This is a genomic window from Bacteroidales bacterium (genome assembly GCA_035647615.1).
GTDB lineage: Bacteria > Bacteroidota > Bacteroidia > Bacteroidales > 4484-276 > SABY01.
Genome location: DASRND010000001.1, coordinates 1 through 57,671 on the forward strand (window position 1 = coordinate 1; position 57,671 = coordinate 57,671).

At 46.5% G+C, this 57,671-nt stretch carries 48 protein-coding genes and 2 tRNA genes (1 of these 50 running past the window's edge); 33 read left to right on the forward strand and 17 right to left on the reverse strand.

Annotated features, from left to right (window positions below):
• Positions 1-99 precede the first annotated feature (99 nt).
• From VFC92_00005 to VFC92_00030, 6 genes are all read left to right on the forward strand, one after another.
• Entirely contained in the window at positions 100-510 is a 411-nt protein-coding gene (locus tag VFC92_00005) for a DUF134 domain-containing protein (protein HZK06557.1), read from the forward strand.
• 32 nt (positions 511-542) lie between these two features.
• The gene (locus VFC92_00010; GenBank protein ID HZK06558.1) at positions 543-866 is read left to right on the forward strand and encodes a NifB/NifX family molybdenum-iron cluster-binding protein; all 324 of its coding nucleotides are present in this window, start codon (positions 543-545) and stop codon (positions 864-866) included.
• A gap of 16 nt (positions 867-882) precedes the next feature.
• Positions 883-1,095 carry a DUF5320 domain-containing protein gene (locus VFC92_00015; GenBank protein ID HZK06559.1) on the forward strand — a complete coding sequence of 71 codons (213 nt, stop codon included), beginning with the start codon at positions 883-885 and terminating at the stop codon, positions 1,093-1,095.
• Between the two features lie 77 nt (positions 1,096-1,172).
• Entirely contained in the window at positions 1,173-2,054 is an 882-nt protein-coding gene (locus tag VFC92_00020) for an ATP-binding protein (GenBank protein ID HZK06560.1), read from the forward strand.
• Complete coding sequence (locus tag VFC92_00025; protein HZK06561.1) at positions 2,051-2,917, forward strand: 4Fe-4S binding protein; 867 nt, start codon at positions 2,051-2,053, stop codon at positions 2,915-2,917. Before VFC92_00020 ends, VFC92_00025 begins: the two co-directional genes overlap by 4 nt.
• Before the next feature lie 179 nt (positions 2,918-3,096).
• Entirely contained in the window at positions 3,097-3,585 is a 489-nt protein-coding gene (locus tag VFC92_00030) for a nuclear transport factor 2 family protein (GenBank protein ID HZK06562.1), read from the forward strand.
• A 117-nt stretch (positions 3,586-3,702) separates the two neighbouring features.
• Here the strand turns inward: VFC92_00030 and pheS are convergent, their stop codons facing one another.
• The 5 genes from pheS to VFC92_00055 all read right to left on the reverse strand — a co-directional run bounded on the left by pheS (position 3,703) and on the right by VFC92_00055 (position 7,521).
• Positions 3,703-4,746, reverse strand: coding sequence for a phenylalanine--tRNA ligase subunit alpha (gene pheS / locus VFC92_00035; protein HZK06563.1), 1,044 nt, complete (start codon positions 4,744-4,746; stop codon positions 3,703-3,705).
• Between the two features lie 38 nt (positions 4,747-4,784).
• Positions 4,785-5,414: a peptidylprolyl isomerase gene (locus VFC92_00040; GenBank protein HZK06564.1), complete on the reverse strand. Its 630-nt coding sequence runs from the start codon at positions 5,412-5,414 to the stop codon at positions 4,785-4,787.
• A gap of 67 nt (positions 5,415-5,481) precedes the next feature.
• Positions 5,482-6,111: a peptidylprolyl isomerase gene (locus tag VFC92_00045; GenBank protein HZK06565.1), complete on the reverse strand. Its 630-nt coding sequence runs from the start codon at positions 6,109-6,111 to the stop codon at positions 5,482-5,484.
• Positions 6,112-6,597: 486 nt separating this feature from the next.
• The gene (locus tag VFC92_00050; protein ID HZK06566.1) at positions 6,598-6,831 is read right to left on the reverse strand and encodes a hypothetical protein; all 234 of its coding nucleotides are present in this window, start codon (positions 6,829-6,831) and stop codon (positions 6,598-6,600) included.
• 108 nt (positions 6,832-6,939) lie between these two features.
• Entirely contained in the window at positions 6,940-7,521 is a 582-nt protein-coding gene (locus tag VFC92_00055) for a thymidine kinase (protein ID HZK06567.1), read from the reverse strand.
• Positions 7,522-7,731: 210 nt separating this feature from the next.
• On the opposite strand from VFC92_00055, the gene VFC92_00060 reads away from it, so the two are divergent.
• The 5 genes from VFC92_00060 to VFC92_00080 all read left to right on the forward strand — a co-directional run bounded on the left by VFC92_00060 (position 7,732) and on the right by VFC92_00080 (position 24,552).
• Positions 7,732-8,490 (forward strand): hypothetical protein, encoded by a 759-nt coding sequence (locus VFC92_00060; GenBank protein HZK06568.1) that lies wholly within the window; start codon positions 7,732-7,734, stop codon positions 8,488-8,490.
• 171 nt (positions 8,491-8,661) lie between these two features.
• Positions 8,662-12,036 carry a S8 family serine peptidase gene (locus tag VFC92_00065; protein HZK06569.1) on the forward strand — a complete coding sequence of 1,125 codons (3,375 nt, stop codon included), beginning with the start codon at positions 8,662-8,664 and terminating at the stop codon, positions 12,034-12,036.
• Positions 12,037-12,136: 100 nt separating this feature from the next.
• A complete protein-coding gene (locus VFC92_00070) occupies positions 12,137-16,054 on the forward strand; it encodes a C25 family cysteine peptidase (GenBank protein ID HZK06570.1) in 3,918 nt (1,305 codons plus the stop codon).
• Between the two features lie 194 nt (positions 16,055-16,248).
• Positions 16,249-20,211 (forward strand): C25 family cysteine peptidase, encoded by a 3,963-nt coding sequence (locus VFC92_00075; GenBank protein HZK06571.1) that lies wholly within the window; start codon positions 16,249-16,251, stop codon positions 20,209-20,211.
• Positions 20,212-20,442: 231 nt separating this feature from the next.
• Positions 20,443-24,552 carry a C25 family cysteine peptidase gene (locus tag VFC92_00080; GenBank protein HZK06572.1) on the forward strand — a complete coding sequence of 1,370 codons (4,110 nt, stop codon included), beginning with the start codon at positions 20,443-20,445 and terminating at the stop codon, positions 24,550-24,552.
• A 52-nt stretch (positions 24,553-24,604) separates the two neighbouring features.
• Here the strand turns inward: VFC92_00080 and VFC92_00085 are convergent, their stop codons facing one another.
• Complete coding sequence (locus VFC92_00085; GenBank protein ID HZK06573.1) at positions 24,605-25,117, reverse strand: GNAT family N-acetyltransferase; 513 nt, start codon at positions 25,115-25,117, stop codon at positions 24,605-24,607.
• 135 nt (positions 25,118-25,252) lie between these two features.
• Between VFC92_00085 and VFC92_00090 the strand changes: the two genes are divergently transcribed.
• From VFC92_00090 to VFC92_00120, 7 genes are all read left to right on the forward strand, one after another.
• On the forward strand, positions 25,253-25,609 hold the full coding sequence (locus tag VFC92_00090) for an arsenate reductase family protein (GenBank protein ID HZK06574.1): 357 nt from the start codon (positions 25,253-25,255) through the stop codon (positions 25,607-25,609).
• A gap of 150 nt (positions 25,610-25,759) precedes the next feature.
• A complete protein-coding gene (locus VFC92_00095) occupies positions 25,760-26,935 on the forward strand; it encodes an acyl-CoA dehydrogenase family protein (GenBank protein ID HZK06575.1) in 1,176 nt (391 codons plus the stop codon).
• A 269-nt stretch (positions 26,936-27,204) separates the two neighbouring features.
• Positions 27,205-27,606, forward strand: a complete 402-nt coding sequence (gene mce / locus VFC92_00100) for a methylmalonyl-CoA epimerase (protein HZK06576.1) — start codon at positions 27,205-27,207, stop codon at positions 27,604-27,606.
• Positions 27,607-27,661: 55 nt separating this feature from the next.
• Entirely contained in the window at positions 27,662-29,224 is a 1,563-nt protein-coding gene (locus VFC92_00105) for an acyl-CoA carboxylase subunit beta (GenBank protein ID HZK06577.1), read from the forward strand.
• Between the two features lie 24 nt (positions 29,225-29,248).
• Positions 29,249-29,611 (forward strand): OadG family protein, encoded by a 363-nt coding sequence (locus VFC92_00110; protein ID HZK06578.1) that lies wholly within the window; start codon positions 29,249-29,251, stop codon positions 29,609-29,611.
• A gap of 6 nt (positions 29,612-29,617) precedes the next feature.
• The gene (locus tag VFC92_00115) at positions 29,618-30,046 is read left to right on the forward strand and encodes a biotin/lipoyl-containing protein (protein HZK06579.1); all 429 of its coding nucleotides are present in this window, start codon (positions 29,618-29,620) and stop codon (positions 30,044-30,046) included.
• A gap of 232 nt (positions 30,047-30,278) precedes the next feature.
• The gene (locus VFC92_00120) at positions 30,279-31,439 is read left to right on the forward strand and encodes a sodium ion-translocating decarboxylase subunit beta (GenBank protein ID HZK06580.1); all 1,161 of its coding nucleotides are present in this window, start codon (positions 30,279-30,281) and stop codon (positions 31,437-31,439) included.
• A gap of 198 nt (positions 31,440-31,637) precedes the next feature.
• Here the strand turns inward: VFC92_00120 and VFC92_00125 are convergent, their stop codons facing one another.
• Complete coding sequence (locus VFC92_00125) at positions 31,638-32,267, reverse strand: ribonuclease H family protein (protein HZK06581.1); 630 nt, start codon at positions 32,265-32,267, stop codon at positions 31,638-31,640.
• Between the two features lie 44 nt (positions 32,268-32,311).
• Between VFC92_00125 and VFC92_00130 the strand changes: the two genes are divergently transcribed.
• Together VFC92_00130 and VFC92_00135 are read left to right on the forward strand one after the other, a co-directional pair.
• Entirely contained in the window at positions 32,312-32,707 is a 396-nt protein-coding gene (locus tag VFC92_00130; protein ID HZK06582.1) for a hypothetical protein, read from the forward strand.
• Positions 32,708-32,769: 62 nt separating this feature from the next.
• The gene (locus VFC92_00135) at positions 32,770-33,237 is read left to right on the forward strand and encodes a hypothetical protein (protein ID HZK06583.1); all 468 of its coding nucleotides are present in this window, start codon (positions 32,770-32,772) and stop codon (positions 33,235-33,237) included.
• Here the strand turns inward: VFC92_00135 and VFC92_00140 are convergent.
• Positions 33,218-34,216: a bifunctional riboflavin kinase/FAD synthetase gene (locus VFC92_00140; protein HZK06584.1), complete on the reverse strand. Its 999-nt coding sequence runs from the start codon at positions 34,214-34,216 to the stop codon at positions 33,218-33,220. The genes VFC92_00135 and VFC92_00140 overlap by 20 nt on opposite strands.
• Positions 34,216-35,217, reverse strand: a complete 1,002-nt coding sequence (locus tag VFC92_00145) for an aspartate-semialdehyde dehydrogenase (protein HZK06585.1) — start codon at positions 35,215-35,217, stop codon at positions 34,216-34,218. The genes VFC92_00140 and VFC92_00145 overlap by 1 nt, the downstream gene beginning before the upstream one ends.
• A gap of 88 nt (positions 35,218-35,305) precedes the next feature.
• Between VFC92_00145 and VFC92_00150 the strand changes: the two genes are divergently transcribed.
• A complete protein-coding gene (locus tag VFC92_00150; GenBank protein ID HZK06586.1) occupies positions 35,306-37,906 on the forward strand; it encodes a lamin tail domain-containing protein in 2,601 nt (866 codons plus the stop codon).
• A 34-nt stretch (positions 37,907-37,940) separates the two neighbouring features.
• On the forward strand, positions 37,941-38,441 hold the full coding sequence (locus VFC92_00155; protein HZK06587.1) for a YqiA/YcfP family alpha/beta fold hydrolase: 501 nt from the start codon (positions 37,941-37,943) through the stop codon (positions 38,439-38,441).
• Between the two features lie 3 nt (positions 38,442-38,444).
• Here VFC92_00155 and VFC92_00160 read toward each other — a convergent pair whose 3' ends face one another.
• Entirely contained in the window at positions 38,445-39,134 is a 690-nt protein-coding gene (locus VFC92_00160) for a ComF family protein (protein HZK06588.1), read from the reverse strand.
• Between the two features lie 136 nt (positions 39,135-39,270).
• The gene (gene tyrS / locus VFC92_00165) at positions 39,271-40,569 is read right to left on the reverse strand and encodes a tyrosine--tRNA ligase (GenBank protein ID HZK06589.1); all 1,299 of its coding nucleotides are present in this window, start codon (positions 40,567-40,569) and stop codon (positions 39,271-39,273) included.
• Positions 40,570-40,709: 140 nt separating this feature from the next.
• Between tyrS and VFC92_00170 the strand changes: the two genes are divergently transcribed.
• The 3 genes from VFC92_00170 to VFC92_00180 all read left to right on the forward strand — a co-directional run bounded on the left by VFC92_00170 (position 40,710) and on the right by VFC92_00180 (position 43,680).
• The gene (locus VFC92_00170; protein ID HZK06590.1) at positions 40,710-41,732 is read left to right on the forward strand and encodes an NAD-dependent epimerase/dehydratase family protein; all 1,023 of its coding nucleotides are present in this window, start codon (positions 40,710-40,712) and stop codon (positions 41,730-41,732) included.
• A gap of 87 nt (positions 41,733-41,819) precedes the next feature.
• Positions 41,820-42,344 (forward strand): flavodoxin, encoded by a 525-nt coding sequence (locus tag VFC92_00175; protein ID HZK06591.1) that lies wholly within the window; start codon positions 41,820-41,822, stop codon positions 42,342-42,344.
• A 352-nt stretch (positions 42,345-42,696) separates the two neighbouring features.
• Complete coding sequence (locus VFC92_00180) at positions 42,697-43,680, forward strand: hypothetical protein (protein ID HZK06592.1); 984 nt, start codon at positions 42,697-42,699, stop codon at positions 43,678-43,680.
• Positions 43,681-44,130: 450 nt separating this feature from the next.
• Here the strand turns inward: VFC92_00180 and udk are convergent, their stop codons facing one another.
• The 4 genes from udk to VFC92_00200 all read right to left on the reverse strand — a co-directional run bounded on the left by udk (position 44,131) and on the right by VFC92_00200 (position 47,537).
• Entirely contained in the window at positions 44,131-44,748 is a 618-nt protein-coding gene (udk, locus tag VFC92_00185) for a uridine kinase (protein ID HZK06593.1), read from the reverse strand.
• A gap of 229 nt (positions 44,749-44,977) precedes the next feature.
• Positions 44,978-45,565, reverse strand: coding sequence for an outer membrane beta-barrel protein (locus tag VFC92_00190; protein HZK06594.1), 588 nt, complete (start codon positions 45,563-45,565; stop codon positions 44,978-44,980).
• 35 nt (positions 45,566-45,600) lie between these two features.
• Positions 45,601-46,266: a DUF4136 domain-containing protein gene (locus VFC92_00195; protein HZK06595.1), complete on the reverse strand. Its 666-nt coding sequence runs from the start codon at positions 46,264-46,266 to the stop codon at positions 45,601-45,603.
• A 212-nt stretch (positions 46,267-46,478) separates the two neighbouring features.
• Positions 46,479-47,537 (reverse strand): DUF4421 domain-containing protein, encoded by a 1,059-nt coding sequence (locus VFC92_00200; protein ID HZK06596.1) that lies wholly within the window; start codon positions 47,535-47,537, stop codon positions 46,479-46,481.
• A 192-nt stretch (positions 47,538-47,729) separates the two neighbouring features.
• Between VFC92_00200 and VFC92_00205 the strand changes: the two genes are divergently transcribed.
• The 3 genes from VFC92_00205 (at position 47,730) to VFC92_00215 (ending at position 52,172) form a co-directional block, all read left to right on the forward strand.
• Positions 47,730-47,801 (forward strand) — tRNA-Arg (locus VFC92_00205).
• 82 nt (positions 47,802-47,883) lie between these two features.
• Positions 47,884-49,608 carry a nucleoside-triphosphatase gene (locus tag VFC92_00210; protein ID HZK06597.1) on the forward strand — a complete coding sequence of 575 codons (1,725 nt, stop codon included), beginning with the start codon at positions 47,884-47,886 and terminating at the stop codon, positions 49,606-49,608.
• 185 nt (positions 49,609-49,793) lie between these two features.
• Positions 49,794-52,172 (forward strand): glycosyltransferase, encoded by a 2,379-nt coding sequence (locus VFC92_00215; GenBank protein HZK06598.1) that lies wholly within the window; start codon positions 49,794-49,796, stop codon positions 52,170-52,172.
• A 240-nt stretch (positions 52,173-52,412) separates the two neighbouring features.
• Here VFC92_00215 and VFC92_00220 read toward each other — a convergent pair.
• A tRNA-Asn gene (locus VFC92_00220) sits at positions 52,413-52,486 on the reverse strand.
• Positions 52,477-52,620, reverse strand: a complete 144-nt coding sequence (locus VFC92_00225) for a hypothetical protein (GenBank protein ID HZK06599.1) — start codon at positions 52,618-52,620, stop codon at positions 52,477-52,479. The genes VFC92_00220 and VFC92_00225 overlap by 10 nt, the downstream gene beginning before the upstream one ends.
• Before the next feature lie 467 nt (positions 52,621-53,087).
• Here VFC92_00225 and VFC92_00230 point away from each other — a divergent pair, with 467 nt between their 5' ends.
• The 5 genes from VFC92_00230 to VFC92_00250 form a co-directional block, all read left to right on the forward strand.
• The gene (locus VFC92_00230) at positions 53,088-53,732 is read left to right on the forward strand and encodes a vWA domain-containing protein (protein HZK06600.1); all 645 of its coding nucleotides are present in this window, start codon (positions 53,088-53,090) and stop codon (positions 53,730-53,732) included.
• A gap of 114 nt (positions 53,733-53,846) precedes the next feature.
• The gene (locus VFC92_00235; GenBank protein HZK06601.1) at positions 53,847-54,824 is read left to right on the forward strand and encodes a restriction endonuclease; all 978 of its coding nucleotides are present in this window, start codon (positions 53,847-53,849) and stop codon (positions 54,822-54,824) included.
• Positions 54,825-54,880: 56 nt separating this feature from the next.
• The gene (locus VFC92_00240; GenBank protein ID HZK06602.1) at positions 54,881-56,002 is read left to right on the forward strand and encodes a hypothetical protein; all 1,122 of its coding nucleotides are present in this window, start codon (positions 54,881-54,883) and stop codon (positions 56,000-56,002) included.
• 94 nt (positions 56,003-56,096) lie between these two features.
• Entirely contained in the window at positions 56,097-56,936 is an 840-nt protein-coding gene (locus VFC92_00245; GenBank protein ID HZK06603.1) for a hypothetical protein, read from the forward strand.
• Between the two features lie 173 nt (positions 56,937-57,109).
• On the forward strand, positions 57,110-57,671 hold the 5' portion of the coding sequence (locus tag VFC92_00250; GenBank protein HZK06604.1) for an adenosine kinase. 422 nt of this gene lie beyond the right edge of the window; only the first 562 of its 984 coding nucleotides appear in the window; it begins with the start codon at positions 57,110-57,112; the stop codon falls past the right edge of the window.

Here is a 57,671-nt window from a genome sequence, read left to right on the forward strand (position 1 = left end):
CCTTGAGGTTCTTTCGGGTTTGATTTTATAATATTAAATTTTAATAAAAAAACATTGTTATGAGAATATTCTCATTATCTTTGCAGCAAAATTTATTGTATGTCACGTCGACGTCATCCGCGAAGAGTTGTAGCGCCCCCGGCATTTAAAGGTTACAGGCCTTACGGCACACCTGTTGAAAGTCAGGGCGAGGTAGAGTTGCATTATGAAGAGTACGAAGCCATAAAGCTGGCCGACTACGACGGCATGTTGCACCATGAGGCTTGTGTATTGATGGGGATATCGCGTCCAACCTTTGCCCGCATTTACGAGACTGCACGCCAAAAAATTGCTCGCGCTCTCGTGGAGGTGAAGTCCATAAAGGCGGTGTATGGCAACGCCTGCTTCGACCAAAACTGGGTTTCGTGCAAAAGCTGTCATGCTCTTTTCACGGTGCCCATGCAGGTCACCGATAAAACCTGTCCGATGTGTCATGCTACAGAGATCGTTTTTATTAATGAACCCAAATAGAAATTTAATATTCACAACAAAAACAAACGAGTATGTCAGCAATGAAAACAGTAATAACTTCAAGCGGCGATAAGCTGCAATCGACGATGGATCCACGATTTGGGCGGTGCGCTTACTTTTGCATCTATGACCAGGAAAATGGATCATCAACATTTTTGAAAAATGAATATGCCACGGGACAAAGTGGCGTCGGACAAAAGGTTGCCGAAAAGATGTTGAATCTCGGTATCAAGCGAATCGTTTCGGGCGATTTTGGCCCCAAAGCCAAAGAGATGCTCGACAAATACCAGGTTCAACTGGTGAAGTTTACAGACGATAATAAAACAATTCAACAAATTATTGAAACACTAAAATAATAGAAAGGAGGCAATTATGCCAGGATTAGACAGAACAGGACCAGAAGGCCAAGGCCCTGCCACCGGACGTGGTTTGGGACGCTGTAGAAAACAGCAGCCTGCCGGCAATGACGTTTCTGAAAACACTCCGAGCCGACGCTTAGACAGCGACGAAACCGGACGGGGGCAGGGACGTGGCGCTGGGCGCGGACGTGGATTAGGTCGCGGTTTAGGTCGCGGAAACAGGTAGTGATCTGCCTGCAACATTACATGCTGCATGTTTTAAGTTAAAATGTGCAGCATTTTTTTGATCAAATTTTTTAAAACATGAACTCCAAAAATTTTAAAATTGCTATAGCCAGTGGAAAAGGAGGCACAGGGAAAACAACTGTCGCTGTGAATTTGGCGCATTTTCTTGCGCACGATCGTAAGCTGCAAGTTATGCTGGTAGATTGTGATGTGGAAGAACCCAACGACGCATTGTTTTTTGCTGATGCAAAACTTACGGCCACGGTTCCGGTGTTCCTTCCTATTCCAGAAATCGACGTGGAGAAATGCACTTTTTGCCGGGCTTGTGTGGATTATTGCGCCTTCAACGCCATTACTGTTATTCCACCATTGCAGCATGCCGAGGTGTCAGCGGTGCTATGCCATTCGTGCGGTGCCTGCTTGTACGCTTGTCGCGATGGAGCCATCACAGAAAAAGACTTGCACATCGGAACCATCAATACTTTTAACCTGGGCAATGAATTGCAATTACTCGAAGGACGGTTAAATGTAGGGCTGGCAACACAAACGCCACTCATCCGCCAATTGACCGGCAAAGCAAAAAATTTAGAAGGCACAATCATCTACGATGCGCCTCCCGGAACTTCCTGTTCGGTGGTAGCAACTCTGGCGGGTGCCGATTTTGTGCTTCTCGTTACCGAGCCAACGCCCTTTGGACTACACGATCTGAAACTTGCCGTAGAGTTAGTGCGCTCGATGGATAAAGGTTTTGGCATCGTCATTAATAAAGCCGACAAAGAGTTTGGTGAGATGCAGCAATACCTTTCGGAAGAGGCGCTTCCAGTATTTGCAACCATCCCGTTCGATCGTGAGATTGCGCGGCAGTATTCGGGAAGCCGGCTGCTGATAGAATCCATAGAAGGCTATAAAAAGCATTATAAAGAAATGGCCGGGAAAATTTTTGAAACCACAACTGTATGAAACCAGAAGAGATAACCATTTTGAGCGGCAAAGGAGGCACCGGGAAAACCTCGGTCACTGCAGCCTTCGCCTCCCTGGCAGGTGAGGCAGTTTTTTGCGATTGCGACGTGGATGCTGCTGATCTGCACTTGCTATTAAAACCCGAAATCCATTCCACGCATCCGTTTGCGAGTGGGAGCAAGGCCATCATCGATGCCGCTGCTTGTTCCGGCTGCGGATTGTGTGCAGAAGTATGCCGTTTTGATGCTGTGTTGCAAACCGACGACAATACTTTCTATATTGATCCATTGCTATGCGAAGGCTGCGGGCTTTGCAGCCGTCTCTGTCCGGAAGAGGCCATCCGCATCGAAGAATCATTTAACAACTTCTGGTATATTTCATCTACACGCTTTGGAACCCTGGTGCATGCCCACATGATGCCGGGCGAAGAAAACTCCGGAAGACTCGTGGCAACCATTCGCGACAAAGCCCGTGAGATTGCTAAACAGAATAATATCCGTCGCATTATCAACGATGGCCCGCCGGGAATAGGATGCCCGGTGATTGCCTCGCTTTCGGGGGTTCAGAAAGTGCTTCTGGTGGCTGAGCCATCTGTTTCGGGGCTGCACGATGCGCTGCGGCTGGGGGAGCTTACACGTAAGTTTGGTATTCCCACCAAGGCCATCATCAACAAATGGGATTTGAATCCGGAGCTAAGCCTTAAATTGGAAGAAGAACTGAACGCGAATTCTATTCCAGTGATTGGCAAAATTCCCTTCGACCGGATATTTACGGATGCCATGATTTTAGGGCAGACTATAACCGAGTTTGCGCCGGAATCAGAAGCTACGCTTTTGCTGAAGGAAATCTGGAAGAAGATTTAGGAAAGCGATGAGAGACGAAAAATTAGAGATGAGCGGTGAGAGATAAGAAGGGGAAAATTGTATTTGACATCCGGAATTTTGAGCTTAGGATCTAACTTTCGTTAAATGGGGTTTGTTTTTATCCTATCTTTACCAGATCAAAAAATGCTTTTATTAATCATAAAATAAATGGAGGGTGTATGAAAAAAGGATTTTTACTAATTACGATCATTGTAATGATAGCTGGTGGATGCCAGCAGCCTGAAAAGGAAAAGGTGAATGTAAAAAAGGAAACAGATGCCATCAGGCTGGTATTGCAAAAATATGCACTTGCCAACGAAAATCAGGACATCGGAATGATTGGCGACATCTGGTGCCCATCGGAAAGTATTGTGAGCTTTGGTACCGAGTCGGGTGAGAAGCTGATGGGCTGGGAGCAAATCAAGGCTGCCGTCATCAGGCAATTTAAAAGCTTCACCAACACCTATATTTCCGACCACGACCAGATCATCGAGATCAACGACACGGGAAACACTGCCTGGTTTTCGGAGATTATCAACTACAATTTTATCCGCGACGGCAAAGCCCACAGCTACGAGGGGCTGCGTTACACAGGTGTGCTGGTAAAAAAAGATGGAAAATGGTTGCTGGTGCAAACACACATGTCTGTGCCGGAGGTGCGGAAATGAAATTCCAAAAAACAACAAATTTCAATAATTAAAAAACAATAAATCAAACGGCCACGTGCGTTTGAAAAATTGGTTTTTGGAACTTATTTGCTATTTGGAATTTGCTGTTTGTAGCTTTTAAAACGCTCCCTGAAACTGCTCTAGAAAGCGAACGTCGTTTTCGAAAAACAGGCGCAGGTCATCAATTTGGTAGCTAAGCATGGTGATACGTTCTACTCCCATGCCAAAGGCAAATCCCGTAAATTCGCTGCTGCTGATGCCGCAGCTTTCGAGTACGTTGGGATCCACCATTCCGCAGCCCAATATCTCTACCCATCCAGAATATTTGCAAATCTTGCAGCCACTCCCGCCACAGATTTTACACGAGATGTCCATCTCGGCCGAAGGTTCCGTAAACGGAAAATAAGAAGGCCGGAAGCGAACACGTGTCTCTTCGCCAAAAAGCTCGCGGACAAAGTGATACAGCGTTTGTTTGAGATCAGCAAACGAAACATTATGATCGATATACAAACCCTCAATCTGATGAAAGATGCAATGCGCGCGTGCGGAGATGGCCTCGTTGCGAAACACGCGTCCGGGTGCCAGTATGCGGATAGGAGGCTTGTTATTTTCCATTATCCGTACCTGCACAGATGAAGTGTGCGTGCGAAGTGCCACTTTTTCAGCGCCCGGCACCTGGCTGTCGCTGATAAAAAAGGTGTCCTGCATATCGCGCGCCGGATGCTCTTCAGGGAAGTTGAGCGCCGAGAAGTTGTGCCAGTCGTCCTCTATCTCTGGCCCTTCGGCAACGGTGTATCCCAATCTGTTGAAAATATCGAGGATGCGCCGGCGGACGATCGACAATGGATGGCGGCTGCCGGTAAACCGGAAATCGGCAGGACGGGTGAGGTCGGCGGATGTTCCTGTTGCTGCACCTGCCGAGTGTTGTTCCAGCGATTCTTTGAGCTGGTTAAATTTTTCCTGAGCGCGGTTTTTCAGTTCGTTGAGGCGCTGCCCCATCTCTTTGCGCTCTTCGGGGGGCACACTTTTGAAGTCATCAAATAGTGCCGGTATCTTCCCCTTTTTGCTGATGTAGGTTATGCGGAAAGCGTCGAGTTGTCCGGCGTCTTGTGGCGCGGCGTCATCGATCTCCTGCAACAGCTTTTCAATTTTATCTTTCATGGTATTTTTGTAATGCAAATCCTCTAAAGCCGGAGAGCTTATTTCTCCATTTCGATGGTCATTTTCACTTCATTAACGGGGCGGTCGCCTCCGGCGGTTTTTACCACAGCAATTTTATCGACCACCTCCAGGCCATTGGTAATCTCTCCAAAAACGGTATAGTCGCCATCAAGATGTGGCGTGCCACCAACTGTCGAGTAAATCTGGCGCTGCTCATCGGTAAAAGATTTTCCTCCCTGTGCCATGTTGGTGAGCATAGCTTCGTCGAAAACGCGTCCGTGCACAATGTAAAACTGCGAGCCAGAGGAAGATTTTTCGGGATTCATCTGGTCGGGCATGCGGGCGGCGGCAAGAGCTCCTTTTTTATGAAAATGGTTATCCCGAAATTCGGCCGGAACGGTATAGCCCGGATCCTGGCGACCGTCGGCATTTTGACCACCCTGAATCATAAAATCTTTGATGACGCGATGAAAGATAGAGCCGTTGTACCAGCCTTCGTTTACAAGTTTTATAAAATTGTCGCGGTGCTGTGGCGTGTCGTTGTAAAGTATTCCGTGGATGTCGCCGTAGTCGGTATGGATTACAAATTTTTGGACCTTGTCCTGCTGCGACATTCCCTGAAGTGCAAATGCGGCTATAAGTGTGAAAAGGATTGCGATTTTTTTCATCTGTTTAAATTTAAAATGTGGTTCAATTTTAATTAAAAACTTCTTTTGTTATTGCTTTGCGAATGGATTACTCTGAAATAATTGTCAAGGTCATAGACACGTCATCCACCGGGCGATCGCCGGGGGCGGTGGGAACAGCGGCGATTTTATCAATCACATCCAGTCCGCTCACCACTTCGCCAAATACGGTGTATTGGGTGTCGAGGAAGGGGGTTCCACCAATATTATTATAGATTTCGATTTGTTCAGGAGTGTAAGAAGCGCCTGATTGTTGAGCGACGTTGTTTAGTGCGTCGGGCGGGGTTTTACTTCCCTGCACAATATAAAACTGTGAGCCGGAGGAGCTGCGCTGCGGATTTACCTGGTCACCTTGACGTGCTGCTGAGAGGGCGCCTTTTTTGTGAATAAATGCGGGGTTAAATTCTGCCGGAATGGTGTAGCCGGGGCCACCGCTGCCCAGTCGTTTGTTGGGCGCTGCGCCCTTGCTTTCGGGGTCGCCGCCCTGAATCATAAAGTCGCGGATGACGCGGTGAAACAGCGTGCCATTGTAGTAGCCTTCGCGCACCAGCTTCAGGAAATTGTCGCGGTGTTGTGGCGTTTCGTCATAGAGCAGCAGCGTCATGTCGCCAAATTTGGTGCTTAGTTTTACTTTTTGTCCGGTAGGAGTTTCCGTCGGCGTTTGTTGAGGTGTGTCCATTGTATCTTGTGTTTGGATGGTTTGCGTGATTTCTTCCGGGGTGGATTGCAGGGTTTCCTCCGGGGTGGATTGTGTTTGTTTACTGTCGGTGCCCGAAGGCTGGTTGCAGGCGCCCAGGGTAAGGGCTGCCACAAGGATTAGAAGGAATGTGTTTTTCATCATTATCAGCTATTTAAAATTTAGCACAAAGAACGGAAAATATTTTCAGATTAGAAACAGGCTGCCGGAGGTGATAGGTTGGATCCATAGGGGTGTAAATTAAAATGTGTTATATTTTACAAATGAATAATTTGCAAATGCTTGACTGTGGGAACTTGCTTGACAAATCTTTAGATTTTCATTTGATGGGGATTCAAAATTTTAATACCCTCAATCTTTTCGAAATAACTGACAAGTAAAACTGCTTGTCGATAATACCATCCAGCATTAAAAGCGCTTCTTCAGGAAGTTTTTCGCTAAAGTAATCAATAGCCACGTTGGTGTCGATTAGATAATTCTGGCTTCCCATTCGTTGCGCATTTCTGTTAGTTGTTCAAGGAGTTCATTTGCCCGATCCTTACTTAGTGAACCACGAAGAGTGGCAGAAATCTTTTTATCCTTTGTAATTTCTGATTTACCAGAAACTGTCTTATCCAATACCCGTATGATGTTGGCGAATTCAAGACCTTTCAAAATCCTCATTGCATTACTATCCCTTAGTTCTACAGTTACTGTCTCCATATTTTTTTCCTTTTCATAAATGAACAACCTATAAACGATTGGTTGTGGGAACTTGTTTGACAAAAGTACGAAAATCAGGATTACAATTAATCTCCGGCAGTTGCCCTATCATTTTTTCTTCCGCTCTTCGAAAAAGCAGCGACGACACAGCGGCTCGTAGCGGTCGGTTTCGCCCAGCTCCACCAGCTTTTCGCCACCGGCGATGCGGTGCGAATACTGCGCCAGGTTGCCGCATTTCATGCAAATGGCGTGTACCTTTGTCACGTATTCGGCGGTGGCTATCAGGGCGGGCATGGGACCAAAAGGTTTGCCGGTGTAGTCCATGTCGAGGCCTGCCACGATCACACGCATCCCGGCATTGGCCAGTTGGTTGCAAACTGCCGGTAGCCCTTCGTCGAAAAACTGCGCTTCGTCCACAGCCACCACGTCTACCTCGCCGGCCAGCAACAATATTTGCGACGACGATTCCACAGGTGTGGAAGGAATGCTTGAAGCATCGTGCGACACAACATCCGATGCATCGTAGCGCGAATCGATGGCAGGTTTAAATATCTCTACCTTCTGGCGCGAGATGCGGGCACGCTTGAGCCTACGGATCAGCTCTTCGGTTTTTCCCGAAAACATAGAGCCGCAAATAACTTCTATCCAGCCGCCGCGGGCGGTGCGGTCGGCCTTGGTTTCTAAAAACATATTCCTTTTTTTCTAAAAAAACCTCCTGCTTTTGCCGGAATTTGTGCCGCGAAAATACGCTTTCTGTTCCTTAATCGTTCATCACATCGGGACGAGTTTTGAAAAAGATAAAAGGAACAGTTTAATATTTTTGCTTTTTTTGCAAATGCTAATCAAAACTGATGCTTCCGCCGAAAACCAAAAAAGATATCTGCAGCTGAAATTTATTTTATGACGATCAACGATCAAATCACTCAACAGGTACAAAAACTTGTAAAAGACTGGATGCGTGCCAACCGCCACCAGCCGGAGATAGCGCGCCTGGATCGCGACATCCTCTTCGACGACCTCCGTCTGCTTTACGATCTGATTGATGAACTTGAGATGGCCCATCCGGGCGCTCATTTGGCAAATCAAAACCCAACAACGCGGGAGGAGAAAATTAAGGAGGTTCCGTTTTCGATAGCAAAAGAAGATGAATATTTTGTAAAAGAAGAAAAGAAGGATAAGACCGAAAAGGCGGACGATGATGCACAAAATCTGGCAGTCTCTGTGGCAGAAAAAGAAAAGCCTTTTGTGGAATCGGCTGCGCCAACCATCGAGAAAGAAAAACCTTCTGGGTCGATATCTCCTTCATCTTCAATTTCCAGTAGGAGAGCACCAAGATCGACAGCCGACCAATTTACTCCTGCCAAAACGTTTGCCGATGTTTACCAAAAGAGCGACACTTCTCTGTCAGCGCACATCGGCAGCCATGCCATTCCCGACATCAGGGCGGCCATTGGGGTGAATGATAAATTTTTGTTTATCAATGAAATTTTTAAAGGGGATGTGGAAGCCTATCAACAAACCATCGACCAGCTGAACCGCCAGAAACGTTTGGATGATGCACTTCTGGTGATAGATGAAGTGAAGCAAAAATATGCTCTTCAGGAGGTGGAAGTCATTAATATTTTAATTAAAATTATCCAACGGAAATTCCAAAATTAAAGCCATATCTTTATTAAATCAAAAAAATTCGGAGGACATGATTATCTTAATATGCTGATTCAACAAAGTTTGGCTTCAGATGTTATTTACTTTGCTTTCTGCGGAACTGAACAATATTCTTAGAAATTTTAAAACGGATTTATATTTTTTACTACAACTAAAACTTATCAAATGAAAAGATTCACTACGCTTATTCTACTGGTTTTACTGGCAGGTATGCTGACAACTCTCAGTGCTCAGAGCCTCCTTACAAATCATCTTGCCACGCATCTTGAGCAGGTTTCTGCTGATGACATGGTTCGCATCAACATTACTTTAAAAGATAAATACGATTCACAAGAGTTGTTGCGTCATGCGCAGACATTGCGCGGAGAGGAACGTCGCCAGTATGTGGTGGCTGCGCTCAAAGATTTTTCGACCCTCTCGCAGCGCGGAGTAGTTGCACAGCTCAACCAGCAGCAGCGGAGCCAGCAGGTGCATCAGGTAACCACTTATTGGATTGCTAACGTGATCAACTGCTACGCAACACCTGAGGCGATAACTCAACTTGCCAAGCGCAACGACATCGAATCCATCGACTACGACGAGACGCGTATGCTTCTCGATCCGGCGGAGCGCAAAAATGCTGTGGCTGTAGAAGGCGTTCCCGGCAGCCGCGAAATAACATGGAATGTCCTCAAGATAAACGCTAATGCTGTATGGTCGTTAGGTTTCGATGGCGATGGCATCATTGTATCGGTAATTGATACAGGTGTTAATTACGACCACCTCGACTTGCAGGGTAATATCTGGCAGAGCGACGAATATCCTTTTCATGGATATAATTTTGTTGGTAACAACAACAATCCCAAGGATGATAACGGTCACGGAACGCATTGCGCAGGAACGGTAGCCGGCCAAGGAGCATCAGGTTCACAAACCGGCGTTGCTCCCGGAGCTACCATTATGTGTATTAAAGTGCTCGACGCCGGCGGCAGTGGCAACGAAAGCGGTGTGTGGTCGGGGATAGAATTCAGCGTAGAGCAAGGTGCTCATGTGATGAGCCTTTCATTGGGATGGCTTCACGACTGGGGTCCAAACCGCCGTGTATGGCGCGAAGCTTTCGACAACTCGCTGGCAGCAGGTATTGTGGCATCAGTGGCAGCCGGCAACGAAGGCGACCAGCAAGGTAGCTATCCCATTCCTGACAACGTGCGTACTCCCGGCGATCTTCCACCACCCTGGCTCCACCCTGACCAAACACTTATCGGTGGCACCTCGGGAATTATCTGTGTAGGTGCTACTACCAGCAGCAATCAGGTTTCCAGCTTTTCCGGACGTGGTCCGTTGACCTGGAGCAACATAGGTCCTTTTAACGATTATCCTTATCAACCTGGTATTGGTCTGATTCGTCCTGACATCTGCGCTCCCGGCTCCAACATCAAATCGTTGGCTTATAATAGCAACACGGGCTACGAAGATGGATGGAGTGGTACCTCGATGGCTACTCCGTGTAATGCCGGCATGATAGCCCTGATGCTGCAGAAAAATGATCAGCTTAGCCCCGAACAGATTTCGCAGATTTCGGAAGAAACTGCACAGGTGATGACGCCCGGTAAAAACAACAACAGCGGCTCCGGACGCATCGACGCGCTGGCAGCCGTAAATGCTGTTCCGCTGCCAGGGCCAAGCTATTATGCTCATTCCATCAACGATGCTTCGGGTAATAACAATGGTATCCCCGAACCGGGAGAATCTATATTGCTCACCCTGGCAATGGCCAATTTTAGCGATGCTCCTGCCAGCAACGTTACGGTGGCTATTACTACCCAAAATCCATTTATCACACTCACCGATTCCGTTGAGTATTTTGGTGATTTTGGTCTCGAAGACATCATCGAGAAAGAGGATGCCTATGCTTTTGAAGTGGCTGGCAACATTCCTGGTGGCGAACAAATCACCATTAATATTACGGCTTACACCGATGACGAATCATGGGAGAGCAAATTTGTGATCACCGCGCATGGCGTGCTTTTGTCGGCCGGCGGGGTTACTATTAATGATTTTGCCGGCAACAACAACGGCAATCTTGATCCCGGTGAGGTAGCCGATCTGATCATTCCTATTTCTAACCTTGGACAGATTGATGCCGAAGAAAGCATGGCACTGCTTTCTACTTTCAGTACATGGATTACCATCAATAGCGTCGAATTTGATCTGGAAACTTTGGAGGCTGGCGAAAGCACCGATGCTGTTTTCAATGTTACGGTTTCGCCTGCTGCACCTATCGGAACAGTGATTGACCTTGTTCTAAAGGTTACTTCCGGAGCTTATGAACTTATGCAGTCTTATACCCCCAAAGTAGGTTTGATAGTGGAAGATTTTGAAACTGGTGATTTCACCAAGTTTCCATGGCAGTTTGCCGGAAATGCCAACTGGACAATTGTGGGCAGTGAAGTGTACGAAGGAGATTATGCAGCCAAATCTGGTTCAATTGCGCACAATACACAAACAGAGATGAAGCTGGTGTATGAAGTTGCCGGCAACGATTCGATAGCCTTTTATCGTAAGGTGTCGAGTGAAAATAACTACGACTGGCTGCGGTTTTATATTGATAATAATAAAGTTGGCGAATGGTCGGGTGAAACAGACTGGGGGCGTGTAGCCTTTGCGGTGACTGCCGGCGAGCATACTTTCCGTTGGCAATACATCAAGGATATTTATGTAGCCGGTGGCAGCGACTGTGCCTGGGTAGATTACATCGAACTGCCCGCCAGCACCGACGTAACCATGAGCGTGTATGCCGGCGTAGATGACGAAACCTGTGCCCAGGATGCGTTTACAACTTCTCCCTTTGCTATGAATTATGAAAACGCACTCTGGAGTACTTCCGGTGACGGAGTTTTTGATAATCCTTCACTGCTCGAAGTCACCTACATGCCCGGTGTTCAGGATGCTGAAGACGGCATGGTAACACTTTCGCTGACGGTGTTTGGCAATGGTCAATTGCTTTCTGATGAAATGATCCTCACCATATTGCCGCTGCCCGAAACACCGGGGGCCATCAGTGGTCTCGACATGGTGTGTAACTATTGGATAGAAACCTATTCCATTGCTCCACTGGCTGCTACTGATACTTACCAATGGATTTTGCTGCCCGAAGATGCCGGCACATTGGTATCTGAAAATGGATACGAAGCAGAAATTTCCTGGAATGAAAATTATTACGGCGAGGTAACTCTGGCTGTTCAGGGCTACAACGACTGCGGTTTTGGCGAACTTTCCGAAACGCTTACCATCATGGTAGACGAATGTATTGGTGTGAATGAACCCAATGCCAACGATCCGGCGTTGACGCCCAATCCTAACAACGGATTCTTTACCATCGAGGCAGCCGCCGACGCGCAAATGACCATCACCGACCTGTCGGGTAAAATATTGTATGAAGGTGCTGTTCAGGCAGGTTATAATGCTGTGGATGCCCAGTGGCTGCTGGAAGGCTTTTATTTGTTGACACTCAAAGGCCAAAACCATGTTTACACGACCAAGCTTGTCGTACGTAAATAAATTATCTTTGTGAAACTTTTTGGAAGGAGGATCGGTGGGGCAGAGGCACTTCCGATCCTTTTCTATATTTTTTAATTAAACTCTCATTACTATTTTTACTATGAAAAAATTTCTTCTCTCGATGGTACTTGTGCTGGTTTCACTTGGCGTGATGCAAGCACAGGTACTCGAAAAAACCTACCATTTCGACCAACCACAGATTACAACCGTTGATGGCTACACGACCATCAGTTTTGAAAACACTATGCCTGTTGGTATCGCCGGCGAGCCTATGTTGCCCTACCATTCGGTATCGCTGCTGCTGCCTCCCGGAACGGCTGCCAAAGATATTGTGCTGCTCACGGGCGAAAAGGTAACCCTTGAGGGTGCTTTCATGATTTATCCCATGCAGCATTCCCGTCCGGTGTCGGAAGGAGCCTCCGGAACTTTTGTTATCGACAGCCGGGTTTACCAATCCGACGCTGCTTATCCTGCCTCACTGCACGGCCACATTACCACCCAATACATGAATGGCCATGCTGTGGCATTGTGCTCTTTTACTCCGGTAGAGTACATTCCGGAAACGGGACAGATTTCTTATTATAAAAATATTACAGCTCAGATCAACGCCACTGCCAGTGAGAAATCGGTGGCAGCGCTGCAAAATCTTCGGAGCTCTTCATCTATTCAGTCGCGGCTGAAGGCTTTAGTTCAAAATGAGGAGGCCATTTCCACCTATCCAACTACCGATAGCCGCAGCGACGATTACCAAATGCTCATCATCACCTCCTCGCAGTTTGCAGCGGGTTTTGAAGAATTAGTCGAATTTTATAAGCCCCGTGGCATCAAAGCGCAAGTGGCTGTTACCACTGATATCTATGCGCAAATGACCGGCGTGGACAACCCGGAGAAGATTAGGAATTACATCATCCAGGAATATCAGCAGCATGGCATCGAGCAGGTGACGATGGGTGGCGACGTGGAGCACGTGCCTTACCGCGGATTGTATTGCAAAGTGCAGTCATCGACGGTTTATGAAGACAACGACATTCCTGCCGACCTTTATTTTGCTGCTTTGGACGGCACCTGGAACGACAACGGCAACAACAAATGGGGCGAGATTGGCGAAGACGACCTGCTGCCGGAAATCGGCATCGGACGTTTTTCGATTTCCAACATGACTGAATTCAACGCTTTGATGAACAAAACTATTCAGTACCAACAAAACCCTGTGTTGGGTGAACTTGAAAAGCCGCTTTTGGTTGGCGAATGGTTGTATGACACTCCTGAAACCTGGGGTGCGGATTATCTCGAATTACTCATCGGCAACCACGACGACAACGGCTATACCACCAACGGCATACCGGAAAATCAGGACATTCAAACACTTTATGAACGGGATGGCTCATGGTCGGCTACCACTTTGAAAAATAAAATGAACCAAGGCTCCTCTTTTCTTCACCACGTAGGTCATGCCAATAGCAACTACGCCATGAAGTTTTACAACAGCGACATCACCAACAACAACTTTGCACCGCTCGACGGAACCACGCACAACTATTCGCTCATCTTCTCGCATGGTTGTATTTGCGGCGCTTTCGACGACAGCGATTGCATCGGCGAAAAGATGATTACTATCGAGAATCTGGCGGTGGCTGTTTACATGAACTCGCGCTACGGCTGGTTTAACGAAGGCCAAACCGAAGGCCCCGCACAACACCTCAACCGCGAACTGGTGGATGCTTTTTATGATAAACGAGAAGGCCGGCTGGGTGTAGCTTACACGATGGCACGCATCGAAACGGCTCCCTGGGTGACGGCTCCCGGACAACACGAAGAAGGCGCGTTGCGCTGGAATTTCTACGACTGCAACCTGCTGGGCGACGCCGCTGTAAGTTTCTGGAGCGCCGAACCAATCGAAATTTCTGCCACTTATCAGGAAGCACTGCCCATTGGTATTCCCTCTATCAGTATCACCCTTACGGGGAATGGCAACACCGAAGGCCTCAATTGTACTTTTATAAAAGGTGATCAGGTGTATGGCATAGCGCAAACCAATGCTGCCGGTACCGCCGAAATAGTTTTTGACGAAGCCATCACCGAACTGGGCGAAGCTACGATTTACGTAGCCGGATACAACTGCCTTCTGCACGAATATCCCGTGATGGTGATTCCCAATAATGGGGCTTATGTGGTTTATTCCTCTTCAATAATCAACGATGCCGGTGGAAATAATAACGGAATGGCCGATTACAACGAAAGCATCCTGCTTACCACTGAGCTTGAAAATGTGGGCACCGTACTGGCCGAAAATGTCGTTGCAACACTCACCTCCTCCGATTCTTTTGTAACCATCACCGATGCTACTCAAACTTATGGAAACATCGCCGGACAAACCAAAATGAATATTGCTGATGCCTTTGCTTTTGATATCGCTGGTAATATTCCCGATCAGCATCCGATAGCTTTTACGCTGCAGGCTGCCGGACAGGAAACCTGGTCGTCGAACTTCAATATCGTGGCCAACGCGCCTCATCTAAAGATGTTGAACTTTACAGTAAATGATGCAAGCGGTAATAACAATGGCATGCTCGATCCGGGTGAGACGGCTGATCTTATCATCACCGGAATCAACAACGGACACGCTGCTGCTTACGATGTTACCGGACTTCTCACTTCCAGCGATCAGTACATCACCGTAAATAATACTTCTGCTCAAAGTTTGGGCGATTTGAATGCCGGTGATGATGCGCAGGTTATTTTTTCTGTTACGGTTGACGACAATGTTGCACCCGGTCATACATCGATTTTGAATTTTGAAATGGAAGCCATGCACGGTATTGAGGCATCCGATGAGATAATGATCGCCTTTACCGATTACTGCGAGGCTACCACCACCTACCAGGATGAATATATTTCCAATGTTGCATTTGGTACCATTAACAAATCAAGCGGATGGCAAGGAGCCGTTGCTGATTACACAGATCTAACCAATATCATGGAACCCGGCGAGTCGCAGGCAATTACCGTTACCAACGGAAACGCCTGGTCGAGCGATAAAGTTACGGTTTGGGTCGATTGGAATGCCAACAAAGAGCTGGGCGATGCAAGCAACGAAATCTATGTTTTGACAAGTGTTGGGGGTGGTGCAACTTTCCAGGGCAATATCGCTGTTCCGGCTACTGCACAGGCCGCGCAATACCGCATGCGCGTGAGGATGACTTACAGCTCCGCTCCTGAGCCCTGCGGTTCCGCATCGTATGGCGAAGTAGAAGATTACACCATCATTGTTGCAGGTGGCCCGCTGGCGGCGAATGTAACTTGTAATCCCGATGAGATATGCCAGGGCGAAGAATCCCAACTGATGGCTTCTGTCGGTGGCGGTTCAGGAATTTATACCTACACCTGGACTCCTGCAGCAGGATTGAGTAATCCCACAATTTATAACCCTGTGGCTTCGCCCGACGAAACCACCGTTTATACGGTCGCAGTTAGTGATGGCCTTGAAGTGATTACCGAACAAGTTACTTTAACGGTTCACCCGTTACCTGAAACACCTTTTATTACACTCACCCTCGAAACACTAACGTCTGATGCTGCTGAAGGCAACCAATGGTACGACAGCCAGGGTATTATTGCCGGAGCTACCGGACAATCCCATATTTGCACCTGGGAAGATGTGTATCACGTGGTGGTAACCAGCCAGGCTGGCTGTGTTTCCGATCCATCCAACAGCATTCATGTGGTGGTGAGCGGCATTGGTGAGCCAGGCAACACTGACCGGCTCGTTATCGCTCCCAATCCTTTTAGCGAAGAGGTGAACATTACTATAGCTTTGCAACAGGGAACCCACTACACATTGGCAATCATCAATGCGCTGGGGCAGGAAGTTATGGCAATTTCGCAAGGAAGCACCGCCACCGGAAGTGCAGAGAAATTCCACATCAGCGGCAATAAGTTGCAGCACGGAATTTATTTTGTAAGACTTACCACCAACGAGCGGGTGCAGATGACCAAGATTATCCACACGCAAAACTAAAGGATGACTTTAAACCTTATTCATAAAATTGAATCTAAAAATAGAAAATAATAATAACAGCACCTGTCGTTTGAACTCATTTGCAACGGGTGCTGTTTTTTGTTAATTAAATGTTAATTTGAATTTTTAATGGCCTTGAGCCAAAAGTCTTAAATACTTTTATCGAAATTTTTACAACAAATAATTAAACTATTATGACCAAAAAATTTATGCTTTTTACATTCCTGTTGCTTGCAGCCACAGGACTATATGCTCAGAAAAGCTGGGTTCCATTCACCAGCAATGAGCCAGCCCAAACGACCATCGCTGTGCAGCAGTCGGACAGAGCCGGACTAACTCTGGAGATTACTGTGCCGGGCATGTACCGCCAGCAGATTACAGAGGGCGAAATGGTATTCGATCAGTTGTCGCTTACCTCCGGCGCCACCACTCTGGAGGTGGGATTGCCTGAGCTGCCTATGCTTGGTCAGATGATAGGCATTCCGGGAAACCAGAAAGTTTCTTTCAAAATTATCGAGCAGAAAATCCAAACTGTGGAAGGTTACAACGTGTATCCTTTCCAAACGCCAACCACCGACAACCCCGGTGGCCATGACCATCCGTTTGTGATGGATCAGAATTTTTATAATCAAAACCGTATTTTCCCGGGCGTGAATGTACAAATGGATGCCCCTCAGGTGTGGCGCGACGTAAAACTTACCAACCTGCACGTAACGCCATTTAGCTACAATCCATCCACACAATCGCTCGAAGTGATCACGCATCTGGTGGTAGCCGTTGAGTTTGAAGGAACGGACAACACGATGAATTTCAATCCGCGGATGGAACTTTCGCCCAAGTTTTACAACATGTACAAATCGGCGATTCCAAACTTTGAGACGCTGGGTTACACCCTGAGTCTGCGCGAATCCCCCGGCATCAAATATCTGGTGATTACCAATGATGAAGCTGTTGATGCCGTTCAGCCGCTGGTGGATTGGAAAAACCAAATGGGACATCGCGCAGAAGTGCGCACCCTGGAGGCGGGCTTTAATACGCCACAGCAATTCAAAACCTATATTTCCGAACTTTACGAAACCGACGGACTGGAATATGTGCTGATGGTGGGCGATGCCTATCCCAACGGCGGCAGCAACGGCGGCCCCAACATTGTACCGATGTACTACTGGAGCCCCGGCGGCGATCCTTCTTATTCCGACAGTTGGTACACCTGCCTCGACGGCCCCAACGACCACTATGCTGATCTGGCCATTGGCCGGTTTGTTTACGACGCTAACAAACTCTTTGAGCTGGAGCTGCAGATCGAAAAAACGATGACGCATTATCTTACTCCCGATATGTCGAGCAACTGGGGCGAAAACACAATTTTGATTGCAAACAAGCAAGATTATCCGGGAAAATACACACAGTGTTGCAACGAAATTGCCTCCTTCAATTATTCGATACAAACACCCATTTTCGAAAAAGCTTATGGTGGCGAAGGCTACAACAATGCCGATGTGGTAGAATTTATAAATACTACGGGCTCGGGTATTTTTAACTACCGGGGTCATGGTAGTGAAACCGAATTGTGGGACTGGACAAACTCGGGGCCTCCGCATTTCACAAAATCAAACGTTATACAACTTAACAATTTGGATCAGCTCTTCGTATTCTTCGATGTTTGCTGCGACAACATGGATATTGTGGGATATTCCGGTGAATGTCTTTGCGAATCATTTATGAAGCATCCAGCCGCATCTGTTGCCGTTCATGGTGCCATCATCCCATCTTACACCATTCCTAATCATGATTATGACAAGGAGATGTACAAAGCCATTTTTCATGAAAACATTACCAACATCGGCTATATCACCAACTTTGCCAACCTCACGGTGCTGAACGTACATGGTGAGCTTGGCAAATCGAATGTCCGTACCTATCTATGGTTGGGCGACGCCTCCATCGAACCCTGGACCAAGCAGATAGGAACACTTACTGTTTCACACGATGCACAACTTTTTCTGGGGATGAGCGAATTTACCGTCACCATTACCGGCAACGGCGGCTCTGTAGAAAACGCCATGGTGTGTGTTTCCAACGAAGATCAGTCGGTGTATGCTGTTGGCTATTCCGATGCTTCAGGAGTTGCTATTGTAGCTTTTGATGGTCCGGTAATCGATCCCGGCCACGTGAACGTTACCGTAAGTTTGCACAACTACCTGCCTTATCAGGGCATTGTTCCGGTAATTCCGCAGGAAGGGCCTTACGTTGTTAAAGACAGCTATGTTATTAATGACATTGCTGGTGGCAATGGCAACGGCCTGATGGACTATGCCGAGCAGGTGATGCTTTCGCTAAGCGTAAAAAATGTGGGTATCGAAACTGCTGCAAACGTTATTGTAACCATCTCTACCGAAGACGAATACATTACTATTACTAATGCTACCGCTAATTATGGCGACATCGAACCTGATGGTGTTGCAACGGTTACCGATGGTTTTGCTTTTGACGTAGCCGAAAACCTGCCCGATGGCCACGGCGTGCTGCTGAACGTTTCGGCCAGCGATGGCACCGACAACTGGGCAAGTACAGTGGTTATCCCCGGTCATGCACCAAAACTTTCTTTAAACGGATATTCGATAAATGATGCTTCGGGAAACAACAATGGCTTCCTTGATCCGGGCGAAACTGTCGAAATGACCGTAAACGTGATCAACAAAGGATCTGCTGATGCTTACACTGTTGTTGCAAGCCTCCTTAGCACCGATCCTATGCTTTCGGTTTTATCTGCCGATCCCCAGGAAATTGGTGATTTAGTGCCCAGTGCTACCGGCTTGGCTGTATTTACCGTTTCTGCCGATCCGACTATTGTTCCCGGGTATTTGGGTGAGCTTTTACTTACATTAAATGCCGATTTTAATATTGAACAGGAAGACGTGGTGCTCATTCCATTTACCGATTATTGTGATGCATCAACCTCCAACCAGGATGAATATATTTCAAAAGTTGTTTTGGGTGAGATAAATAATTCGAGTAGCTGGCAGGGTGGCGTTGCTGATTATAGAGACATTACCACCACGCTCGAACCTGGCGTGGCCGAAGCTATTACTGTTACAAACGGAAATGCATGGTCGAGCGACAAGGTTACAGTTTGGATCGACTGGAATATGGATAAGGAGCTGGGAAATAATCCTGAGGAAACCTACGTGCTGACCAGTAATGGCTCGGGGCAAACCTTTACCGGAAACATTACTCCTCCGGCCGATCAGCAAGGCGGGCAATACCGCATGCGGGTAAGGATGACTTATAGCACTGCCCCCGTACCTTGTGGCAACTCATCTTATGGCGAAGTTGAAGACTATACCGTTATTATCGAACAAGGTATGACCGCAAACTTCAATGCGAATAATACTGAAATCTGCCAAGACCTCGAAGTTACGTTTACCGATTACTCATCTGGTGGAATAGACGAATGGTATTGGGAATTTGAAGGTGGAACACCGGCAACCTCTGCCGAGGAAAATCCGACGGTAATGTACGAAGAAGGCGGTACCTTCGACGTAACCCTTACCATTACAGGTGCGCAGGGCAGCAGCGTCATCACTAAACCGGATTACATCCATGTGATAGATAAACCTGACGATGCCGGCGACATCTTTGGCAGCATGCAAACCTGCCAGGGCTACGAAGAAACCTTTGCGGTGAGTGAAATCGAATATGCTGATAATTATAACTGGGTGCTTGTTCCCGCCGAGGCCGGCGAAGTAACCGCAACGGATAACGCAATAACCATCCTCATCAGCCTGGAATATGAAGGCGATGCTTCCCTTAAAGTATGTGGTAGCAACGACTGCGGCGAAGGTGCTTGGAGCGAGGATTTCGTTTTCTCCATCAATACCTGCGTAGGAATTTTTGATGGTCAAACATCAGCACAGGCCACGATTTATCCCAATCCGGGCGAAGGACTTTTTACCCTTGAGCTTAACGGCAACGACGTGGTACAACTGCAAGTAGTCAACGCCATTGGTGAAATAGTATATAAGGTTTCGGATGTAAAAGTTGATGGTCATCTTGCCACCGACATCAACCTGAACGGATTTGCTGAAGGTGTTTATTTCCTGAAAATCGACGGCAACACCATGCATGAATTCCAAAAAATCGTCATTACACGATAGGGAATTTTATTAAAAGAAAAATTCAAAAAAGGCTGTCCTGAAAAGGCAGCCTTTTTTTTATTACTTGTGGTAAGAATGACCCCGATTTTTTCCGCACAAGATTTCTCCATCCAAACTTGCTCTGCAAATTTTCCAGTCGAAATGACGCGCAAAACATTCGCTGACCAAAATAACCTTCACCAAAGATTTATTTAGTTTTACCGCTTCATTTTTTTAAAATCAAAACTTTATATGAAGAAATTCTATCTTTCCGCCACATTACTCGCGTTGATGATGCTATGCTCAGGTTTATCTGTTTTTGCACAACCCAAAACTTTGTTGCTCTCGCAAGGCGACAACCAATTTGATATTACTGCCACCACGCGTGGCAACATTAATTTCCACCATGAGCTGGCTACTCTGAGCAGCCTGGAAGTTGCCGGCGATAATCGGGCGTTTGTCCAGCTTGTGGCGCCGGGCTACAACTATTCGATGCAGGAGGGTGCGCCTATGCTGCCGATGATAAAAAAACTGATGGAAATACCAGCAGGCGCCACGTATGAAATCGTTGTCACGAATGTAGTTACAGAGACCTACCGCCTGGCAGATTTTGATATTACTATTCCGTTGTTCCCTGCGCAGCCATCGGTGAGCAAGAGCGATGAGCGCGATAATATCCCCCTGGTGGTGGATGCATCGGTTTATCAATCGGATGAGTGGTTTGGCTTTGAAACGGTGCAGATAGAAGAATTGGGCGAGATGCGCGGTACACATCTGGCGCGGCTTGAAGTGTCGCCATTCCGTTATAATCCGATGCGTGGCGAGTTGCAGGTAATTACATCTTTTGACGGTGAGATACGATTTATGGGCGGAAACCCCGAAGCTGCTCAGGCGGAGAAAGCCCGGCTTTATTCGCCTTATTACAAATCCATTTTCGATCAGCTTATCAATTACCAGGCGCCTGCTCCTGAGGAATCTTTGCGTGCATTGCCGGGCGCTGCTCCGGTTACCTATATTATCGTTTCCCATCCGATGTTTCAGACGGCACTGCAGCCGTTTGTTGCATGGAAGACTAAAAAAGGTTTTAAAGTAATCGAAGCTTACACCAACAATCCGGCGGTAGGAACCTCCACCACTTCCATTAAAAATTACCTGAAGAATTTCTACAACAATCCGCCGCAGGGCGTGCATCCACAGACCTTCGTGCTCATCGTTGGCGACGTGGCGCAGGTGCCTGCTTTTAATGGTACAGCTGGATCACACGTCACCGATCTATATTATTGTGAATACACCAACGACTACTTTCCTGAATGTTTTTACGGACGGTTCTCGGCCAACACATTGGCGCAGTTGCAGCCACAAATCGACAAAACCCTCGAATACGAACAATATGCTTTTCCCGACCCTACTTTTCTCGACGAAGTGGTGTTGGTTGCCGGAGCAGATAGTTATCACCAGCTCAAGTGGGGCAATGGCCAGATCAACTATGGAACACAATACTATTTTAATGCAGCGCATGGTCTATTGACGCATGCATACCTGCAGCCACAACCTTCCGGCGGGAACTATTCGGCCAATATCCGGCAGGATGTAAGCAATGGTGTGGCTTACGCCAATTACTCGGCACATTGCAGTCCATCGGGCTGGGCCGATCCTTCTTTTACCATCAATCACATCTCTGCTCTTACCAATTCTCACCGATATGCGCTGATGGTTGGCAACTGCTGTTCTTCGGTCGAATTTCAAAACAATTCTTTCGGTGAGGAAATCGTTCGGGCACCGCTCAAAGGCGCCATCGGCTACATTGGTGGTTCCAACAGCACCTACTGGGACGAAGATTTTTGGTGGGGCGTCGGAAACAAAACTGTGTCGTCCAATCCCACCTATGAATCAACAAAACTTGGTGTTTACGACCGCACCTTCCACGATCGTGCTGGTATTACTACCAACGATTGGTATGTTACTCAGGGGCAAATGCCCTCGGCGGGCAACCTGGCAGTGACACAATCCGGATCGTCACTAAAAAATTATTATTGGGAAATTTATCATTTGATGGGCGATCCCTCACTGATGGTTTATTTTTCGCAAGCGCCTGCCATCAGCGTAAGCTATCCGCCGCTGCTGCCACTATCGACAACAATGGTGGAAGTAAATACCGCTCCTTACGCTTACGTTGCGATAAGTAAAAATGGTGCTTTGGTAGGTGCTGCTTTGGCCAACAATAGCGGGCTGGCGCATGTAAACCTGCTGCCGGTAACGCAGGCTGGCACAGCCGATGTGGTGGTGACCGGGCAAAATCTCAAGCCGTGGCAAGGAACGGTAATGTTTGCCACACCTAACGGCCCATTTATTTCGGTAGAGAATTATGCAGTGAACGATGCCGGCGCCAATGGCAACGGGCTGGCCGAATATGGCGAAACTGTCAGCCTCGACGTTTCCTTTAAAAATATAGGCAATGCTGCAGGCAACAACATCAATCTTACGCTTACTTCCTCCAGCCCATTCGTTACGATAATGCAGGCTCAGGCGATGTTGCCTCAAATCAACGCCGGTCAAACCATTGCGCTAAGCGATATTTTTAAATTCTCGATAGCCGAAAATGTGCCGGATGAAGAAGGTTTGATATTTACACTTAAAGCGACCAGCGGCAGCAATGTCTGGGAAAGCCAACTCAACATCACTGCACATGCTCCTTTGCTGGCCTATAGTAATTACTCAATTAATGATGTTTCCGGTAATAACAACGGAAAACTTGATCCCGGCGAAACGGTGACTTTCACAGTTTCTGCCATCAACAATGGCTCGGCTGCCGCTACAGCTGTAATGGGACAACTCACCACAGCCAGTCCCTACATCACTATCATTACCACCCAACCTCAACCGATGGGCAACATGGCGCCTGACGCAACCGCTTCGGCTGGATTTTCGCTGACCTGCAGTCCTTCTACGCCGGTGGGTCAAACTATAAGTTTTAATTTTAATATTACCGCCGCGCAAGGAATTTCCGCCAACGGCACTTTTTCGGCTGTAGCCGGACAAATACCAGTACTTATTGTCGATCTGGACGGAAATCATAATTCTGCCAACCATATAGCTTCTGCCATTAATGCCAATGGAATTGCAACACAAATAACCACTACTTTTCCAGCAAATCCCAACCTTTACACCTCGGTTTTTGTGTGTCTGGGAATTTATTATAGTAATTATAAACTGACTGCAACGCAAGGTCAGGTGCTGGCAGCTTACCTCAACGACGGCGGAAGATTGTACATGGAAGGCGGTGACACGTGGCATTACGATACACAAACACAGGTGCATGGAATGTTTGGTATCCAAGGGCTGTCCGATGGCAGTGGCGACCTAGGAAGCATTGCAGGAGTGAACACCACCATGACGCAGGGAATGAGTTTCGGTTACAATGGCGAAAACAGTTGGATCGATCGGCTGGCGGCAATAAATGGCGGTGTGGCCATTCTAAAAAACCAATCGCCGCAGTACATTTGTGCTGTAGCCAATGAAGCAGCAGGTTACCGAACCATCGGCATGTCGATGGAGTTTGGTGGTCTCACGGGCAACCGCAATGCACTGATGGAAAAATATCTGTTGTTCTTTGGATTGTTGCAGCCGCTCACGGCCGATTTTACTGCAGATGTAACCACAGTGAGTGAAGGAACTTCGATTCACTTTTTTGATCAGAGCACCGGCAACCCCCAAAATTTTGTGTGGAGTTTTCCGGGAGCTTTTCCATCTGCAAGTAACGACCAAAACCCTATGGTAACTTATCATAATGCCGGGGTGTATTCTGTAACACTAAAGGTGACCGCAGAAGGCAATTCGGTTACAGCCACCAAAAATAATTACATCACCGTGCGGCCGGTCGGACTTATTCAGACCATACCGATACACAGCGGCTGGAATGGGATTTCGTCAGCTTTGATTCCTGACAACGGCAACCTGGAGCAGATTTTTGGCGAACATATCAATGAGTTGATCATCCTGCAGGATATGCAGGGAATGTTTTTCCCGGGCATGCAGATCAACACGCTTGGTGAATGGAATTACCAGACCGGCTATAAAATTAAAGCTGCCGCAGATTTTGAGATTGAAATAGCAGGAATGCTGCCGGAAGATAGTCAGCTGACATTGCCGGCTGGCTGGAGCCTGCTGCCGGTGTTAGCGACGGAAGCTGTGGAGCCACACATTTTGTTTGCCGAGGAGCCGGAGAAACTCATAATTATCAAGGCGGTGGCCGGAACTGGCGTTTACTGGCCGGCCTATGGCATCAGCACTTTGGGCGCACTGCAGCCGGGCGTCAGCTATCTCGTTTTTGTAACGGACGAGGTGGTGATAGCTTTTGATTAAATAGAAATTATTTACTACAGCCCGAACGTTTACGCCCGACATTTGCCATACGCTAAACAATTTTCCGCATCAGTATTCCATCGTAATAGTCTGAGCCGATTTTGGTGTCGCGTTCCAGTCGGGCGAGGGTTTCAAAGTCAAGCGATTCGTAGAGGCGGATGGCTGCCACATGATCGGCACGCACCATCAGGTAAAGTATCTCGATAGCTTTGGTTTCTTTAATGCGTTCCAGGGCGGCTTGCAGCAATTGCCGTCCGATGCCTTGCTTTCGGTAACCCTCCACAATGCCCATGGTAAGCCTGGCTGTGTGCCGCAGCCGGATGGCAGTATTGGCTTCTATGGTGAGATATCCCACCGGACGGCTGCCGCTCATCGCTATTAGCATCATCGAACCGTAAATGCGCAGCAAGTCCTGGTGATATTTGGCGAAAGCCTGGACATCGGCAAACTTCCGGTCGAAGTCGTCGCTCATAAAATCGGTGGTGAGATGCACGTGGCGCACAATGGCATAGAGCTCCTTTGCATCAAACTCGTGGTATCCTTTTATCGTCACTTGGTGTATCATAATAATTCTTTATTGGCCAGGATTCTTTTTGATGAATAGTTGGCCGAATGATTTTTTTCGTCTTACTTTGTAAACCTGCATAAAAAAGATCTGACAAAGATAAACTGCAAATTGGATAATAAAAATGCCTTTGACATGAATAACCCAAGTGTGATCACCATCTATCATAATCCGCGCTGCCGCAAATCGCGTGCAGGGCTTGCCAGGCTCCAAAGCAAAGGCGAACCCTACCAGATTAAGGAATACATGAAAACCGGAATTCCGGTGGAAGAGCTGCGAGATGTGCTGATGAAACTCAACTTGAGGCCAAAGGAGATTATCCGTACCCATGAAGCCGATTACAAAACACGCTTTCGCGGAAAAGATTTCACCGACGATGAGTGGATTCAGATCCTGAGCGAAAATCCCAAACTCATCAAGCGGCCGCTGGTGATAAAAAAATACAAAGCCGTATGGGCCGATCCGCCCGAAATGATGGATTTGATGTTCTGATCACAATTTTTTTCCCGGCACTAATATGGCCTGTTTATAAAGTTGGTGAAAAACTGACAAGAAGTTTTAATATCCAACAAAACAAGCTTTTACTACGCCCCGTTGAGAAGGCAAGCAACAGATTAACAACGAATAAATCAACAAAAACAAATGGCTTATCCTTACACCCCCCCCGATTATTTTGGTATCGACGAACTGCTGAGCGACGAACACAAGATCGTCCGTTCGTCCATCCGCGATTACGTTACCCGTTCCATTGTCCCCATCATCGATCAGGCAGCGCAGCAGCATACTTTTCCCGCCCATATTTTTAAAGAGCTGGGAGCGTTGGGCGTCTTTGGCTCTTTCATTCCTGAGGCGTATGGTGGTGCTGGGCTCGATTATATCTCCTATGGTTTGATCATGACGGAGCTGGAGCGTGGCGATTCGGCCATCCGGTCCACCGCCTCGGTACAATCGTCGCTGGTGATGTATCCCATTTTTGCCTTTGGCAACGAAGAACAAAAGCGGCGTTTTCTGCCCCGACTTGCCACTGGCGAACTCATCGGCTGTTTTGGCCTCACCGAACCCAACCACGGCTCTGACCCCGGCAGAATGGAGACAACTCTGCGCGATGCCGGCGATCACTATGTTTTAAATGGAGCCAAAATGTGGATCACCAACAGCCCCATTGCCGACATTGCCGTTATATGGGCAAAAGACGAAAAAGGGGTGGTGCGTGGTGCGATTGTCGAAAAAACAAGTCCAGGCTTCTCGGCGCCGGAAACCCACAACAAATGGTCGTTGCGTGCCTCGGTGACAGGTGAGCTGGTGTTTGATGAGGTGAAGATTCCCAAAGAAAACATGTTTCCGGATATCCGCGGTTTGAAGGGGCCTCTGATGTGCCTCAACTCTGCGCGCTACGGCATTGCCTGGGGCGCTATAGGAGCCGCAGCCGATTGTTACAATACGGCGTTGCATTATGCTAAGGAGCGCATGCAGTTTGGGCGTCCGCTGGCCAGCTTCCAGCTACAGCAGAAAAAGCTTGCCGAGATGGTCACAGAAATCACGCATGCACAACTGCTGGCATGGCGGCTCGGAGTGCTGCGCAACGATGGACGCGCCACCCCCGCACAGATATCGATGGCCAAACGCAACAATGTGCAGATGGCACTGAATGTGGCACGAGAGGCACGTCAGGTGCTTGGAGCAATGGGCATCACCGGCGATTTTCCCATCATGCGCCACATGATGAATCTCGAATCGGTGATTACCTACGAAGGAACCCACGACATCCATCTGCTCATCACCGGCGCGGACATTACCGGCATCAATGCATTTGAATAAAAAGATTTAGTAAAACAAAGTATAAACTGATGCGGCGGAGAGATGTAGAGGAAAGTTTCTTGATACTTTTTTCGTGTTGATTAGCATAATTCACATGAATTTGTGGTTAGAGGAATTTTCACATGAATTTGCTGGAAACCTCTGTTTTTATTTGTTTAGCCAGCCAAACCTACATTACCTTTCAGATAGGAAACCGCACGGTTTAAGACGCTAAATAACAATACTTTTGTGTAAAATTAACATCTTATCGATCACTATAATTCATTATTATGAAACCTACTCATATCGAACACATAGGAATTGCCGTCAACAGCCTCGAAGAAAGCATTCCTTATTATGAAAATGTTTTGGGGCTGAAGTGCTATGCCGTGGAAGAAGTTGCCGATCAAAAAGTTAAGACCGCTTTTTTCCAGGTAGGACAAACAAAAATAGAGTTGCTCGAATCCACCGACCCGGAAGGTCCCATCGGTAAGTTCATTGCCAATAAAGGCCCCGGTGTTCATCATCTGGCTTTTGCCATGGACGATGTGGATGAAGCATTAAAACAAGCCGAGGAAAAAGGTATTCGCCTCATCGACAAGCAGCCGCGCAAAGGTGCCGAAGGTATGCGCATCGGGTTTCTGCATCCCAAATCAACATACGGTGTTCTCACCGAATTTTGTGGTAAATAAACCTTTGAGCCAATCCACACGGAGTTAAGAAATCATTACAAAACAAAATAAGTAAATTGTGAATAATCAGGATAAATTGCAGCAGCTCATCGACTTGCGCATAAAAGCACGAGAAGCCGGCGGAGAAAGACGTGTCGAAGCCCAGCATGCGAAAGGAAAATATACTGCACGCGAGCGCATCGAGATGCTCCTAGACGAAGGCAGCTTCGAGGAATACGATATGTTTGTAACCCATCGTACCACCGACTTCGGCATGGCCGATAAGGTTTTTCTGTCCGATGGCGTCATCACCGGTCACGGTACCATTGACGGGCGCATCGTGTTTATTTTCTCACAGGACTTTACTGTATTTGGTGGCTCATTGTCAGAAACCTTTGCACAGAAAATCTGCAAGGTGATGGATCAGGCCATGAAAGTGGGAGCTCCCCTCATCGGCATCAACGACTCGGGTGGAGCCCGTATTCAGGAGGGCGTGCGCAGTCTGGCAGGTTATGCCGAAATCTTTCAGCGCAATATTATGGCTTCGGGAGTTATTCCACAGATTTCTGCCATCTTCGGCCCATGTGCCGGCGGAGCTGTTTATTCTCCGGCACTCACCGACTGCATCATCATGAGCGACAAAACCAGCTACATGTTTGTAACTGGTCCCAAAGTGGCCAAGACCGTTACCGGTGAAACCATTACCGAAGAAGATTTGGGCGGCGCTACCGTGCATGCTACCAAATCAGGTGTGGCACATTTCAGAGCCGACGACGAAGAAGAGGGAATGATGCTGATACGCAAAACCCTGGAGTATCTGCCGCAGAACAATCTGGAGGAACCTATCGTAACAGAGTGCCACGACCCGATAGATCGCAAAGATGACAAGCTTAACGATGTTATCCCCGACAGCGCTAACACGCCTTACGACGTCAAAGACATTATCTACACCATCGTTGACGACAGCGAATTTTTGGAGTTCCACCGTCATTTTGCTAAAAATATTGTGGTAGGCTTTGCCAAGTTCGACGGTCAGCCGGTGGGTATTGTAGCCAATCAGCCAAACTATCTGGCTGGTGTTCTGGATATCGATGCCTCGCGTAAAGCTGCACGTTTTGTCAGGCTATGCGACTCATTCAATGTTCCTATTATTACCCTGGTCGACGTTCCGGGATTTTTGCCGGGCAGCGGCCAGGAATATGGTGGTATCATCGTTCACGGTGCAAAGCTGATGTTTGCCTATGGCGAAGCCACCGTTCCAAAAATTACCATTACCCTTCGTAAATCTTATGGCGGCGCCCACGACGTAATGGGTAGCAAACAATTGCGCGCCGACATCAACTACGCCTGGCCTTCGGCAGAAATTGCCGTGATGGGTGCCGCGGGCGCTGTGGAGGTACTCGAAGGTCGCAAAATCCGAGATATAAAAGACCCCGATGAGGCCGCAAAATATGCTGCTACAAAAGAGGATGAGTATCGCGAAAAATTTGCCAACCCATACGAAGCTGCCCGTTATGGCTACATCGATGATGTGATTGAACCACGCAACACCCGGTTCCGCATCATCCGAGCATTACAGGTTTTGGCAAACAAAAAAGAAACGCTTCCTCCCAAAAAGCACAGCAATATCCCATTGTAATTACCTATCAAAACCTTGATTACTATGATAATTAATGCAGTCACAATAGATTTTTCAACCATCGATGCTTTCGCTGCTTCGGTAGCGATAGTAGGATATGTCATTGTGTTTTCGGTATTGGTGTTACTGTCTTTTGCCTATAAATTTATCCCGAAAATTATTGCGTTTGACGTTCGTCGCCGGATGAAAAAACAAGGTAATTGTGATGACTGCGAAATAGCCGATACCGAAGGCGACGTTACAGCAGCCATCACCCTGGCACTTTACATGAACATCAACGAGCTGCACGACGAAGAGAGCGATGTCATCACCATCCGCCGCGTAGCCAAACAATATTCGCCCTGGAGTTCGAAAATTTATGCTACCAATCCTTTTGTAAGAATATAATAAAAGATGAAAAAATTTAAGTTTAAAATAAAAGGTCACGACTACAATGTCGAAATCCTGAAATTCGAAGAGGATCACGCACATGTTGACGTAAATGGGACCACTTACGATGTGGAAGTGCAACGAACCTACAAACAGCCCAAAACACCTAAGCTGGTGCGTCAGGAAGTACAAGCCCGCCGGCAGGATAGCAAAATTAAAAAGACCATTACAACGACCGCAGGTCACGTTGTGAAAATTCCGCTACCTGGCAACATCGTGCAGGTATTTGTGAAAAATGGCGACGCGGTAAAACTTGGTGATAAGCTGGTGATGTACGAAGCCATGAAAATGGAAAATATCGTTGCAGCCGAAAAAGACGGCATCATTCAAAATATATTAATACAACCGGGTGATACCGTGCTGCAGGATGCCAAGATTATGGAAATAGCTTAATGATGAGTCATTACCGCTTATTTTCTAATTTATTAAAAGACAAAAATCAAGCACAGCGATGAAAAGACTTCTTACCATTTTTGGGGTTCTTGCAATTATTGCAACCATATCGATAGCATTTCCCAAAACTGCTTTTACTGATACGCAAACAGATACTACCGAACTTTCGCAACCGGCACCCGTAGTTATTGACAGCGGACACGATGGCCTTAACGCAGCTGTCGGCGGCGTAATGAACTTTTTAAAGTATACAGGTTTTGCCAACGTTACCCCCGGCCACTTGATTATGCTGGTGTTTGGGTTGTTTTTTATCTTCCTTGCCATCCGTCACAATTTCGAGCCACTGCTTTTGATTCCTATTGGCACTGGTATTCTCATCGGAAACATTCCCTTTATGCTCAATGCCGGGCTGGAGATCGGCATTTATGAGTCGGGCAGCGTGTTGAATTATCTATATTTTGGCGTTACCGCCGGTGTTTATCCGCCGCTGATCTTTCTGGGCATTGGTGCTATGACCGATTTTTCGTCGCTTATCTCCAATCCTAAGCTCATGCTTTTGGGAGCTGCTGCTCAGGTGGGTATTTTCGCTACATTTCTTGGCGCACTTATTCTGGGGTTTCATCCTTCCGAAGCGGGTGCTATCGGAATCATTGGTGGCGCCGACGGCCCGACGGCCATCTTCCTTTCATCCAAACTGGCAAATGGTATCAATATCCTTGAGAACGGTGAGGTTGTCAAAAACCTCATTGGTCCTATCGCCATCGCAGCCTATTCGTACATGGCTTTGGTGCCGGTAATTCAGCCTCCGATTATGCGTTTGCTCACTTCCAAAAATGAACGGAGAATTAAGATGAAGTCGCCACGTGCCGTTTCCCAGCTCGAAAAAATACTTTTCCCGATCATCGGATTGCTGTTAACAACATTTATTTCGCCAAGTGCATTGCCATTGTTGGGAATGCTCTTCTTTGGCAACCTGCTCAAAGAAAGCGGTGTTACCAAGCGCCTGGCCGAAACCGCCCGCACATCGCTCATCGACATCGTTACCATTGTGCTTGGCATAACCGTTGGCGCTTCCACACAAGCCGATATTTTCCTCACACCTGAGTCCATCCTTATTTTTATACTAGGGGCTATTTCTTTTATGATAGCTACCGCCGGCGGAGTGCTGTTTGCTAAAGTGATGAACCTTTTCCTTAGCGACGAGAACAAGATCAACCCACTGATTGGTGCTGCCGGGGTTTCGGCTGTGCCCGCCAGTGCCCGTGTGGTTCAAATGGAAGGTCTAAAGGCCGATCCCAAAAATCACCTGCTGATGCACGCTATGGCTCCCAACGTTTCTGGCGTTATCGGTTCGGCAGTAGCTGCTGGTATCCTGCTCAGCTACCTTATGTAGAAATGTGTTTTCATTTTGATAGTTGAAAACCGGTTCGTGCTGCATGAACCGGTTTTTTTTGTGATGATGCATGGGAATGATGGCCTCTTAATAGAGCCGAATTCACGAATAAATATGACCTACGGTGAATTCGTTCACCAAAAGTTATGACTTACGGTGAATACCGAATTACCAATCCAAAATATTAATTTCCTCCTCTCACCCTTTCCTCCCAAAATCTGCGGGTATCTCGCCCCATTTTTCGGTGTTCCATTTCAGGATGGGGATATCCACAGTATTGTTATTCAGCCAATTTTCGGCTCGCGTTATCAGTTCAAAAACCTCTGCGTTGCGCGAGGTAGGTTTCAGAAGGGTTTTTGTTTTTTTGTTGCGTACCCACGCCATGGCAGTGCGGGAATCGGAGTAAACAGGGATTTTCTGTTTTCTTTTATGAAGCATGGCCAGCACGTGCACCAGTGCCAGAAACTCGCCGATGTTGTTGGTGGCATCAGGGAAAGGCCCCTGATGGAAAATCTGTTTTTTGGTTGTGGTATGCACGCACTGATATTCCATTACGCCGGGGTTTCCGCTGCAAGCTGCATCTACCGAGAGGCTTTCCCACACGGGTCCGGCGCCCGATTCTTCGGCAGCAGGCGTATTCTTTTTGGTTTTCAAATAATTCCACATGTTGCCTGCAAAAGCACACTTCGCCTCCTCTTCGGTGTCGAAAGATTTGTAGAAGGCTTTTTCAAAACCTTCCACCTGCGCACGGCATTGCTCCCAGTTGTCGTAAATGCCGGGCGTTACACCTTTCCAAACCACATAATATTTCCTGCTTTTTTTGGCCATATTTCAAAAGAGTTAAATTTGCCACTTTTCAATTATTTGCAAAGATGAAGAAATTTATTTTTTACTTCCTTATTCTGGCAGGCATAGCTGTCGCGGCCTATGCTTTTGCAACTCATCCGTTAGCGGAGAGGATGGACAAAGGCGAAAACTTTGAGCTATTGATGACCGGAATGCTCGCCCTGTTTTTGATGATAACCGGCGCTTACGGCTTGTATGCCGAGCATCTGTGGAAACGATTCCGTGCACAGGGTAAGCACGAAAATCTTTGTGTGGAAGCCAATTATTATGTGCAGCGCAAAGGTTTTGTCGGCCGCGTGTTCCTGTTTCCTTTTATAAAGATCAAATCTACCAACTCTTTCTTTATCGCAATCCTTGGAGCTTTGGCCTGGGTAATTATTCTTGCCATTCTGCTCAATGTAGTGGCTGGACTAATGAAATAGATTTATTAAATTTTTGTAATTAATACAACGATATTCTTGATAAGACGCTAATTTTTAATAACATGAAAAACCGTTTACTTTTCATTACTACCATTCTCTTAACGACCGCTTTTTTTGCTTGTCGCAATGAGGTGAGACTTTCGGCCGCTAAGAATTTCGATGGTGCTGTGTGGGAGCGCTTTGATTATTTACATTTCGATTTTCAAATCGATCAACCACAACGCGAATACAATGTACAGGCATTTGTGCGCTACAACGATGATTTTAAGGATGAAAAGCTACCGCTAAATGTAGTGATGGTATTGCCTTCGGGTGAAGAGCGCATCCGGGAATATGTGCTGACGTTGCGCGACGAAACGAAAAAACCATTTGGGATTTTGGGGGATGGCTATTACGAGTTAACTAAGGTACTGCGTGATGGGCTTACCATTAATGAAGCCGGCAAAATGCACGTTGAGATCGAGAATCTGCGCAGCAAAGCTTACACGGAGGGCGTTGTAACTTTCGGGATTATTCTTGAGGCACAATAACCGTATCATCGTCGGTGCCATTGTTTTCGCTGTCGTCGCCCAGAATTTTTTTCACCTTTATCCGGTCGATGATCAGGCGGCGTCGCAGTAGCTCAAGGTCGCGAAATTTCTTTTCGACACGTGTATGATCCAGAAAATATAGCGTCACCTTCTCGCCGTACAAATCCTCATCAAAATCAAAAAGATGTGCCTCGATGGTGAGCTGATTTACCTTGAGCGTAGGCCGTATGCCGATGTTGCTCATGCCTTTGTATAGCTTGCCTTTCCATTCGAGCAGAACGGCATAAACTCCGTATTCGGGAATAATCTTGTCGGGTTCGTCAGGCTCGATATTGGCAGTAGGAAATCCGATCGTGCGCCCCAACTGGTTTCCCATCACCACTGTGCCGGAGATGGAGTAGTTGTAGCCCAGAAATTTTGTAGCCGTTTTCATGTCGCCGCGCCGGATAGTCTCACGAATCTTTGTGCTGCTCACAGCGATCTCGTCGAGTTGTTGCATGGCTATTTGTTCTACTTTAAAGCCATATTTTTCTCCCATTTCAGTGGTGAATTGAAGATCGCCTTTGCGATCGTAGCCAAAATGATGGTCGTAGCCAATAATGACCTTGACAGGATGCAGCGGCTCCACCAAATATTTTTTAATAAAATCTTCAGAAGAGGTCCTGGCAAATTCTTTTGTAAACTCAATGCAAATCAGCACGTCGATGCCCAGTTTCTCAAAAAGCTTTATTTTCTCTTTACGTGAGATAATCAGACGCAGATTGTAGTCGGGCTGCAGCACTGTGCGTGGATGCGGAAAAAATGTGATGACCACACTCTTGCCGCCAATGGTGCTGGCCGAATGCACCAGCTCACCGATCACTTTCTGGTGTCCGATGTGCAGCCCGTCGAAGGTGCCGACGGTCACCACCGGTTTATGAATAGGTTCGATAGCTTGTATTCCGTGATAAACTTTCACTTTTTCTGTTTTGATAATCATTAAACATTTTTCACCAGCCCCTGCTCGATAAGCCATCCGGCTATCTGCACGGCATTGGTAGCAGCTCCTTTGCGCACATTGTCGCTCACCACCCATATGTTGAGGGTTTTAGGTTGCGAAAAGTCGCGGCGGATACGCCCGACGAAAACTTCATCTTTTCCTTCCGCCAGCAACGGCATAGGATAAATGGCTTCCGCCGGATTGTCCTGAACTACCACGCCAGGCATCTGCTCCAGAATCCGGCGTACTTCCGCCAAATCAAAGTCATTAAAAAACTCCACATTAACAGCTTCCGAATGGCCACCCATCACCGGAACACGCACCACCGTGGCGGTGATTTGCATTTGGTCATCCTCCAAAATTTTGCGTGTTTCATCCACCAGCTTCTGTTCTTCAGTAGTATAACCGGACTCGTCGAAAGCGCCGCCATGTGGCAAAACATTGCGATGAATCGGATGTAGGTAAGCTTTTTCAGTGGTGTCGATTTCTTTTTCTTCGTCGGTTAGTTGTTGCATACCTTTTAGACCCGAGCCGGTTACTGACTGATAGGTGGAAACAACCACTCGCCGGATGCGAAAGTGCGCATGCAGCGGAGCCAGCGCCATCACCAGTTGAATGGTGGAACAGTTGGGATTGGCAATAATGCGGGTCTTTGGGTTGATGGTGTGCGCGTTTATTTCGGGAACCACCAGCGGAACATCAGCGTGCATGCGCCAGGCCGAGGAGTTGTCGATGACAAAAGTACCCGCTTCCACAAATCTTTCAGCCCACGCTTTCGATACTTCGCCGCCGGCAGAAAACAGCGCGATATGAGGGCGCTGCGCCAGACACTGCTCCACGTTAAGCACTGTAAGCTGGTGGCCATCATAGGTAACCTGTCGACCCGCCGATCGCGGCGAGGCGGCGGCAATTATCGTATCAACAGCAATTTTGTGCTCCGGGAGTATCTCCAACATTTTTTGTCCTACGAGTCCTGTAGCGCCTACAATAGCTATCTTCATGATGCTTTAGCAATTTTGTTTTTTTAATGAAGTGAGGCAAAATTAATATATTTACCCTTTCTTTTTGGAGCACAAAAAAATCGTGATCATGAAGTTCGTAAGCTTTTTCCTGCTGTTGCTGCCGCTTTTTCTTACGGCGCAAGTCTTCGATGATTTCTCGGATGGGGATTTTACCCAAAATCCACCCTGGCATGGCAACACAGATCATTTCGTGGTAAATGCAGACTTTATACTTCAGCTCAACAGCGAAGGCGAAAATACCTCTGTGCTCACTACCGCCTTTGTTGCTGTGGCACCTATGGAATGGCGGTTCAGGATTAAATTGGCCTTCAGCCCGTCCACCAATAACTACGCGCGTTTTTATCTTGCAAGCGATGCTGTCGATCCGCTTGCAGCACAACAGGCGTGGTTTATACAATTTGGCGAAAGCGGCACCAACGATGCCATCCAACTTTTCCATCAGGAAGGCTCTGCGCTTACTTCCATTTGCCGCGGTACCGAAGCATTGATTGCAAACTCTTTCGATCTGTGGCTGCGGGTGAGGGTGGATGAATCTGGAAACTGGAGCATCGAACGAGCAGACACACCGCAAAACCTGTGGCTGCAAGAAGCGCAGGGCGTTGGCATTTCTCCTGTGGGAAACCGCAGCCTCGGGGTGTTGTGTAAATATACAGCCAGCAACAGCAAGCGATTTTATTTTGATGATGTGTATGCCGGCCCAATCGATATTGATGTGCAACCGCCCAAAGTGCTGCAGGTGCAGGTTACAGGTAGCAATACGCTGGACATTCTTTTTGATGAAGCTGTTGATGAAGCTGATGCTGAAACGCAGGCCAATTACAACGTTTCGCCACAGATAGGATATCCATTGGTTGCTGAACGCGATGATGCGAACCCGGCGCTGGTGCATCTTACGTTCGACCGCGATTTCCCCAACGCCACGCAGCTCACTATTACCATACAAAATATAGCCGACCTTTCCGGCAACGTCATGGAACCCGACACGTTGGCTTTCAGCATTTTTGCGCCTGCAGCGCATGATGTGGTGATCAACGAAATTATGGCCGATCCTTCTCCACCCGTTGGACTGCCCGATTGGGAATATCTGGAGTTGTTTAACACGACAGATTTTGACATCGATCTTAGCGGTTGGAAATTGTTGATCGGATCAACCGTAAAGCTTTTTGTTGATGTAAATATTGCTGCCCATGGGTTTCTTATTTTGGGTCACAAGGATGCGGCGCCGGATTTAATATTTGCAGGACCATTTTATGGCTTCTCTTCTTTTGCGCTCACCAACAGCGGGCAACAGCTTGTGCTGATGAATCCGCAGGGAGCCGTTATATCGGCAATCACCTACAGCGACGCGTGGTACAACGATCCCATCAAAAAAGACGGCGGCTGGTCGCTTGAGCAAATCGATCCTGCCAATGCCTGTGGCGGCAAGAACAACTGGACAGCTTCGACGAGCCAACAAGGCGGTACGCCCGGCGCTGTCAATTCTGTGGACGATGCAAATCCCGATGTTACGCCGCCTTTTGCACAGCGCATCGAAATTGCCGACACGGCTACATTGATATTGCATTTTTCCGAATCCATGGACAGCCTACAGATGGCATCTGCGAATTTGTATGAAGTTCAGCCGGGTGCGCTGCGTCCGGTAATTGCGCAGCATTCTTTCCCGCATTATCAGAAAGTCATCCTGCAATTTGCAAATCCCTTTTCGGCCACCACAATTTATACTTTGTCCCTTACGGGAAATATTTCCGACTGTGCCGGCAATCCCGTCGATCAGACCAAAACCGTACAATTTGGCTTGCCTGCTGACGTGGCGCCGCAGGATGTTGTGATTAATGAAGTGTTGTTTAATCCCAAAGATGACTTTGTGGTGGGCGTCGATTTCGTCGAAATTTACAACCGATCTGATAAAATTATCGATTTATCAAAAATGATGTTGGCCACCGAGGATAAAAAGACGGGGTCGATTAATAATCCTAAAAATATCAGTACCACCAGCTTTTTGTTTTTTCCACAACAATACCTCGTGCTTACCACCAAACCTGAGGTGGTGGCGCAGCAATATTTCACATCAGCACCCGAAAATTTTCTGCAGCTTCCAAGCCTGCCTTCTTACAGCAACGATGCGGGAGTGGTGGTGCTCACCACGCTTTATTTCGAAACCATCGACCGGTTTGCTTATCGCGAAAAGATGCACTATCCGTTGCTTGCCAGCTATGATGGCGTTTCTTTGGAGCGCATCCATTACGACCGGCCGGCAACCGACAGCACCAACTGGCATTCGGCGGCGCAGGATGTGGGGTTTGCAACGCCCGGCCTTCAAAATTCGCAGTTTAGCCCGTTGCTGGTAACGGATGATCCGATTACGGTGAGTCCCGAAATTTTCTCGCCCGACAACGATGGCTCCGACGATGTGTTGAATATTCATTACAATTATGAGGAGCCGGGTCGCAATGCAAGCATCACCATTTACGATGCACGGGGCCGAAAGATTCGCCAACTCACCGACCATGAGCTGCTGGGCACTTCCGGCCAGCTTTCGTGGGACGGCCTCGACGACCAGCGGCAGAAAGCTCCCATCGGCATTTACATCATCTATGTGGAAGTTTTCGATTTAAACGGCAATGTACATCATTACAAGAAAACCGCTGTGCTCGCTACCCGACTTTAGCGGAAACCGTCCGCCAAAGAAGAACTTAATTAAAATGAAAACACTCTACATCCATGGCCTCGACAGCTTCCCGGTTCCTCAAAAGATGGAGATCCTGCGCAACGCCGGACTGGAAACTGTCGCGCTTCACATGAATTATCGCACCGATACAGATATCTATACCAACCTGCGTGATTATGCGCTTGGTCAGAAAGTAGATTTTATTGTAGGGAGTTCGTTGGGAGGTTTCCTGGGCTATTGGCTTGCCGAAGATTTGGGGCTGCCGTGTCTGCTTTTCAATCCCGCCATGAATTATCGCAACAAATTGGAACCCCACCTGCCAGACATCCCCCAGCTTCGCTGCCCGTCGCGTTATGTTGTGATCGGTGCTCATGATGATGTGGTAGAACCGACAGCAAACATACGGTTTTTCAGAGAAAACAATCGCAGCAACTGCCGGCAGCGCGTGGTGGTGTGCGAGTGGCTAAAACATCAAATCGATTTTGGTACTTTTGAGGAGATGGTATATTGGGCGTTGGCGGGGCTGAAAAGATAGTTTTTATTTGCCGGCATACGCCAAGGAGGCAATGCTCACTTTTACCTGATCGACGGTGAGCAAAATCTGCGCACAAGCCTCCATAGTGGCGCCGGTAGTGATAATGTCGTCGATGAGCAGCAGGTGTTTGCCACGGATTTTTTCGGGATTCTGCAGACTGAATTTCCCTTTCACATTTTCGGCTCGAAGCAAACGCGACTTTTTGGTCTGTGTTTCTGTGGCGAAATTGCGATAAAGCACCTCCGTTTCGAGTTGCGAATTCAGTAAAGGAACCATGGCACTTGCAATGACCTCGCTTTGATTGTATCCTCGTTTTCGTTGTTTGCTCCAATGCAGGGGCACCGGCACAATCGCATCGATGTTGCTGAAATTTTCGCATCGGCATAGCTCACGCGCAAAAAGTTCGCCCAGCAGCGAACCTATTTCACGCCGTCCTTTATATTTGAAGCGGTGCATCATGTGTTGCACCCGCCCGGCACGCGAAAAATAGAGGAAAGAAGTAGCGTATTGAAAATTAACCCTTCCCCAGAAGGTAGCGGCCACAGGATTCTGATCGTCTTTATGAAAATTTGTGCGCGGCAAACGCATACGGCAGCGGGTGCAAAGCGTGTGTTCGTTGCGGTAAAGTAGATTGCCACAGCCCTCGCATACTACCGGGAAAAACAACTCGATGAAATCCTGAAACATTGCCATGCTTCAAATATACAACTTTACCAGTGAGGAAAGTTTTACTTTTAAAATTTACTCGAAGGGGGTTAATGCGTCAGAAGTTTCTTCGGACGTCTCGTAAACATTAAGTAAACGCTGGGGGTCCGGTAGGAAAACGGGATCAGATTCCGGTTATCAGATGATAGTTTTTCTTGCCGCGTTGTGCCAGGATATATTTGTTGCGCAGCAAGCAGCTTTCATCAACGATAAAGCCGTCGGATACTTTTTCTTTGTTGATGGAGATGGCGCCGTTTTTCAGAAACTCACGAGCTTCGCGGCGTGAGGAAGTAACGTCGGTTTTTTCGACCAGAAATTCTATGATAGGAATCCCCTGTCGTATTTCGTCCATTGCCACCTGGCTTTGCGGCACACCCTCGAAGATGCTCAGCAGAAGTTCCCCGCTCAGCTTCTTGAGCGTGTCGGTGGTGCCTTGCCCAAAGAGCAATCCCGATACATCAACGGCTGCTTCGTAGTCGTCGGCAGAGTGAATCATGGTGGTAATTTCGCGCGCCAGCACTTTTTGTAGTTCGCGGCGATGCGGTTCCAGCTTGTGCTGTTCGATCAAACTATCAATTTCTTCTTTTGGCAGCAGCGTAAAAATCTTGATGTAGCGCTCGGCATCGTCGTCGGAAGTGTTGATCCAAAACTGATAAAAAGCGTACGGCGAGGTTTTTTCGGGATCGAGCCACACGTTGCCTTCTTCTGTTTTGCCAAACTTGCCGCCGTCGGCTTTGGTGATAAGCGGGCAGGTGAGCGCAAATACGTCGTGCTCGTGGCCCAGCTTGCGGCGGATTAGTTCGGTGCCCGTTATAATGTTGCCCCACTGGTCGGAGCCGCCCATTTGCAGCTTGCAGTTGTGCTGCTGGTATAAAGTCAGAAAATCCGTTCCCTGCACCAGTTGATACGAAAATTCGGTAAACGACATGCCCTCTTTCGACTCGGAGCTGAGGCGGCTTTTCACACTCTCTTTGGCCATCATATAATTTACCGTAAGGTGCTTCCCGATGTCGCGGATGAAATCCAGGAAAGTATATTCCTTCATCCAGTCGTAGTTGTTTACCATCAGGGCACCATTGGCGGTTTCAGTGTTAAAATCAAGGAAGCGCGCAAGTTGATTTTTGATACACTCCTGGTTGTGGCGCAGCGCCGTTTCGTCAAGCAGATTTCGCTCTTTTGATTTTCCTGAAGGATCGCCAATCATTCCGGTGGCGCCACCTACCAGAACGATAGGACGGTGACCATGCACCTGAAAATGTTTGAGCATCATCACCGATACCAGGTGCCCGATGTGCAATGAGTCGGCCGTGGGGTCGATGCCCACGTATGCGGTGGTCATTTCGCGTTGCAACTGCTCATCCAGTCCGGGCGTCATATCGTGGATCATGCCACGCCATTTCATCTCTTCAATAAAATTCGTCATGTATCAAAAAATTAGGCTGCAAAGATAAAATTATCAATCATCATCCTACCCGGAAACCATCGTGGAGGTTCATTGGTCGTTGTGTTGGCTGTTGCTGAATAAATTATGGCATCATCCGCAAACATGCTTACTTTTGCCTGATGATATTAGTAACCGGAGCTACAGGATTGGTAGGCACACATTTGCTGTTGGCGCTTTCGCGGAAGGGCAAAAAGGTGCGTGCCCTCAGGCGCAAATGCAGCGACATGGATCAGGTGCGGAAAGTTTTTGGGTGGTACGAAGATGATCCTGACAATTTATTGCAGTCTATCGATTGGATAGAAGGCGACGTGCTGGATGTGGATTCATTGCGCAAAGCCATGCAACAGGTAGAGTTCATTTATCATTGTGCCGGCAAAGTTTCTTTCGATTCATTCGATCGTCATGCTCTGCTTCATGTAAACCAACAAGGCACCGCCAATGTGGTGAATACGGCCCTCGAGGGTGGTGTAAAAAAGCTGTGTCATGTAAGTTCGGTGTCGGCGCTGGGCAAAAGCAAACAAGGCGAAACCATCGACGAGCAGAACTACTGGAAGACCTCCAACAAAAATTCCATTTATGCCATCAGCAAATATGCCGGCGAGCGGGAAGTTTGGCGTGGCCACGAGGAAGGACTGCCTTCTGTAATCATCAATCCTTCCATCATCATTGGTCCGGCTCAGTGGGACAGTGGCAGCACACGGCTTTTTTCGACCATTTATAAAGGAGTTCCCGCCTACACCAATGGTATCGGCGGCTATGTGGATGTGCGCGATGTGGCCGAAATTCTGATTCGTCTTATGGAATCCGACATTTCCGGAGAACGCTTCATCGTCTCTGCCGAAAATTGTTTGTTCGAGACCATCATCACTCAGATAGCGAGGGTGCTCAACAAAAAACCTCCGCTGCTGCGGCTTTCTCCGTGGATGGGTGAGGCCGGATGGATGGCCGAACATATCCTGCGTATTTTTGGCCGTACGCCCACGCTCACCAAAGAAATAGCACGGTCGGCGTTTCACAGGTTTTATTACGACAACAATAAAATCGTTAAGGCGCTTGACTATAAATTTATTCCCGCCGATGAAGCCATTGCGCATACCGGCAAAATTTTCTTGAAGGAACATCCGAAAAAGAAGAGAAGCTAAATTGTTAAATTAACCTATCTGCAAGCGGTTTCGCGGTAATAAATTTTAAATTTGCAACAAATCATATTTGTAAAATAAATCATAACGATGAAAAAAATAGGAATCTTTTACTGGCCGCTCAAAGGCAACGTGGCCACCTGCGCCAAAAAAATCGAAGCAGAATTTGGTGCCAACCAGGCCAGGCTGCAAAGTATCGATAAAGCAAATCCGGAAGATCTCGAAGGGCTTGACCTCATCATTTTGGGCGGCTCTACCAGCGGCGCCGACGCATGGCAGCAAGCCAGCGCCAACAATCCGTGGTTTGACTTTTATGCCAATTTCGAAAAGAAACCACTCTCCGGAACGCCGGTAGCTATCTTTGGCCTCGGCGACCAAATTCTGTATCCCGATCATTTTGTGGACAACATGAAATTGATAAAAGAAGAGATGGAAAAAGCCGGCGGAAGCATCGTCGGACGCTGGCCAACCGAAGGATACGACTTTACTGGCAGCGAGGCAGTAGAAGGTGATAAATTTGTTGGCCTTGCACTCGATGAAGATCAGCAGGACGATCTCACCGACGAGCGTATCCGGGGGTGGGTGAATCAGATTAAAAAGGAAGCTGGCATATAAACAAACAGCCACAAAGAATAGAACTACCCGCTGCATTGATTTGTAGCGGGTATTTTTTTTGCCTACCCGGGTTTTTATTTTAGATTTTCCTTGTGTGGTGTTGGTTTTTGTTTACTTTTGACTCCAAAAAAATAGATCTGAAATGAAAATAAAGCACCTGCCCTTACCGGGGTTTTTATGAGGAGAATCGCTGCTGCGCCAGACCACATCCTTTCCGGAAGAGAAAACGCCCTTCCTGCAAGCTTACCTTTTGTGATTCAATCAGAGGGTTTTATTATGCGAAATAAAGCATCAGCTTATTACATTATTATTTAACAAAACATTAATTTTTTAACTATCAAATCATTAAATTATGAGAACAAACAAATTTCTAAGTCTTCTGGCACTTGTCGGCCTTTCGGTGGTGCTGGTATTTTCGGCGTGTAAAAAAGATGATGACGACAAAACATCTGAAAATTTACTCGAAAAATCCTATTTCACCGTTGAAAATGGTGTCTATAAAGATGCGGGTTTTCCAGCCAAATCCGATTCACAATCAGCTCCGGAAATCGATGCAGTGTATGGAAACGCTTCTGTGCTGGAAGGTGGAAGTAATCCTATTTCTATTCAAACCTCATCTTTGGTGAAAGAAGTAATGATAGGCGTAGAAGGCGTTAACGGTTACTACAGCGTTCCGGCCAGTAACTTAAAGTCTGCTGACGAAGTCTATCTGGTTATCCTCTTGTTGAGTCAGGATTTTGAAAAGGATTCGTTTGTAATTTTACTGGCAATCCAAAATGATCAAAACCTGGTAAGTACCCACGAGACTATTACCGTTACCAGAATAGAAGCCGGTACAGGAAAACTTCAGATCAGTTGCTCCTGGAATCAGCCTAATGACATCGACCTGCATCTGGAGGAACCCAACGGAGAGGAAATTTATTATGGCAATGAAATATCGGATAATGGTGGCATTTTGGATGTTGACTCCAATGCCGGTTGCAGCATCGACAACATCAACAGCGAAAATATTACCTACGGTGATACAGCAATCGTCGAAAATGGCAATTACATTGTAAGAGTTGACCTGTGGTCCAACTGCAGCGTAGAATCAAATACGAATGTTGTTGTTACAGCACTTTATAATGGGCAGAAAATCAATCCTACCTCTGGTACTAACCCGTATAGCGGAATCTTTACCCAGGCAGATGAAGATTATGGTGTTGAGGGTGATGGCAGAGAAATAATGAAATTTGCAATCGGAAACATGAAGGATGGTGGAGCCACCGAACAAAGGATCAAATTTGTCTATCCCAAAAATGAGTCGGTTACAAAATCAACAAAAGGCCAAAAATAAATGTAGCTATTCAACGGCTCTTTTTTTCGGAGAAGATAAAAACGGTCCAAAAGTTATGTTTTGATAAAGAACAAATACCCGTTGCATTGATTTGTAGCGGGTATTTTTTTGGCTTCGCAGTCGGAATAGTTTACATGCAAATAAAAAAAGGCCAATCGTGAGTTACAACGCACGGAATGCAGGTTTAAATCCCTTATCTTTTCGTTGCAAAAAATTGATTACAATCGAAGATTAGTATGATTACAGCAAAATATTTGATTGTAATCGAAAATGTTCCAAAATAAAAACGTGCTTTTTTAAAAACTAAACTTTACACTTACCACTGCCTGTGAGGGACGCAGCCGGAAGGTCGATTCCCACACGGTAAAATCCCATGCCAGATAGTTGGTGTAATTGTCGTTTGGATCTTATTGGTGAAGTGTCGTGGTTGACTTAAACCACGGACAACAATCAGGTATTAATCCCCAGCTTGTTTTTAATTTTGGTTGTAAGAATATCGATGGCTACATGATTGGCGCCGCCCTGTGGCACAATGATGTCGGCGTAGCGCTTTGTAGGTTCGATAAACTGGAGGTGCATAGGTTTCACGAAATATTCGTAATGCTCCAGCACGCCCTGCACCGAGCGGCCACGCTCTATCAGGTCGCGGCGCACAATGCGCATCAGCCGGTCGTCGGTGTCGGCATCCACAAAAATTTTGATGTTGAATTTGTTGCGAAGCTTGGCATTGGTAAAGATCAAAATGCCTTCCACGATGATTACTCTACTTGGAAATATCGTCACCGTTTCTTTGGAACGGGCACAGGTCACGTACGAATAAACCGGTCGTTCGATTGCCACGCCGCTGATGAGCTGGTCGATGTGTTTGATGAGCAACTCAAACTCGATGGAGGCGGGGTGGTCGAAGTTGATTTTTTTCTTTTCCTCTTCCGGCAGGTGCCCATTGTCTTTGTAGTAAGAGTCTTGCGAGATGACCGAGACAGAATTTTGTGGAAGTCCGTGAATGATCTTGTTGAGTACTGTGGTCTTCCCTGACCCCGATCCGCCGGCAATTCCGATAATAAGCATGGTGTGAGTTGTATTTGTTATTGAGCAAAAATAATCAAATACAAAACAAAACGAAGCATAATGCTAAATTGGCTTGATTACAAATTGTGCATGGCGCAGAGAGCAAGGCGCATAGCGCAGGGATGAATAAAAGATACAACACCACAAAGCTGCAAAGTAACAGAGTTTTCTGATTTCTCTGCGTCTTTGCGGCTCAGCGGTTTTTATGTGTTTTTGTCGTAAAGGCTATCTAATAAATCCACACAAAGCCGGCGTTGATGCCGATGTAGGAGAGCGCTTTGTTATCATTGGTTTGGAAACCGTGATTGTAACGCACATTCAAATTGAAATTGAGGCCGCCGTATGTCTGGATAAGAACGCCTACTTCAGGAGCCAGGGCAAAACGCCAGGGATCATCGGTGAGGGTATATAGCCCCACATCCATGCGCTCTTCGCTGTAAATGGTGCCAATATTAATGCCCGCAAAAGGACGAATGTAGCTCCCTTCGTTGAAGTAATAGGCTGCATTGGCATAAAACGGGAAAGCATTGATGTAGTTGAAATGTGTGCCGGTAATGGTAGTGTTTTCGATAACGGTGGTTACTTTATCCTTCTTTTCATAAAAAGTATTCCAATGTATGCCAGCGCCAATGGTAACATTGTTATCAACAAACCAACGGCCTTCGACGCCGATGCCTCTGAAGCTGGTTCTCCCAATAAAATCCTGCGTTTCACCCATAGGCAGCGACACCTCGTAGGTAATATTCCACAAGGCTTGTTGTCCGAAAGAGAAAAGGGTGGTGGCTGCAAACAATAGTGCTAATAATATCTTTTTCATCTGATGGTATCTTTTTAAAATTAAAACCGGATTTACTAATTTATTTTCAGATAAGGCGATTGCGCAAAGGCCTGGTTGATGTTGTATTCTACGCGGCTCCCGTCGTTCGGTCTGCTACTGCCCAACAATCCATTCATCGATCCTGTCCAGATGGTGGGAATGCTGTCGGTAGAAGTGGTGGCGTTGTGTACGTCATGCATTATCATCACCAGAGTTCCTACAGTGTAGCTGGTGACGTAGGTTCCACCCCAGCCCGGAGGATAATAATATCCCCAATAATCGGTGCTCTTGTAATACCAGCCCCAATCCCAGTAGTAGGGATAGTAATAATACACATTGTAATTTTTGGTAGCCATCACCGAAACGGTGAGGAAAATGTCGGGATGATTTACTGATGGCTTGGCTTCGGCACTATATCCGTAGGCAGTCATGTTGTTGCGTACTTTTTCGAGGATAAAATCATCCAGCTCGTGCGAAACGTCCACGTTGGCCTTCGGATCAAGCGTATCTTTAAGATGTACCACCGAGTCGGGCATGTAGTAGGTTTTAAGCGCAGAAAAGTCGGTATTCATATCGTAGGCTGTGGTGAGCAGATCCAGATCGGAATACGAAACATCATTGCCCGGATAGCATCCTGTAATGCCAATTGCTATGAGCATCAGCGCTACAGCAGCATTCAGAAAACGAATTTGTTTTTTCATGTTTATTAAAAATTGTATCAATGAAGGTTTTCCCAAAATAAAAGTTCACTTACCGAAGTAAATAATTGTGCAAAAGTAACCTCTTTACAATTGAAGAGTCGGATGAAAGGAGTTGTCGCGTTGTCATTTTATCAAGTTGTCGGCATTTTAGCCTGCTGGCAATCTAATAATTTCTACTTACTATTTTCTCATCGTTCACTTCTCACCTCTTTCTAATAAGGCAGCGCCGGCAGCGGAAGTGGCTTTTTAAGCATGAAGCGGTGCGCCACCGTGAGTCGCACATAACCATGCTGTATCTGAATCTGGTTTTTGTCGCCCGACGGGCGGTTGATCTGGTTGAAGCTTGCCAGGGTAACGCCTGCAAACCATTTCGCATTATTATAACCCGCAGCCAGTTTAAAAGTGTTGCTCAGATTGGCTTTCAAACTTCCATGACTGTCGGAGCCGTCGGTGGTAAAGATGCGTGTGTAATTGTAGCTCATGCCCAGGTCGAGCGATGCGGAAATAAAAAACCGATGCAGCGCTACCAACGTGTGGGCATAGCCAAAGCGCGCACTCGTAGTGAAACCTTTGAGGTCGTCATATTTGCCGGTGCCGAAAGCGTTAGTGTAGATCAGATTTTCGGGTACAAAAGCTGAGTCGGCTTGCACGCGCTGATAACTTACCGAGGTGCCCAAAATTATAGAACCGGCGCTGCGCCGTTGAACTTCCGTTTGTGAAAAGGAAGCGATGTACGAAAAGCGCTGCGGGTTGAAAACGTGTGTGTAGTTGGCACCAGTGGAAAATACGCGTATGTCAGGGCGCAGCTGATAACTCTCCGGGTCGTCCCATCCTTCTATCATGGCGGCGCTGTTGTCGAGATAAAAGCCCTCGTACTTTTGCAGATAAAGATCAAAGACGCCTTTGCGCAACAGCAGGTTGGTTTGCAGATCCAGATAGCTGGTTTCGCCATAGTGCTGATTGCTTTCGCGATTTACAATTTTATAATCAATCGAAAATCCAAGCCACTTATAGCTGAGTCCTACCCCGATCGTTTGATTGCCGTTGGGTTCGTAATCGAGCGAGTAGTCGCCGGACGCACTTTCGATGCCGAGGAAAAGAAATTTGTTATTCAAAAAAGCTTTTATGGTGAGCGCCCGCGGAAATGTTTGGATGTAAAATGTGTCGACGGAAGCTTCAAATACGCGCAACGGATTTTGTGCCACAGCTCGCAGACCGCACAAATGCATTGAAACCAGAGCAGCGATCATAAAAATTTTACGCAAGGTCATCGTAATTATTTTTGATTTCAAAATTTCACTTTAAATTTACGCTCTTTAATTTTTATCCTTCAATCTCTATCCTCAAATTTCCAACCTCTTCTTTTAAAAATATTACACTTACTTTGCGACCTGCAAAAACATCAAATGGCGGTGGTATGTTGCCCGATGGCATTTTATTTTTAAATTTGCAACCGATATCACGGCCCCATAGTTCAATGGATAGAATGTCAGATTCCGAATCTGATGATCTGGGTTCGAATCCCGGTGGGGTCACCCGATAAGCCTGATTTTACAACAAAGTCAGGCTTTTTTATTGGTTCCCGTCCCTGGACGGATTATCGGATAATGGTTTACAATGAGCGGCAGCAATCCAACATATCAACAACCTGTTCCCGACAGCCGGTGGCTGCAGGCCAGTGTAGTGGGCAGCCTTTGGGCCTCGATAGAGATTATTCTGGGCAGCTTCATGCACAATCTGCAAATGCCGTTTGCCGGGACTATGCTCGCAATGCTTGGCGTGATGCTGCTCACAGCTTTTCACCAACGGTGGCGGGTGAAGGGACTTTTCTGGCGGGCAGGAATTATCTGCGCGTTGATGAAATCTATCTCGCCCAGCGCCATCCTGCTTGGCCCCATGACCGGGATCCTTGCCGAAGCGCTGCTGCTCGAACTGGTGGTGCGTATGGCCGGCGCCAATCTCGTTGGGTACCTGTTGGGTGGTGCGGTAGCGCTCAGTAGTGCCATCGTCCACAAGATGGTTACCCTCCTCATTATGTATGGTTTCGATTTTGTAAATGTAATTGTTAACCTTTACGCTTATGCCGCCGATCAACTCGGATTTGCAGAACTTGGCCCCCTGCAGGCACTCTGGATGCTGTTCGCTTTTTATGCGCTGTTGGGAATCGTTGCCGCTGCGGCAGGATATGGTGTCGGTAAGAAATCCCTACGGATTCCAGTTTCCGATTCGGTCCAATCCACCGACATCAGTGCAGACAGCGATATGTTTGCCATAGCTCAAAGCCAGCATTTTTCGGTGCCTTTGTTGTTTTATCATCTCTTTGCCATTGCTGGAAGTCTGGTCATCATGACCTATTATTCGGTGGTGGTGGGAGCTGTTTTTGTGGCCACTTACGTGGGATATTGCATCATCCACTACCGTCGGTCGTTGCAGCACCTGAAGCGTCCGTGGTTTTGGGTGCAGGCGCTGGTGCTAACATTTTTGGCAGTGGTATTTTATAATGGTATCGACAGTGGGAATCTTTTCAGCCGCGAAGGTTTGGCTGCCGGCTTAACGATGAATATGCGCGCTGTATTGATAGTGGTAGGGTTTTCGGCTATCAGCGTGGAGCTGCGCAACCCTGTGGTAAAGGCCGTTCTTATGCGGCGCGGGCTGGCACAATTGTATATTTCGCTGGGGCTTGCTTTTTCGGTGTTGCCCGTGTTGGTGCGGGAGTTTGACCGGCCGGTTGTGCTGCTGCGGTATCCTTTGCGCAGCCTTATGCGTGCGCTCAGTCGGGCCGACGCGTTGCTGGAGAAATTTACGGAGCATGCCACCAAGCCCAAAGTAGTAATCATTACCGGCGAAAAACACAGTGGAAAGACAACCTTTGCGCTCGATCTGGTAAATCATTTCAAAGAAAAAGGCATCGCTTTGGGCGGCTTTGTGGCTCCCGGTTATTTTGTCGACAACCGGCGTGTGTCGTTCGATTTGCAGGCATTGGCAACGGATCAAAAATATCCGTTGTGCAGCATCCATCCCGGCAACGGTATTCGCATTGGACCTTTTTGGTTTGATGAAAAAACTCTGCAAATTGGAAACCGATTGCTCGATCCTGCACAGTTGGGAGCGGCTGAAATTGTTTTTATCGACGAGGTGGGCCCACTCGAGTTGAAGGGCGACGGCTGGGCTGCGGCCATCGACAAGCTGATGCAACATCCGCGCTTCACCCTGGTAATGGTGGTGCGCCGCAGCATGGTGGAGCAGGTCATCAACCGGTGGCAGGTTATCAACGTAAAAGTGTTCGACATCGGGATTCCGGGACAGGCTGTAGAAGCGCAGAAATATTTTGAGGACGATTAATAAGAAAGAGTTCCGGAGTTAGCCTATGTAATTTTTGAATAAATGGTTGGAATTTGATGTTAATAACCAAGTGTTTTATTTATTCATCAAAGCTTTTTGTAAAAATTTCCTAATTATTTAGCCGAAATATGGGCACCAGTAGTTTTTGTGCTTATTTTTGAGGCTGATAAAAAACTTACCAGACTATGAAACAGAAAAAACAAAGACCGCTAAGCGAAGAATCGAAAACCCGTAAAGCTGCTAACGCCATCGATAAGAAAGCCAAAACCATTGCCAAAAAGGTGAAAGGTGAAGTGGACAAGAATGTAAAGCCCGAACCAGCAACTGACGAGGCTGCCAAAAGATCGCTGATATCAGAAAAATCCAAGGCATCAAAAACTTCTGAACAATTGTTGCCGCCAACTTCTTTAATCGATTCTAAGCCCTCGGCAGCAGCAGAGGAGGCGCCGCAGCCATTATCTGTAAAAGATACGCCACCCGCTAGCGCACCAACAGAAAAAACAACTCCTGAAAATCCGGTTCCTGATCGTACAGTGAGCGATGGTGCAGCGCCACGTGACGCTAATGAGCCGATTCACGGGGCTACCATTGCCGCTCCCGACGATTCGGCTACACCGGTGGGCGCTGCCGAAACCACTCCCGCACGCGAAACCCATAATGATAACCCTCAGCTTGATAAAGATCCGCAAGATGAAGCAAATCCCCTGGAGACGCTCTCCGAAGAAGAATTGGAGAATACTTTGCTCACAGAGGTAGCCTGGGAAGTATGCAATCAGGTGGGGGGTATTTATACGGTGATACAATCCAAAGTGCCCGCCACCAAGCTAAAGTGGAATGACAATTACCTGCTGCTGGGACCTTATTTTCTTGATCAGGCTGCTGCTATCTTCCAACCCGACAAATCGCTTTATGACGAGGCCGACCCCGAAGAGGAAGAAGAGACAACTCCCGACCCGGTGAAGGAGATTGTAAAAAACATGAACAGCATGGGTTTTAAAGTGCATTATGGCACCTGGCTCATCGACGGGCGTCCACGCACCGTGCTCTTCGACCCCGACGCGCTGCTACCTCGTGTGCACGAGTACAAATATCTGATGTGGGAACATCATGGCATCTCCCTGCCCGGCAACGACAAACTCATCGACCAGGTGGTAGCTTTTGGATTTCAGGTGTATGAGTTTCTGCGGCAGCTGGCTGGTCACGAATATAACAACAAGAAAGTGCTGGCACATTTCCATGAATGGATGTCTGGCGTACCCATACCCGAGCTGCGCCGCAATCACATCAACGTGAAGACGGTATTTACCACGCACGCCACCATGCTTGGGCGCTATCTGGCCATGAACGATGCGCAGTTTTACGACCATCTGCCTTTTTACAATTGGGAGCAGGAAGCCACCCACCTCAACATCCTGCCCATCGTCAACATCGAGCGGGCGGCCTCGCATGGCGCGCATATCTTTTCGACAGTGAGCGATATCACTGCCTACGAATGTGAATATCTGATTGGCCGCAAACCCGAAGCAGTGCTGCCTAACGGACTAAATATTTTGCGCTTCGAGGCATTGCATGCTTTTCAGAATCTGCACAAGCAATACAAAGTCAAGATTCATGAGTTTGTGATGGGACATTTCTTTCACAACTACTCCTTTGATCTTGATAAAACGCTATATTTTTTCACTTCCGGACGCTTTGAATATTACAACAAAGGCTTTGACCTGACGCTGGAAGCGCTGGCCCGCCTCAACTGGAAGATGAAGTCGCAGGGCATCGACAAAACGGTGGTGATGTTTTTTGTTACTAAAAATCCTTACCACTCTATGAACTCCAACGTGCTGGAGTCGCGTGCAAGGCTGGAAGAGATCAACCGCAACTGTATCGATATTCAGGAAGCGCTGGCCGAAAAGCTCTTCAACGAGATGGTGTCGCGCCACGACCTGGACGAATTGCCAAACTTTAACGATCTGGTGGACGACTACCTGTCGCTGCGGCTGAGACGCAACATCAAAACATGGCGCAACAAACGCATGCCTTCCATCGTGACGCACAATCTTGTGGACGAGGCAAAAGATCCCATCATGAACTTTTTAAAAATGGCGCATCTGCTCAATTACCGCGAAGACCGTGTGAAGGTGGTGTATCATCCCGATTTTATCTCAACGGCCAATCCGCTGTTCCGCATGGAATATTATCAGTTTGTCAGGGGTTGCCATCTGGGTATTTTCCCGAGCTATTACGAACCGTGGGGTTACACACCGCTGGAGTGTGCTGCCAGCGGCGTGCCGAGTATTTCCACCGATCTGGCCGGATTTGGCTCTTATGTACTCAACCATGTGTCCAACCACGACGAGAAAGGTCTCTACATCCTTCCACGCAAACACCGTTCGGACAATGACATTGCCGAGGACCTGGCCAACCTGATGTTGGGTATCGTGAAACTCGAACGCCGCGAACGCATAGCGCTACGCAACCGCGTGGAAGAAAATTCGGCCTTGTTTGGATGGCGCCAACTGCGCAAATATTACGACGATGCCTACGCCCGCGTGCTCTCTTTCCAGGATTAACGCTGAGATAAATGATGACTGAAACTTAAATTCCTATTTAAAATAAAAACAGCTCGCCACCGTCAACCTTTAGGGCTTTATAGCAAAGATGTTGAACGCAAATCCGGGAACTTTATCTACAAGAAGTTTGTGTAAGGAATTGAGGGATGGCTTTGTTTAGGCCGATTAAAGTTATGTGGAATGTTTGTACCTATAAAAAAAGCCACTTACAAAAGTTGTTGTAAGTGGCTTTTTCAGTAGCTCCCCCTGCTGGACTTGAACCAGCGACCCTCTGATTAACAGTCAGATGCTCTAACCGACTGAGCTAAGGAGGAATATTTTTCAGAACTTGTGCTTTTTGTAAGGCGGCTGCAAAATTAGATATTGTTTCCAAATTTGCAAGTCTTTCTTGAAATTTTTTCTTCTCCTTAGCAAATGTCAGATGGGTTGTTGGCTGATAAAGGTGCATTGGGTTTTATAAAATGCAATGACGTATCGTAAAGACGCGATGATGCCTTAATAGTGCTCTTGCCATTCAAAGTCTGCAATGCCTGATTTTAAAGCAAAAACTGTGACCGAGGATTTGAAACCCCGCATGATTGAAGGGAGATATGACCCCAATGTAATTTGGCCACAGCTTGTGGCCGAATTGAATCTTCAAGCATTTCCTCATAAACAAACCGCATTCTGCGTAGGTTGCGTTCAGAAAAACCTTTTACCCCAATAAAAAGTGCTTGCCCATTCTGATAAAAAAAGTCTGACGGAGAATCATCATTTTATTTCGATTTTTAGTCTCAAGCTGTGGCGAATCAGGGAATTCAAATCTCTCTAAAAGGGCACAGCCAGACAAAACAATACCTACTGCAAGCTTGTAGAAAATCGTCATGCCTTCCTTCCACCACTATGTTTGCAGCATAATCTTTAAAACATAAAATCATGACGACGAAAAACACAAAAACCTATTACCTGCTTATCCTCGACCGGAGCGGCTCAATGTTAAACGTGGCCGATTTGGCCATCAGCAGTTTTAATGAGCAACTGCAATTGATCAAGAAACTTGACGAAAAGTATCAAGATCAAAAGATGTTGGTTTCTCTCACGCTCTTTAATGATGAAGTTACCCTGCTGACAGATCGTGAAGAGCCTTCCAGAGTTGAAGAGCTGTCCCGAAAAACTTATCAGCCTGGTGGCATGACCGCCTTGCACGATGCGATCGGAGTTTCCGTTAAAAAACTTGACAAGCATATACACGACGAGGTAAAATACGGAATGGCATCGGCAGTGGTTGTTATTATTACAGATGGATACGAAAATGCTTCGCTGGCTTTTGATGGAAGGGCCATTTGCAGCATGATCGAAGAATATGAATCGTCGGGCAACTGGTCGTTCAGCTACATCGGGTCAACCCCTGAAGCGCTCGAAATAGCAAGCAGGATGAATATTCACAAGGACAGGTCAATCAAATTATCCGACAACAACTTTAGCATTGCCTTTTCATTGGTAAATGACAGCGTGGAAAACTACATCATGGAGAAAAGTCAAGGCTATGCCAATTTCAAATTAAAAAATAAAGAACATTAGCAGCTGACATGTTGATAGCAATTACTTGGGCAATTCATAGTATAAAGTAATAGTTCGAACTTTTGTAAACTGAGCGTCAATAATTAACCAACTCCTCTTTAATTTAACTATTTAATGGAAACATTTAGATCCCAATCCAACATTACAAATTTAGCTAGGCCGAACTATGTTGTTGCTCCGAAAAAACCTAAACTTGAAGATTTTGGTCTCGATCATAGCACATATCAATTTGTGAAGAGTTTTAGATGTAAAATTCGAAATGTTGAGTCAAAACTCTATTCTATCTATGTGCTTTTAATCCATTTACTTTTTTCAACTGTAATTTTTCTTAAGTTGTCACAGCCCGGCGAACTACACATGGATTCCGGTTCGATTTTCAATAATCATCTAATACTATTTATTGTAATCAATCTTGCGCATATCCTTCCCAATTTCTTTATTATAATCTTTTTAGATTTGATAAATTTAAACTTTTCAAGTGAGTTTGAAAACTTTTTTGTTAAAATTATTTTAAAACAGGACGATATAGAATTTTATCAAAATAACATGGATTTCGTTTACAGATATGATGATTGTCAGAAAAAATTCGAAGAAGAAGTTCTAGATTTTCATCGCAAATTCCCAAGATCAAAAGAGTTTGGTGATGATTTGACAAACTTTACTTTAGAATGGAATAAGCATCTTGACCGATTGGAAATGGATCAGCTTGAGAGAAGGAGGAAATTGGAATATTGGCGAAATATGGATGGTTTCAAGTTTGAGGTTGAGGTAGCAGATTTATTCCGAAAGCTGGGATATTCTGCAGTTAAGACCAGAGGCTCGGGAGATGGTGGTGTGGACATAGTTTTAATCAATAAAAAGAAAGAGAAAATATACGTTCAATGCAAAAATTATTCTGGAAGGTTGTCTCCATCTGCTGCACGAGATTTTTATGGGGTTCTTATAAAGGATAATGTTCAATCTGGCTATTTAATTTGTTCAGGAGGTTTTTCAGAAAATACGAAAGAATGGGTGAAGGGACTTCCAATTAGATTACTTGACCTAAATCATATTTTGCAACTTAATGAAAAAGCGCAAAAGCAATTAGCCTGAATTAGATGAACATTTAGGCAAAAACTATTAAATTTACCGCCCAAAATACAGTGTCTATGAATGTACATATCATACGAACAGAGGATGTTGATGAGCAGCTTGTGAAAAAAGTACTTTTTGTTCTGAATGCCGTTCCGGGGCCAGTAAAGTATCTGAAAGGCAAAGGTTACATTGATGAGGACTCTCTCGAACCCAACCTGGAAAGGATCAAAAAGGAAGAATTTAACCAAATTTGTTGTGAAGTGCTATTTATGCTATGCCCTAAGGAAATGATTCCCGAAAAAGCAAAGGTTGTTTCGTGGGATAAGCTATTCAAAGCTTGCAACATGTACAGGGAAGAATATGACATTGGCGATGACGAGTTTGTGGTTCTTCTTACAGGACTCAGTAATAAAAACAACTGGTTTTCGGCATTCGACACAAAGCTGCGGCGAGATGCCTTCATTCAGACAACGCTCTGGGATTTTTACAGCCCGGGAAATGAAGTTTACCCTATTGTGTATGAAATAGCTGCCAACGTGTTGCAAAGCCGGATGTTCGACAGTTATGATGAACTTCTGCAAAAGACACATCCGGAACCCATCGGATGCATGAACGACATCAACCAGGACAAGCGAAATATTACTTTTAAACTGCGCACAGGCGATATTTGTGAGAGCTGTCAGCAAATTATCGCTGAGAAGAAAATTGATGTGATGCTTGTGCAGCAGGTATTTTCCATCTTTAATAAAATCAGGTCGGAGATGCTTTACCTCCAGCAATTCAGGATGAACCTGGCTCCGGGTAAAATCATTATCGACATGATGAAAAAGGCGCTTCTATTTCCTGATTACAAGGAGGTGATGGTTAAACTTACGCCTTTGGAAATGACAGTTTACCTGGTGTTGTTCCGTTATGAAAATGGATTGACGTTTGCCGAATTTACGGATCATATTGCCGAAATGGAGGAACTTTACAAAAATCTTACCGCATCGGCTAGTCTGGTGGAGCTGAAGAAAAATATTGAGAATCTGGCCTGGAATAACGACGGATCGCTCAGCCAGAAAATCTCTAACATCAACAGGAAACTAGCAATAGGATTAGGAAACGACGTCTCCGGATTTTATAAGATTCAGGGCGCTGCGGGTGAGCCACGGGTGATTCCAATCGACAGAAAGCTGGTTTCAGTTGATGAATAGAAAACCCGAAAGGGTAATATCTTTCATATTAATATCCAAAACAGAAGAGGATTTTCTACAAAGATTTGAATCGAATAAAATAAAACCTATCAAAATGATTGAACACATTGTAATCCCATTTTTAAGCAGCTTCCTCGGTTTTTGTGGTGCATTGATGATTTACCTTCTAAAAAACAATCATGAGCGAGAAGTTGAGGAGAGGAAACATGAACAACAAATGCATGATAAAATGAAATATTTTTCAGCATTACTTCCTGTCATAATTCAAACAACAAAAAAGCAAATAGAAGAAATGGAAAAGTACATTCAACGGTTATCAGATGAGCCGCTTGAGTTCCATTATTTTAATATTGTTGTCAATGAAAGTTTGAAAAGGGTATCTGAGCGAATGGATCAAAGCGATCTTTTTCATGCAAGTTCTCTCTTACAGCCTGACGGCAAGAAAAGAGCAGATATTTTAGATTGTTTAACAAGCATTGATTTTCTACATCAGGTTACATTCCAAATCTTAGATTTTCATCAAAAAAACATGGAAAATGTTGTTTTACTTGAAAAGACCTACAGAGATACTTCGGAAAAAACACTTGATAAGGTAGGCCTTGAATTAGAGAACCCTAGAAACCCTGGAGGTTTGCAAGAAACTGGATTTAACATTTTCTTAAAAGAATTATTTGAAAATTATCACAAAAAGCTTGATGGAGAAGAAACAATTGCATTGCGACAAGAGCAATTTATTGAGCCATTCATTAGCAAATATTCATCCTTTATACATGAGCCACTGATGAAGGAAATCATCGTTGATTTAAAAAATTGCAGTCATATCTATAATGAAATCAATAAATCTATTGATTTTATGGCAGATACACTTGAGGAATACAAGTTACGTCAAGAGGGCTCTGTTAAAAAAATCGAAGATTATTTTAAAAAACTATGAATTTGAAGAAGGAACCTACAACCTAGACCCAGTCTTTTACATTTAAATTCTACTCTTTTAAACGAAAAAATGATTCATCTCTCTGTTTGATATTAAAACCATTCCTGGTGCCGGCTTTAAAAATTGCCATTACTTTTGCAGAAATATTTTTAATTAAAAAAGGCTTTCGATACATGAAGAAGATATTAGGAATGGGCAACACGCTGGTGGACATTATGGTGCGCGTCCCCGACGAAAAACTGTTACACGAATTTGAACTGGAAAAAGGCGGGATGCGCCTGGTGGATGCCGAATTTATGCAAAAGCTCATCAAGGCGTGCGAGATTTATCCTTCGGAGAAGGCTCCCGGTGGATCAGCCGCCAACACCATGAACGGGCTTGCTAATCTGGGCGTCGCCACAGGTTTCATTGGTAAAGTTGGCAACGATATCAATGGCAATTTTATGGAGGACGACATGATCAGCAACAACATCAGTTCGATGCTGCTGCGTGGCAAAGCGCCCACCGGCGTTGCTCTGGCGCTGGTTACGCCCGATGCTGAGCGTACTTTTGCTGTCAACCTGGGCTGTGCCATCGAGCTGGCTCCCGACGACTTTCACTCCGAGATGTTCCATGGCTATGCCATTTTTCATATCGAAGGTTATTTGGTACAAAATCATGAGCTTCTTCGCACTGCTGTAGCGCTGGCCAAAGAAAATGGCATAAAAGTTTCGCTCGACCTCGCCAGCTTCGATG

Coding starts and splice junctions, on each gene's coding strand:
- VFC92_00005 (HZK06557.1), top strand. CDS start 100: ATGTCACGTCGACGTCATCCGCGAAGAGTTGTAGCGCCCCCGGCATTT.
- VFC92_00010 (HZK06558.1), top strand. CDS start 543: ATGTCAGCAATGAAAACAGTAATAACTTCAAGCGGCGATAAGCTGCAA.
- VFC92_00015 (HZK06559.1), top strand. CDS start 883: ATGCCAGGATTAGACAGAACAGGACCAGAAGGCCAAGGCCCTGCCACC.
- VFC92_00020 (HZK06560.1), top strand. CDS start 1,173: ATGAACTCCAAAAATTTTAAAATTGCTATAGCCAGTGGAAAAGGAGGC.
- VFC92_00025 (HZK06561.1), top strand. CDS start 2,051: ATGAAACCAGAAGAGATAACCATTTTGAGCGGCAAAGGAGGCACCGGG.
- VFC92_00030 (HZK06562.1), top strand. CDS start 3,097: ATGAAAAAAGGATTTTTACTAATTACGATCATTGTAATGATAGCTGGT.
- pheS (HZK06563.1), bottom strand. CDS start 4,746: ATGAAAGATAAAATTGAAAAGCTGTTGCAGGAGATCGATGACGCCGCG.
- VFC92_00040 (HZK06564.1), bottom strand. CDS start 5,414: ATGAAAAAAATCGCAATCCTTTTCACACTTATAGCCGCATTTGCACTT.
- VFC92_00045 (HZK06565.1), bottom strand. CDS start 6,111: ATGGACACACCTCAACAAACGCCGACGGAAACTCCTACCGGACAAAAA.
- VFC92_00050 (HZK06566.1), bottom strand. CDS start 6,831: ATGGAGACAGTAACTGTAGAACTAAGGGATAGTAATGCAATGAGGATT.
- VFC92_00055 (HZK06567.1), bottom strand. CDS start 7,521: ATGTTTTTAGAAACCAAGGCCGACCGCACCGCCCGCGGCGGCTGGATA.
- VFC92_00060 (HZK06568.1), top strand. CDS start 7,732: ATGACGATCAACGATCAAATCACTCAACAGGTACAAAAACTTGTAAAA.
- VFC92_00065 (HZK06569.1), top strand. CDS start 8,662: ATGAAAAGATTCACTACGCTTATTCTACTGGTTTTACTGGCAGGTATG.
- VFC92_00070 (HZK06570.1), top strand. CDS start 12,137: ATGAAAAAATTTCTTCTCTCGATGGTACTTGTGCTGGTTTCACTTGGC.
- VFC92_00075 (HZK06571.1), top strand. CDS start 16,249: ATGACCAAAAAATTTATGCTTTTTACATTCCTGTTGCTTGCAGCCACA.
- VFC92_00080 (HZK06572.1), top strand. CDS start 20,443: ATGAAGAAATTCTATCTTTCCGCCACATTACTCGCGTTGATGATGCTA.
- VFC92_00085 (HZK06573.1), bottom strand. CDS start 25,117: ATGATACACCAAGTGACGATAAAAGGATACCACGAGTTTGATGCAAAG.
- VFC92_00090 (HZK06574.1), top strand. CDS start 25,253: ATGAATAACCCAAGTGTGATCACCATCTATCATAATCCGCGCTGCCGC.
- VFC92_00095 (HZK06575.1), top strand. CDS start 25,760: ATGGCTTATCCTTACACCCCCCCCGATTATTTTGGTATCGACGAACTG.
- mce (HZK06576.1), top strand. CDS start 27,205: ATGAAACCTACTCATATCGAACACATAGGAATTGCCGTCAACAGCCTC.
- VFC92_00110 (HZK06578.1), top strand. CDS start 29,249: ATGATAATTAATGCAGTCACAATAGATTTTTCAACCATCGATGCTTTC.
- VFC92_00115 (HZK06579.1), top strand. CDS start 29,618: ATGAAAAAATTTAAGTTTAAAATAAAAGGTCACGACTACAATGTCGAA.
- VFC92_00120 (HZK06580.1), top strand. CDS start 30,279: ATGAACTTTTTAAAGTATACAGGTTTTGCCAACGTTACCCCCGGCCAC.
- VFC92_00125 (HZK06581.1), bottom strand. CDS start 32,267: ATGGCCAAAAAAAGCAGGAAATATTATGTGGTTTGGAAAGGTGTAACG.
- VFC92_00130 (HZK06582.1), top strand. CDS start 32,312: ATGAAGAAATTTATTTTTTACTTCCTTATTCTGGCAGGCATAGCTGTC.
- VFC92_00135 (HZK06583.1), top strand. CDS start 32,770: ATGAAAAACCGTTTACTTTTCATTACTACCATTCTCTTAACGACCGCT.
- VFC92_00140 (HZK06584.1), bottom strand. CDS start 34,216: ATGATTATCAAAACAGAAAAAGTGAAAGTTTATCACGGAATACAAGCT.
- VFC92_00145 (HZK06585.1), bottom strand. CDS start 35,217: ATGAAGATAGCTATTGTAGGCGCTACAGGACTCGTAGGACAAAAAATG.
- VFC92_00150 (HZK06586.1), top strand. CDS start 35,306: ATGAAGTTCGTAAGCTTTTTCCTGCTGTTGCTGCCGCTTTTTCTTACG.
- VFC92_00155 (HZK06587.1), top strand. CDS start 37,941: ATGAAAACACTCTACATCCATGGCCTCGACAGCTTCCCGGTTCCTCAA.
- VFC92_00160 (HZK06588.1), bottom strand. CDS start 39,134: ATGGCAATGTTTCAGGATTTCATCGAGTTGTTTTTCCCGGTAGTATGC.
- tyrS (HZK06589.1), bottom strand. CDS start 40,569: ATGACGAATTTTATTGAAGAGATGAAATGGCGTGGCATGATCCACGAT.
- VFC92_00170 (HZK06590.1), top strand. CDS start 40,710: ATGATATTAGTAACCGGAGCTACAGGATTGGTAGGCACACATTTGCTG.
- VFC92_00175 (HZK06591.1), top strand. CDS start 41,820: ATGAAAAAAATAGGAATCTTTTACTGGCCGCTCAAAGGCAACGTGGCC.
- VFC92_00180 (HZK06592.1), top strand. CDS start 42,697: ATGAGAACAAACAAATTTCTAAGTCTTCTGGCACTTGTCGGCCTTTCG.
- udk (HZK06593.1), bottom strand. CDS start 44,748: ATGCTTATTATCGGAATTGCCGGCGGATCGGGGTCAGGGAAGACCACA.
- VFC92_00190 (HZK06594.1), bottom strand. CDS start 45,565: ATGAAAAAGATATTATTAGCACTATTGTTTGCAGCCACCACCCTTTTC.
- VFC92_00195 (HZK06595.1), bottom strand. CDS start 46,266: ATGAAAAAACAAATTCGTTTTCTGAATGCTGCTGTAGCGCTGATGCTC.
- VFC92_00200 (HZK06596.1), bottom strand. CDS start 47,537: ATGACCTTGCGTAAAATTTTTATGATCGCTGCTCTGGTTTCAATGCAT.
- VFC92_00210 (HZK06597.1), top strand. CDS start 47,884: ATGAGCGGCAGCAATCCAACATATCAACAACCTGTTCCCGACAGCCGG.
- VFC92_00215 (HZK06598.1), top strand. CDS start 49,794: ATGAAACAGAAAAAACAAAGACCGCTAAGCGAAGAATCGAAAACCCGT.
- VFC92_00225 (HZK06599.1), bottom strand. CDS start 52,620: ATGCACCTTTATCAGCCAACAACCCATCTGACATTTGCTAAGGAGAAG.
- VFC92_00230 (HZK06600.1), top strand. CDS start 53,088: ATGACGACGAAAAACACAAAAACCTATTACCTGCTTATCCTCGACCGG.
- VFC92_00235 (HZK06601.1), top strand. CDS start 53,847: ATGGAAACATTTAGATCCCAATCCAACATTACAAATTTAGCTAGGCCG.
- VFC92_00240 (HZK06602.1), top strand. CDS start 54,881: ATGAATGTACATATCATACGAACAGAGGATGTTGATGAGCAGCTTGTG.
- VFC92_00245 (HZK06603.1), top strand. CDS start 56,097: ATGATTGAACACATTGTAATCCCATTTTTAAGCAGCTTCCTCGGTTTT.